Origin of the sequence: Prevotella sp. ne3005 (assembly GCF_900110085.1) — a bacterium.
In the GTDB taxonomy this organism is placed as follows: domain Bacteria; phylum Bacteroidota; class Bacteroidia; order Bacteroidales; family Bacteroidaceae; genus Prevotella.
The window spans coordinates 1-56,964 of the sequence record NZ_FOCK01000007.1 but is presented as its reverse complement, the minus strand read 5'-3'; the positions used below and the strand labels follow the sequence as shown (position 1 = coordinate 56,964).

General features: G+C 51.4%; 54 protein-coding genes and 1 pseudogene (1 of these 55 only partly in view). 28 read left to right on the top strand and 27 right to left on the bottom strand.

Translation table 11 applies throughout. From position 1 onward, the window contains the following. Window positions 1-1,195, bottom strand: partial view of a M28 family peptidase gene (locus BMY16_RS11355; protein WP_170836096.1) — the 5' portion only. Its footprint begins 365 nt before the window's first position; the window shows 1,195 of its 1,560 coding nt (coding positions 1-1,195); its start codon is at window positions 1,193-1,195; the stop codon falls past the left edge of the window. A 560-nt stretch (window positions 1,196-1,755) separates the two neighbouring features. Next, window positions 1,756-3,009 carry a hypothetical protein gene (locus BMY16_RS11350; protein WP_139207210.1) on the bottom strand — a complete coding sequence of 418 codons (1,254 nt, stop codon included), beginning with the start codon at window positions 3,007-3,009 and terminating at the stop codon, window positions 1,756-1,758. Window positions 3,010-3,211: 202 nt separating this feature from the next. Between BMY16_RS11350 and add the strand changes: the two genes are divergently transcribed. Continuing rightward, window positions 3,212-4,369 carry an adenosine deaminase gene (gene add, locus BMY16_RS11345; protein WP_091842560.1) on the top strand — a complete coding sequence of 386 codons (1,158 nt, stop codon included), beginning with the start codon at window positions 3,212-3,214 and terminating at the stop codon, window positions 4,367-4,369. A 13-nt stretch (window positions 4,370-4,382) separates the two neighbouring features. Here the strand turns inward: add and aat are convergent, their stop codons facing one another. Genes aat through BMY16_RS11330 form a run of 3 tightly spaced genes read right to left on the bottom strand, consistent with a single transcriptional unit; the run spans window position 4,383 to window position 7,549 of the window. After that, window positions 4,383-5,033 carry a leucyl/phenylalanyl-tRNA--protein transferase gene (gene aat, locus BMY16_RS11340; protein ID WP_091842558.1) on the bottom strand — a complete coding sequence of 217 codons (651 nt, stop codon included), beginning with the start codon at window positions 5,031-5,033 and terminating at the stop codon, window positions 4,383-4,385. After that, window positions 5,011-7,218, bottom strand: a complete 2,208-nt coding sequence (gene clpA / locus BMY16_RS11335) for an ATP-dependent Clp protease ATP-binding subunit ClpA (RefSeq protein ID WP_091842557.1) — start codon at window positions 7,216-7,218, stop codon at window positions 5,011-5,013. Before clpA ends, aat begins: the two co-directional genes overlap by 23 nt. Before the next feature lie 19 nt (window positions 7,219-7,237). Then, window positions 7,238-7,549 (bottom strand): ATP-dependent Clp protease adaptor ClpS, encoded by a 312-nt coding sequence (locus tag BMY16_RS11330; RefSeq protein WP_091842555.1) that lies wholly within the window; start codon window positions 7,547-7,549, stop codon window positions 7,238-7,240. A gap of 136 nt (window positions 7,550-7,685) precedes the next feature. On the opposite strand from BMY16_RS11330, the gene BMY16_RS11325 reads away from it, so the two are divergent. Both BMY16_RS11325 and BMY16_RS11320 read left to right on the top strand, forming a co-directional pair. Continuing rightward, a complete protein-coding gene (locus tag BMY16_RS11325) occupies window positions 7,686-10,013 on the top strand; it encodes a glycoside hydrolase family 31 protein (RefSeq protein ID WP_091842553.1) in 2,328 nt (775 codons plus the stop codon). A gap of 95 nt (window positions 10,014-10,108) precedes the next feature. Continuing rightward, a complete protein-coding gene (locus BMY16_RS11320) occupies window positions 10,109-10,981 on the top strand; it encodes a sigma-70 family RNA polymerase sigma factor (protein ID WP_091842552.1) in 873 nt (290 codons plus the stop codon). Window positions 10,982-11,017: 36 nt separating this feature from the next. On the opposite strand, the gene BMY16_RS11315 is transcribed toward BMY16_RS11320, so the two are convergent. Continuing rightward, window positions 11,018-12,694, bottom strand: coding sequence for a sensor histidine kinase (locus BMY16_RS11315; protein ID WP_170836095.1), 1,677 nt, complete (start codon window positions 12,692-12,694; stop codon window positions 11,018-11,020). A gap of 186 nt (window positions 12,695-12,880) precedes the next feature. Here BMY16_RS11315 and tsaA point away from each other — a divergent pair, with 186 nt between their 5' ends. Further along, window positions 12,881-13,573: a tRNA (N6-threonylcarbamoyladenosine(37)-N6)-methyltransferase TrmO gene (gene tsaA, locus BMY16_RS11310; protein ID WP_091842549.1), complete on the top strand. Its 693-nt coding sequence runs from the start codon at window positions 12,881-12,883 to the stop codon at window positions 13,571-13,573. Here the strand turns inward: tsaA and BMY16_RS11305 are convergent. Beyond that, the gene (locus BMY16_RS11305; protein WP_091842548.1) at window positions 13,563-14,153 is read right to left on the bottom strand and encodes a DUF4230 domain-containing protein; all 591 of its coding nucleotides are present in this window, start codon (window positions 14,151-14,153) and stop codon (window positions 13,563-13,565) included. The genes tsaA and BMY16_RS11305 overlap by 11 nt on opposite strands. A gap of 2 nt (window positions 14,154-14,155) precedes the next feature. Next, window positions 14,156-14,854: a DUF4230 domain-containing protein gene (locus tag BMY16_RS11300; protein WP_244513042.1), complete on the bottom strand. Its 699-nt coding sequence runs from the start codon at window positions 14,852-14,854 to the stop codon at window positions 14,156-14,158. A 100-nt stretch (window positions 14,855-14,954) separates the two neighbouring features. Here BMY16_RS11300 and BMY16_RS11295 point away from each other — a divergent pair, with 100 nt between their 5' ends. Next, the gene (locus BMY16_RS11295; protein WP_091842547.1) at window positions 14,955-15,530 is read left to right on the top strand and encodes a DUF4738 domain-containing protein; all 576 of its coding nucleotides are present in this window, start codon (window positions 14,955-14,957) and stop codon (window positions 15,528-15,530) included. Here the strand turns inward: BMY16_RS11295 and BMY16_RS11290 are convergent. From BMY16_RS11290 to lysS, 4 genes are read right to left on the bottom strand one after another with little or no spacing between them, the layout of a single operon-like run. Then, window positions 15,514-16,248: an HAD family hydrolase gene (locus BMY16_RS11290; protein WP_091842546.1), complete on the bottom strand. Its 735-nt coding sequence runs from the start codon at window positions 16,246-16,248 to the stop codon at window positions 15,514-15,516. The genes BMY16_RS11295 and BMY16_RS11290 overlap by 17 nt on opposite strands. Continuing rightward, window positions 16,248-17,603, bottom strand: coding sequence for a glucose-6-phosphate isomerase (locus tag BMY16_RS11285; protein WP_091842545.1), 1,356 nt, complete (start codon window positions 17,601-17,603; stop codon window positions 16,248-16,250). Before BMY16_RS11285 ends, BMY16_RS11290 begins: the two co-directional genes overlap by 1 nt. A 19-nt stretch (window positions 17,604-17,622) precedes the next feature. After that, window positions 17,623-18,618: an NAD(P)H-dependent glycerol-3-phosphate dehydrogenase gene (locus BMY16_RS11280; RefSeq protein ID WP_091842728.1), complete on the bottom strand. Its 996-nt coding sequence runs from the start codon at window positions 18,616-18,618 to the stop codon at window positions 17,623-17,625. A gap of 29 nt (window positions 18,619-18,647) precedes the next feature. Then, a complete protein-coding gene (gene lysS, locus BMY16_RS11275; protein WP_091842544.1) occupies window positions 18,648-20,375 on the bottom strand; it encodes a lysine--tRNA ligase in 1,728 nt (575 codons plus the stop codon). Window positions 20,376-20,534: 159 nt separating this feature from the next. Here lysS and BMY16_RS11270 point away from each other — a divergent pair, with 159 nt between their 5' ends. Genes BMY16_RS11270 through BMY16_RS11235 form a run of 8 tightly spaced genes read left to right on the top strand, consistent with a single transcriptional unit; the run spans window position 20,535 to window position 28,398 of the window. Continuing rightward, window positions 20,535-21,539, top strand: a complete 1,005-nt coding sequence (locus BMY16_RS11270) for an ROK family protein (RefSeq protein ID WP_091842543.1) — start codon at window positions 20,535-20,537, stop codon at window positions 21,537-21,539. Window positions 21,540-21,580: 41 nt separating this feature from the next. Then, on the top strand, window positions 21,581-22,561 hold the full coding sequence (locus BMY16_RS11265) for an ROK family protein (protein ID WP_091842541.1): 981 nt from the start codon (window positions 21,581-21,583) through the stop codon (window positions 22,559-22,561). 2 nt (window positions 22,562-22,563) lie between these two features. Further along, window positions 22,564-22,980 carry a PaaI family thioesterase gene (locus tag BMY16_RS11260; RefSeq protein ID WP_091842539.1) on the top strand — a complete coding sequence of 139 codons (417 nt, stop codon included), beginning with the start codon at window positions 22,564-22,566 and terminating at the stop codon, window positions 22,978-22,980. Beyond that, a complete protein-coding gene (locus BMY16_RS11255) occupies window positions 22,977-24,041 on the top strand; it encodes a chorismate-binding protein (protein WP_091842537.1) in 1,065 nt (354 codons plus the stop codon). Before BMY16_RS11260 ends, BMY16_RS11255 begins: the two co-directional genes overlap by 4 nt. Further along, complete coding sequence (gene menD, locus BMY16_RS11250) at window positions 24,022-25,569, top strand: 2-succinyl-5-enolpyruvyl-6-hydroxy-3-cyclohexene-1-carboxylate synthase (RefSeq protein ID WP_091842535.1); 1,548 nt, start codon at window positions 24,022-24,024, stop codon at window positions 25,567-25,569. The genes BMY16_RS11255 and menD overlap by 20 nt, the downstream gene beginning before the upstream one ends. Next, window positions 25,569-26,420: a 1,4-dihydroxy-2-naphthoyl-CoA synthase gene (menB, locus tag BMY16_RS11245; protein ID WP_091842532.1), complete on the top strand. Its 852-nt coding sequence runs from the start codon at window positions 25,569-25,571 to the stop codon at window positions 26,418-26,420. Before menD ends, menB begins: the two co-directional genes overlap by 1 nt. Next, on the top strand, window positions 26,417-27,433 hold the full coding sequence (gene menC / locus BMY16_RS11240) for an o-succinylbenzoate synthase (protein ID WP_091842531.1): 1,017 nt from the start codon (window positions 26,417-26,419) through the stop codon (window positions 27,431-27,433). Before menB ends, menC begins: the two co-directional genes overlap by 4 nt. Continuing rightward, window positions 27,430-28,398, top strand: a complete 969-nt coding sequence (locus BMY16_RS11235; RefSeq protein WP_091842529.1) for an AMP-binding protein — start codon at window positions 27,430-27,432, stop codon at window positions 28,396-28,398. The genes menC and BMY16_RS11235 overlap by 4 nt, the downstream gene beginning before the upstream one ends. A gap of 93 nt (window positions 28,399-28,491) precedes the next feature. Here the strand turns inward: BMY16_RS11235 and aroB are convergent, their stop codons facing one another. After that, window positions 28,492-29,541 carry a 3-dehydroquinate synthase gene (gene aroB, locus BMY16_RS11230; protein WP_091842527.1) on the bottom strand — a complete coding sequence of 350 codons (1,050 nt, stop codon included), beginning with the start codon at window positions 29,539-29,541 and terminating at the stop codon, window positions 28,492-28,494. A 150-nt stretch (window positions 29,542-29,691) separates the two neighbouring features. Here aroB and BMY16_RS11225 point away from each other — a divergent pair, with 150 nt between their 5' ends. Beyond that, entirely contained in the window at window positions 29,692-32,634 is a 2,943-nt protein-coding gene (locus BMY16_RS11225; protein WP_091842526.1) for a TonB-dependent receptor, read from the top strand. Window positions 32,635-32,681: 47 nt separating this feature from the next. On the opposite strand, the gene BMY16_RS11220 is transcribed toward BMY16_RS11225, so the two are convergent. Then, on the bottom strand, window positions 32,682-34,652 hold the full coding sequence (locus BMY16_RS11220; RefSeq protein ID WP_091842524.1) for a M13 family metallopeptidase: 1,971 nt from the start codon (window positions 34,650-34,652) through the stop codon (window positions 32,682-32,684). 429 nt (window positions 34,653-35,081) lie between these two features. Between BMY16_RS11220 and tssD (BMY16_RS11215) the strand changes: the two genes are divergently transcribed. Beyond that, the gene (gene tssD / locus BMY16_RS11215; RefSeq protein ID WP_091842522.1) at window positions 35,082-35,480 is read left to right on the top strand and encodes a type VI secretion system tube protein TssD; all 399 of its coding nucleotides are present in this window, start codon (window positions 35,082-35,084) and stop codon (window positions 35,478-35,480) included. Between the two features lie 30 nt (window positions 35,481-35,510). After that, on the top strand, window positions 35,511-35,903 hold the full coding sequence (gene tssD / locus BMY16_RS11210) for a type VI secretion system tube protein TssD (protein ID WP_139207141.1): 393 nt from the start codon (window positions 35,511-35,513) through the stop codon (window positions 35,901-35,903). Window positions 35,904-35,980: 77 nt separating this feature from the next. On the opposite strand, the gene BMY16_RS15555 is transcribed toward tssD (BMY16_RS11210), so the two are convergent. Next, window positions 35,981-36,055, bottom strand: coding sequence for a smalltalk protein (locus tag BMY16_RS15555; protein ID WP_244513047.1), 75 nt, complete (start codon window positions 36,053-36,055; stop codon window positions 35,981-35,983). A 522-nt stretch (window positions 36,056-36,577) separates the two neighbouring features. Here BMY16_RS15555 and BMY16_RS11205 point away from each other — a divergent pair. Next, entirely contained in the window at window positions 36,578-36,907 is a 330-nt protein-coding gene (locus tag BMY16_RS11205) for a hypothetical protein (RefSeq protein ID WP_091842521.1), read from the top strand. A gap of 79 nt (window positions 36,908-36,986) precedes the next feature. Here BMY16_RS11205 and BMY16_RS11200 read toward each other — a convergent pair whose 3' ends face one another. The 9 genes from BMY16_RS11200 to BMY16_RS11160 all read right to left on the bottom strand — a co-directional run bounded on the left by BMY16_RS11200 (window position 36,987) and on the right by BMY16_RS11160 (window position 45,992). Next, window positions 36,987-37,454 carry a DUF4890 domain-containing protein gene (locus BMY16_RS11200; protein ID WP_091842519.1) on the bottom strand — a complete coding sequence of 156 codons (468 nt, stop codon included), beginning with the start codon at window positions 37,452-37,454 and terminating at the stop codon, window positions 36,987-36,989. 220 nt (window positions 37,455-37,674) lie between these two features. Next, window positions 37,675-38,796, bottom strand: a complete 1,122-nt coding sequence (locus BMY16_RS11195; RefSeq protein ID WP_091842517.1) for an Mrp/NBP35 family ATP-binding protein — start codon at window positions 38,794-38,796, stop codon at window positions 37,675-37,677. Window positions 38,797-38,800: 4 nt separating this feature from the next. Next, window positions 38,801-40,444: a leucine-rich repeat domain-containing protein gene (locus tag BMY16_RS11190; RefSeq protein WP_091842516.1), complete on the bottom strand. Its 1,644-nt coding sequence runs from the start codon at window positions 40,442-40,444 to the stop codon at window positions 38,801-38,803. A 26-nt stretch (window positions 40,445-40,470) separates the two neighbouring features. After that, window positions 40,471-41,241: a tRNA (guanosine(46)-N7)-methyltransferase TrmB gene (gene trmB / locus BMY16_RS11185; protein ID WP_091842514.1), complete on the bottom strand. Its 771-nt coding sequence runs from the start codon at window positions 41,239-41,241 to the stop codon at window positions 40,471-40,473. After that, window positions 41,242-41,850: a DUF975 family protein gene (locus BMY16_RS11180; protein WP_091842513.1), complete on the bottom strand. Its 609-nt coding sequence runs from the start codon at window positions 41,848-41,850 to the stop codon at window positions 41,242-41,244. It lies immediately after the preceding gene. Window positions 41,851-41,898: 48 nt separating this feature from the next. Next, window positions 41,899-42,915: a branched-chain amino acid aminotransferase gene (locus BMY16_RS11175; RefSeq protein ID WP_091842511.1), complete on the bottom strand. Its 1,017-nt coding sequence runs from the start codon at window positions 42,913-42,915 to the stop codon at window positions 41,899-41,901. 81 nt (window positions 42,916-42,996) lie between these two features. Further along, window positions 42,997-43,188, bottom strand: coding sequence for an exodeoxyribonuclease VII small subunit (gene xseB, locus BMY16_RS11170; RefSeq protein WP_091842509.1), 192 nt, complete (start codon window positions 43,186-43,188; stop codon window positions 42,997-42,999). Window positions 43,189-43,236: 48 nt separating this feature from the next. Beyond that, a complete protein-coding gene (xseA, locus tag BMY16_RS11165; protein ID WP_091842508.1) occupies window positions 43,237-44,541 on the bottom strand; it encodes an exodeoxyribonuclease VII large subunit in 1,305 nt (434 codons plus the stop codon). Beyond that, window positions 44,538-45,992, bottom strand: a complete 1,455-nt coding sequence (locus BMY16_RS11160) for a S8 family peptidase (RefSeq protein WP_091842506.1) — start codon at window positions 45,990-45,992, stop codon at window positions 44,538-44,540. Before BMY16_RS11160 ends, xseA begins: the two co-directional genes overlap by 4 nt. Before the next feature lie 100 nt (window positions 45,993-46,092). On the opposite strand from BMY16_RS11160, the gene BMY16_RS11155 reads away from it, so the two are divergent. The 10 genes and pseudogenes from BMY16_RS11155 to BMY16_RS11110 all read left to right on the top strand — a co-directional run bounded on the left by BMY16_RS11155 (window position 46,093) and on the right by BMY16_RS11110 (window position 52,966). Next, window positions 46,093-47,463 carry an MATE family efflux transporter gene (locus tag BMY16_RS11155; protein WP_091842505.1) on the top strand — a complete coding sequence of 457 codons (1,371 nt, stop codon included), beginning with the start codon at window positions 46,093-46,095 and terminating at the stop codon, window positions 47,461-47,463. Then, window positions 47,438-48,058: a cytidylate kinase-like family protein gene (locus BMY16_RS11150; protein WP_091842503.1), complete on the top strand. Its 621-nt coding sequence runs from the start codon at window positions 47,438-47,440 to the stop codon at window positions 48,056-48,058. The genes BMY16_RS11155 and BMY16_RS11150 overlap by 26 nt, the downstream gene beginning before the upstream one ends. Continuing rightward, window positions 48,055-48,543: a metallophosphoesterase family protein gene (locus BMY16_RS11145; RefSeq protein WP_091842502.1), complete on the top strand. Its 489-nt coding sequence runs from the start codon at window positions 48,055-48,057 to the stop codon at window positions 48,541-48,543. The genes BMY16_RS11150 and BMY16_RS11145 overlap by 4 nt, the downstream gene beginning before the upstream one ends. 3 nt (window positions 48,544-48,546) lie before the next feature. Continuing rightward, the gene (locus tag BMY16_RS11140) at window positions 48,547-49,734 is read left to right on the top strand and encodes a dTDP-glucose 4,6-dehydratase (RefSeq protein WP_091842500.1); all 1,188 of its coding nucleotides are present in this window, start codon (window positions 48,547-48,549) and stop codon (window positions 49,732-49,734) included. Next, entirely contained in the window at window positions 49,721-50,026 is a 306-nt protein-coding gene (locus tag BMY16_RS11135) for a hypothetical protein (RefSeq protein WP_091842499.1), read from the top strand. The genes BMY16_RS11140 and BMY16_RS11135 overlap by 14 nt, the downstream gene beginning before the upstream one ends. 27 nt (window positions 50,027-50,053) lie before the next feature. Continuing rightward, a complete protein-coding gene (gene purT / locus BMY16_RS11130) occupies window positions 50,054-51,259 on the top strand; it encodes a formate-dependent phosphoribosylglycinamide formyltransferase (protein ID WP_091842497.1) in 1,206 nt (401 codons plus the stop codon). Between the two features lie 19 nt (window positions 51,260-51,278). Next, a pseudogene (locus tag BMY16_RS11125) lies at window positions 51,279-51,503 on the top strand (WxcM-like domain-containing protein); the annotation flags it as partial. A 10-nt stretch (window positions 51,504-51,513) separates the two neighbouring features. Next, window positions 51,514-52,452: a GNAT family N-acetyltransferase gene (locus tag BMY16_RS11120; RefSeq protein ID WP_091842494.1), complete on the top strand. Its 939-nt coding sequence runs from the start codon at window positions 51,514-51,516 to the stop codon at window positions 52,450-52,452. Then, complete coding sequence (locus BMY16_RS11115; RefSeq protein ID WP_091842491.1) at window positions 52,449-52,637, top strand: hypothetical protein; 189 nt, start codon at window positions 52,449-52,451, stop codon at window positions 52,635-52,637. The genes BMY16_RS11120 and BMY16_RS11115 overlap by 4 nt, the downstream gene beginning before the upstream one ends. A gap of 11 nt (window positions 52,638-52,648) precedes the next feature. Next, window positions 52,649-52,966: a DegT/DnrJ/EryC1/StrS family aminotransferase gene (locus BMY16_RS11110; RefSeq protein ID WP_244513039.1), complete on the top strand. Its 318-nt coding sequence runs from the start codon at window positions 52,649-52,651 to the stop codon at window positions 52,964-52,966. Between the two features lie 132 nt (window positions 52,967-53,098). On the opposite strand, the gene BMY16_RS11105 is transcribed toward BMY16_RS11110, so the two are convergent. From BMY16_RS11105 to BMY16_RS11095, 3 genes are all read right to left on the bottom strand, one after another. After that, entirely contained in the window at window positions 53,099-53,692 is a 594-nt protein-coding gene (locus BMY16_RS11105) for a LutC/YkgG family protein (RefSeq protein WP_091842488.1), read from the bottom strand. A 94-nt stretch (window positions 53,693-53,786) separates the two neighbouring features. Then, window positions 53,787-55,157: a lactate utilization protein B gene (locus tag BMY16_RS11100; protein ID WP_091842486.1), complete on the bottom strand. Its 1,371-nt coding sequence runs from the start codon at window positions 55,155-55,157 to the stop codon at window positions 53,787-53,789. A gap of 36 nt (window positions 55,158-55,193) precedes the next feature. After that, window positions 55,194-55,931, bottom strand: coding sequence for a (Fe-S)-binding protein (locus tag BMY16_RS11095; RefSeq protein ID WP_091842485.1), 738 nt, complete (start codon window positions 55,929-55,931; stop codon window positions 55,194-55,196). A 176-nt stretch (window positions 55,932-56,107) separates the two neighbouring features. Here BMY16_RS11095 and BMY16_RS11090 point away from each other — a divergent pair, with 176 nt between their 5' ends. Then, the gene (locus BMY16_RS11090) at window positions 56,108-56,827 is read left to right on the top strand and encodes a Bax inhibitor-1/YccA family protein (protein WP_091842726.1); all 720 of its coding nucleotides are present in this window, start codon (window positions 56,108-56,110) and stop codon (window positions 56,825-56,827) included. The last annotated feature ends 137 nt before the right edge of the window (window positions 56,828-56,964 follow it).

The window sequence follows — 56,964 nt, the reverse complement described above, 5'->3', positions numbered from 1 at the left end:
TCAGACAGGCCACCGTCTTTTTCATCTCTACGACAGGATGTGCACAGTAGTACTCCGAACCGAATAGTCCGCTCTCCTCCGACGAAGGGAAGAGGAAGATCAGGCTCCTGCCGGTTCTGGGTAACTCCTTCATCTTCTTGGCTGTAAGCAGTGCGCCTGCCATGCCTGAGGCATTGTCGGCAGCACCATTATAGATGGTGTCGCCATGCTCGTCGGGCTTCCCTATACCCAGGTGGTCCCAATGGGCACTCAGTACCACGGCCTCGCCGTCAGTCTGCGACCCTCGTAGGATGCCGCCTACGTTTTGTGTCTGTCTGATATTGAAAGTAGCACTCATCCTCACGTCGCCTTTCACGTTCAGCGAGAAACTCTTGAATCCTGGTCTTTTGGCTTCGGCTATCGCCTTACCCATGTCCATCCCAGCCGCATCAAACAGCTTTTGGGCTCCATGCTCATGCAGCCAGCCTTTGACGGCCAACTCATCGGCGTTTCGGGTGTCAGGGTTATACAGGGCAAGATTATCCGTCAGGTGACCATTTACGCAGACATGCCATCCGTAGCTGGCTGCCTCGGTGTTGTGGAGCACCAGACAACCTGCAGCCCCTTGTCGGCGAGCCTCCTCAAACTTATAGACCCATCGGCCGTAATAGGTCATGTTTCGCCCTCTGAACAACTGATTGTCGTAATAGCCAGGGTCGTTTACCATCGCGATGACAATCTTTCCCTTCACGTCAATCCCTGCATAGTCGTCCCATCCATACTCAGGAGCATGGATGCCGAAACCGCAGAATACGTACTCTGTCTGCCTCAAGTCGATCTTTTCCGTAGCACGGGCTGTCCACACCACAGCATCGTCTGGGTAGCGCAACTCGGCCTTCTTGCGGCCCCTTACGGAGAGCTTGTTACCCATTGGCTTGGCAGTCACTGCAATCATGTTGAACGGCTGAAACCAACTCCCGTCAAAGGCAGGCTCCAGACCCATTTCCTCCAATTGCCTGGCAAGGTAGTTCACTGTCTTGTCTTCGTAGGTCGTCATGGGTTTCCGTCCACCAAACTCATCTGATGCCAGCACCTTAGTCCATTCTCTCAACAATTGCTCATCGCTGCCGGTTTTCAGTTGCGACTGCTGTATCTGTGCATGAACGGCTGTTAAGCTCATTCCCACAACCGCCATTGCCACAATCATTCTTTTCATAATGGTATATTTTACTTGTTGCCTGCAAAGATAGTGCAAATCGAAGACAAAACCAAATAAATACATGTGTTTTTTTGTTTTGTTGAGATGTAGCTCGCTCGGCTAAGTCTGCCACCGAGTTTCCTTCCGTCCTCTACCGAGTTTCACAGCGTCGTCCGCGGTATGACTCTGCGTCCCCTTACGAGTTTCGTTCAGTCCGCATCCGGTCGACAGGGAAAGACAAAATTACAAATTACAAATTACAAATTACATTAAGACCTTTTTAGCTCGATTTTCGGCTAAAAAATGGATTTTAAGGTTATATTTTATAATTATATATATATAATTATAAAATATGAGGTATATATTAAGGATTTTTGTCTTTTTCACTCCAAAAAACCTTATTGTAATTTGTAATTTGTAATTTTGTAATTTTACTCTAAATCTGTCTTTTACTGCGCTCGAGATGACAAGGGGACTTGAGATAACGTAAAGGGCTGGGAGGCAGGGGAACATAAAGCCGGGACACCCTAACTTGGGTATCCCGGCTTTATGTATAGGTTGGATGGACTTCAGACAGATTACTCAAACCAGCTGATGCGTGGTACGCGGGTACGCTCTGACATCCAGTCGTGATCAGCCTTCACAGCAACCATCTGGGGAATGGTGCCAGTTTTTGGGAACTCAATCATTGTTGTTATGTCCTGGGCATTCTCACCCTTCACAGCGAAAGAGATATTATTATCTGAAGGCTGCCAGTCGGAAGCATCAAACTCTCCATACACATTACTCTTATTAATATTTGTGGTGTTATACATCGTCTTCACGTCAAGGCCTTCCTGAGCACTCTTGGCCCATACCTGCTTACCACCGATGAGGATTGCGATATCAAGCTTTCCGCCAAGGGCACGAACAACACCCTTCGTCTCCACCTTACCGTCGCTCCAGGTTGTCTTGGTCAGGTCTACCACGCAGTCGTTGAAGTCAAAGTCACCCACGCTACCGAGGTCTTCCATCATGTAGCGCTTAGCTTCAGTTTTGACAATCTCAGCTTCTTTTACTTGGTAGTTCTCCAGAAGACAAATTAAGTCTGAATAGTCTTTATCACCGTTGCAGTCGAAGGCTACATACTGACGGCCATTCACAGTGAACATTTTACAAGTAGTTAATTTGTGCTGCTCTAAATTGTTCCAAATTTCAGCGTCGCTAGCTATACCTGAAGCATTTGTTGCAGAGGGTGTGACAACAGCATACCAGAAAAAGCCCTCAACACCCATCATATCCTCCGAATCAATCTCGCGTCCTGTATTGAAATTCAGATTATTTGTGCCAGGAGCCTTTCCAAGACCAGAATACCATGTATTATCTTTGGCATTCACTGTGAATAAATAATTAATCAACTTATCTTGACCATTAAACTTCACACCAACAGTATGATAAGCATAATCATCACCCGTACCTTTCGCATAAACAGGATGGATGATCATTGATGCATAAGGTTTCCAATCCACAACCGCAGCAGATTCCACCTGCTCTTTTACACCTTCGAAATCTTCATCAACAAAAGCGAAGAAATTGTTTCCATGCTGTTTTGTATTCCAAACTACTGTTGATTGCACATCACCACGGGTGCTAGCCTTAGCGCTGGCTGTAAAGTCCCAGCTCTGATTCTCTGATACAGGGCCAAAGGCCTCTATAAACTGCTGTTCATAGCTTTTCACGGTTTTCTCATTCACAAGATTTGCGTCATACAAATCACTTTTTCCACAAGAGGTGAACATCACTGTTCCTGCCAATGCTACCATAACGGCAGCAGTGCTCATCATTTTTTTCATTTCTATAAAACTTCTTTTATTTGATTTAATTAATAAAATTGAATATTTGCTGCAAAAATACTCATTTTCCATGAAACAGCCAAATATATCGCTCACATTCTGCAAAATATAGGTCGAATTATTAATATAGAACAAATTTTTCGGTGATTTTCTTTTTGTTTTCGGAAAAATATCGTATTTTTGCAAAATAAACTAAAGCAATATGAAACATTTTCTATCAAGGGTATTTGCTGCCACCCTTATCGGCGGCAAAAGTTTATTCACATGTTGCCTTATCTGTGGCGCATGGATGTTTATCGCATGTAGCAACGACGATAAGGATACGCCATCGCCAGAGTCGTTTGATGCCAAAAAGTATGCGCTTGTAGATCTGCATCTCCACCTTGACGGATCGCTCTCTGTTGACGACGCCATCCACATGGCAGCCATCGAGGGCGTCAGCATTCCTTCTGACAGAAACGAGGTTAAGAAGCTTCTTGTATGTCCCGATGACTGTGAGAGCCTTAACGACTATCTGAAGTGCTTCGACCTGCCTGTCAGCATCATGCAGAGCCGTGAGACCATCGCCTATAGCGTCAGTTCACTGGTGAAGCGCCTCTACGATCAGGGGCTTATCTATGCTGAGATACGCTATGCACCTCAGCTGCATCTGCAGAAAGGTATGACACAGGACGAGGTCGTGGCTGCCAGCATCGAGGGTCTGAAAGAAGGAATGGCAGCGTGCAAGAACGGCATCAAGGTCCAGCTGATACTCTGTTGTATGCGTGGGGCTGACAACGATGATCTGAACTATGAGACGGTCCGTATGACCAAGAAATATCTGGGTCAGGGGGTATGCGCCACCGACCTTGCTGGAGCAGAAGCCATTTTCCCCACATCCAGCTATAAGAATCTCTTCGCCTATGCCAAGGAACAGGGTGTGCCATTTACCATTCATGCCGGAGAGGCTGATGGCGTGGAGAGCATGAAGCTTGCCATTGAATACGGTGCAAAGCGTTTAGGTCATGGTGTCCGTGCTTGGAACGACAAAGATATGAAAGCCTTGGTGAAACAAAAGGATGTCTGTCTGACACTCAGCCCTTCGAGCAACCTGCAGACCAAGGCTGTGGAAGGCATTACCACCATGTCGCAGTATCCCCTTCAGTCATTCCTTAATGATGGCGTTCCCGTTTGTGTCAATACTGATAACATGACTGTTTCGAACACCACTGTTGAGAATGAATTCCAGAAGCTCTACGATGCAGGCATCCTCACTGTAGAGCAGGCCAAATTGATGGTGCGCACTGCTATTAGTCACGCATTCCTTAGTAAAGCGGAAATAGAAGAACTGCTGCAGTTGGCCGAACGTCGGATGAATTGATAGGCACGCGGTTTTATTTCCTGATGATTTGGAGGTATTCCTCATAGGGAATGAAACGTCCGCCCATGGAGCGGAGATGGGGTGTTTCCAATTGGCAGTCGATAATTTGGCCGCCTAGGAGTTCCATGATCCGCGCAAGGTGGATGAGAGCCAGTTTTGAGGCGCTGGGGACGAGGGAGAACATGCTCTCGCCAAAGAAAGCATTGCCGAGGTTGACGCCATAGAGACCGCCTACGAGACGGTCGTCGTCCCACACCTCAAAACTGGCGGCAAAACCCTGACGGTAGAGTTCGGTATAGGCCTTGATGATGTCGGGCCCCAGCCATGCGCCTTCTTCCTGATGGCGGTTCTGGGCTGTGGCACAGCCTCGGATTACACCATCGAAGTCTTCGTTCATCGTGAGCTTGTAGCGGCCCTTGTTGATGAGCTGCTGCATGGAGTGGCTGACATGGATCTCGCTGGGGAAGATGACGAAGCGTTGCAAGGGACAGAACCACAGGGGCTCCTGCTGATTCTTAAAAGAGAACCAGGGGAAGAACCCGTTGGAGTAGGCCAGCAACAGACGGTCGACACTCAGGTCACCGCCTACGGCCACCAGTCCGTCGTCCTCGCCCAGATGGGGATCGGGAAACCACAGGTCTTTATCTAATTGATAGACTGCCATCGCTTACTACTATTTCTACGTTTCCGCCCTGTCTGAGACGGCCGAAGAGGATCTCGCGCATCAGCAGGGGCTTGAGGCGCTGGGCGATGACACGATCCATCTCTCGGGCACCATATTCGCGCGTGAACCCTTCTTTGAGTAAGAGCTGGAAGGCCTCGTCGGTGAGGGTCATCGACACTTGTTTGGCGGTGAGCTTGTCTTGAAGCTCACCCAGTTTCTTGCGGAGGATGAGGGTGGCCATGTGCTCGTCCATATCGTTGAAGACGACCGTGCCCGAGAGGCGGTTAATGAACTCGGGCTTGAAGGTCTTTTTCACCTGTTTCAGCATGGCTTCACCACGCGACACCTTGCCTGTGAAGCCGATATTGGCCTGAGCGGCAAACTGGGCACCGGCATTGGAGGTCATGATGAGAATGACGTTGCGGAAGTCGGCCTTGCGCCCTTTGTTGTCAGTGAGGCGTGCATAGTCCATCACCTGAAGCAGGATGTTGTAGATGTCTTGATGGGCTTTTTCGATTTCGTCGAGCAGGAGCACGCTGTTGGGGCTCTTGCGGATGGCATCGGTGAGCAGACCGCCGTCTTCGTAGCCCACATAGCCTGCTGGCGAGCCGATGAGTTTGGCAACGGTATGCTTTTCTGTGTATTCGCTCATGTCGAAGCGCAGCAGTGAGATGCCGAGTTCTTTAGCCAGCACACGTGCCACCTCGGTCTTACCTACGCCCGTAGGTCCGACGAAGAGCAGCGAGGCGAGGGGTTTGTTATCGTCGAGCAGTCCAGCCTTCGACATCTGAACGGCTTCCACCACCTGGCGGATGGCCTCGTCCTGACCGTAGATCTGAGAGGAGAGTTGTGTGTTGAGCGTTGAGAGACGGGCGTTGTTGTCATCGTCGGAGTCGATGGCGAGGGCATCGACCTTACAGGTCTTTGCCAAGACATCGGCGATATCGGCCTTGCTCACTGTTGCTGAGCCGGCGGTAGAGGCGGCAGCTCCAGCCTCGTCGATGAGGTCGATGGCTTTATCGGGCAAGAACCGTTCGTTGACATGCTTGTAACTGGCATCAACGGCGAAGTCGAGAGCCTCGTCATCGTAGGTTACACCATGGAAGGTCTCATATTGCGAGCGCAGCTGACGGAGGATGTGCTTGGTCTCCTCGGGCGTAGGCTCGGGGATGTCGATCTGCTGGAAACGTCGCACGAGGCCTTTCGAACGCGAGAAGTGACGATTGTATTCCTCGTAAGTGGTGGAGCCGATAAAACGGATGGTGCCCGTCTCGAGATAGGGCTTCAGCATGTTGGAGGCATCCATCGAACCCTCTCCCGTAGCACCAGCTCCCACCAGCGTGTGGATCTCGTCGATATAGACGATGTTCTTGTCGCTCTCTTCCTGAATGCCATCCATGATCTGCTTGATGCGATGTTCGAAGTCGCCACGATATTGTGTGCCGGCGAGGAGTGTGCCGATGTCGAGCTGATAGATGCGGCTGCCCTTCAACCGTTCGGGTACCCGCCCCTCTTCAATCATCCTTGCCAAGCCCCAGATGAGGGCTGTCTTGCCCACACCAGGCTCGCCCACATGCAGGGGGTTGTTCTTATCGCGACGACAGAGTACCTGGATGGTGCGATGCAACTCCTGTTCACGGCCAATGAGCGGGTTGTGGTTCTGGTAGAGCTCGTTCATGCAGGTGACGAGGCGTCGCCAGGCGGCATCAGGCTTCCCTTCGCCCGTCTCCTCTTCCAGATGGTCGTCGTATTCACAGAGGCTGACGAGCTGGCTCATGAATTCACCCTCCTTGTTGGCAAGGGCTTCCTTGAGCAGATAACAGGCCCACGACTCTTCCAGACGGAGCAGGCCCATGACGAGATGGGGCATATCCATCGCCTCGGCACTGCTGCAGAAGACCTGCTGACACGCGATTTCTATCAGCTGCCCCATCTGCTCGGAGGCCTCTGGTTCGTACTGACGGTCTTCCGGCACCGTCTCGATGTTTTCCAACTGGTCTTCCAATCGTTCGGCCAGCATCTCTGGAGAATAGAATATCTCCAGGGCCTTGTTGAAGTTATAGTCGTCGATGAGGACGAACAACAGGTGCTCAGGCATGACGAACTCATGTCTATATTCCCTGCAGCACTTCATGGTGTCGTTTAGTATCTTGCCTGCACGCTTGGTCTGTTTGATCTCTGCCATAATCTTTTCCTTTGATTTTTTAATCGCGGCCTTCCGGTTCGACTGTCAGGCGAAGGGGATAGCCCGCATCGCGCGCCATGCTCGTGGCCTTATGTACCTTCGAGGTGGCCACATCATAGCTGTAGATGCCCACCACGGCCTTGTCGGAGTGGTGTACCTGCAGCATCAGCGTCTCGGCTTCGGTCTCGCTCTTGAAAAACACCTCGACGAGAATCTTCACCACAAACTCCATCGTGGTGAAGTCGTCGTTGTAGATGGTCACCTTATAGCGTCGAGGTTCGCGCAAGTCTATTCGCTGTCGCTCGCGGATGCTCGATTGTTCCTTTGCCATGATCTTGTTTTTTTTTCTTTATCTTCGTTTGCAAAGGTACATATAAAATAAGACATACAATAGAAAAATTCAAATTAATTTGGTTTTTCGAGCGAATTTGAGTACCTTTGCAGGGAGAAACCAAAACGATTTTAGAATGACAAAAAAACTTTTCTTGGTATGGTGGGCGCTATGCAGCTTGACAACGGCTGTGGCCCAGATACAGACGAACGCAGGCATACAGTACCTGCAGTGTATGCAGAAGGATATGTCGACGGACTTCTACGACCTGTCGAACACGTATTTCATGGCGGATTCGCTGGTGAGCTTCGACGTGGCGAAGGGTGAGGGACTGGTGCAGTGGAAGCGCTACAGACTGAGTCCGAGACAGGCTTTCAACCTGAACGGTTACTGGCCTGTGAGGATGCAGATGCTGGATTTCCCCGATGCAGCTTATGAGAACGATCCGGAGCTGAAGCTGAAAGTAGAGTGGGTAAGTCCGAGGACGGTACGTATCCGGATGCTGACCTCCCCGATTGAACCGAAGGCGAAGGATGCTGATGACGTGATGTTCTGTGAAGGTTTCAAACAGAGAGTGGCTAGTTGCAAGTTTGCTACAACACAGACTGCCAATATCATTAAATATAGCACAGACTACGGCACTATCGAGATCCAGAAATATCCGTGGAGGATAGTGGTGAAGGATGCAAAGGGTAGGGTACTGACACAGACGAGGCATTCGATAGATAACGATTCGAGTCAGGTGAAGCTGTTGCCCTTCTCGTTTATCAAGCGCGGCAGCGACAATTCCAGGAGCATCAACCCAGTGCTGGCGCTGGCTCCTGGTGAAAGAATCTATGGCTGTGGAGAGTCGTTCACCTCTTTAAATAAAGTGGGACAGAAGGTACACCTGAGTGTGACCGATCCGCAGGGTCCTGAGACCGACGGACAGTATAAGCCCGTGCCTTTCTTCTTCTCAAATCGTGGCTATGGTATCTTCATGCACACCTCGGCACCCGTAACGTGTGATTTCGGAGCCAGCTATATCGGTGCAGATCGCCTGTTTATGGCTGATGAGCAGATGGACTTCTTCGTGTTTTTCGGAGAACCGAAGGATATTCTGAACGAGTATACGGAGATTACGGGTAAGAGTCCGATGCTGCCCCTGTGGAGCTTCGGCACGTGGATGAGCCGTATCACATATTTCTCGCAGGAGGAGGGCTTGGAGATAGCCCGGCAGTTGCGGGCGAACAGGATCCCCTCAGACGTGATCCATTTCGATACGGGCTGGTTTGGCGTGGACTGGCAGTGCGACTATCAGTTTGCGAAGGATCGTTTCAAGGATCCCGTGGGTATGTTGAAACAACTCTCGAAAGACGGTTTCCACACCTGTCTGTGGCAGTTGCCTTACTTCACCCCGAAGAACCGTTTCTTCCCCGAAATCATCGAGAAGGGGCTGCACGTGGTCAATGCGACGGGTGGTATGCCTGTGGAGGATGCGATTCTGGACTTCTCGAACCCGGAGACCGTCAGCTGGTACCAGCAGAAGATCGAGGGACTGATGAAGCAAGGTGTGAGCACCATCAAGTGTGACTTTGGTGAGGCAGCACCTTATAATGGTTTCTACCATAGTGGCAAGGGCGGACTCTACGAGCACAACCTCTATCCGCTGCGCTATAACAAGGCGCTATGGGAGGTGGTGGAGAAGAACCATCCTGGCGAGGGTATCATCTGGGCGCGCTCTGCTTGGGCTGGATCCCAGCGCTATGCCCTGCACTGGGGCGGTGATGCTGCCACCACGAACACAGGATTGTTGGGCGACCTCAGAGGCGGACTGAGCTTTGGACTGAGCGGCTTCTCATTCTGGAGCCACGACATGGGCGGTTTTGTGACTGCCTCGCCCGAGGATATCTATCGCAGGTGGCTGCCATTCGGATTCCTGTCGAGTCATACGAGAGCGCACGGAGCACCTCCTACGGAACCGTGGCTCATCAGCAAGAGTTTTACGGATGCCTTCCGTGCATGTGCCGAGATGAAGTATAAGCTGATGCCTTATGTGTATACCCAGGCGAAGGACTGTTCGGAGCGTGGACTGCCGATGGTGAGAGCCCTGCTCGTGGAGTTCCCGGAGGACAAGGGTGCCTGGCTGGTGGAGGATGAGTATATGTTTGGCTCGCAGATGCTCGTAGCACCGCTGATGGAGAGTGGTGACAGCCGTGATGTGTATCTGCCAAAGGGCAAGTGGATAGACTACCAGACGGGTAAAATCTACGAAGGCGGCTATCAGACCATCGAGGCAGGGGATATTCCTGCTGTCATTCTGGTTCGCGATGGTTCGCTGATACCTCATGTACCCCTCGCCCAGCGTACAGACCAGATTAACTGGAACCAGATAGAGTGGAAGGCCTACAAGGCTGACGCCAAGACTTGCAAGGGATGGCTGTTTAAGCCTGGAGACCAACAAATAGAAACGGTAGAACGTTGATTTTAGTTAAAATGTTTTAAAAAGACGATGCGCTGATGACAACGTATCGTTTTTTTTTGTACTTTTGCACACTTTTTCAAGGTAACACATATTTTATGAGGCAATTAAAGATTCAAAAAAGCATTACCAACCGATCGAGTGAAGCACTAGACAAGTACCTCGTTGAGATTGGTCGTCAGCCCCTTGTCACTATTGATGAAGAAATTGAATTGGCCCAGGCTATCCGTAAGGGTGGTCCTGAGGGTGAGCGCGCTAAGGAGCGACTGGTAACAGCCAACCTCCGTTTCGTGGTCTCCGTGGCCAAGCAGTATCAGCATCAGGGCCTGACACTGACCGACCTGATTGATGAAGGTAACATCGGATTGGTAAAAGCTGCTGAGAAATTTGACGAAACGCGCGGATTCAAGTTCATCTCCTATGCCGTATGGTGGATTCGCCAGAGCATCCTGCAGGCCATCGCAGAGCAGAGCCGTATTGTGCGTCTGCCGCTGAACCAAAGCGGAGCCCTGAGCAAGATTAATCAGGAGATCAACCGTTTCGAGCAGATTCATCAGCGCCGCCCCTCTGTGACAGAGCTGGCGGAACTCACTCAAATTGATGAGGCAAAGATTGAGCAGACAGCTAAGGCTGATAGCCATCACATGAGTATCGACGCACCCTTTGGTGAGGACGATGACAACTCGATGGCCGATATGCTCAGCTCAGGTGACGACTCACGTACAGACAAGCACGTGGATTATGAGTCGCTGACTTCCGATTTGGACAATGTACTTCGCAATGTGTTGAAAGACCGTGAGCTGAAGATTGTCAAGGAGTGCTTTGGCATTGGCTGCCAGGAGCGCGGACTGGAGGAGATTGGTGCCGAGATGGGACTGACCCGGGAGCGTGTGCGCCAGATTCGAGAGAAGAGCATTGCCAAGCTGCACGACAGCGGCTATGCCCGCATCCTGATGAAATATTTAGGATAAGAAAATGAAGCCTCGCCAATCGGCGAGGCTTATTTTTTATGATGGGATGGGAATCTTGACAAGGAACCTGGCACCGTTGGTGTAGCTGGTGTCGAGCACGACGGTGCCATCGAGCTGCTCTGCGAGTTTGCGGCTCAGGGGTAGCCCCAAGCCAATACCTTCCTTGAAAGAGTCAAGTTTCACAAAGCGCTCGAAGATGTGCTCTGCCTCTTCAGCGGGGATACCGCTACCAGTATCCTCGACGGTGAAGGTGAGCATGTCGCCTTTCCTGTCTGAGCGGAGGGCGATGTGACCTTCCTTCGTATATTTCGCTGCATTCTCCAACAGGGAATTGATGATACGAGCCAGCATGCCGGCGTTGGTCTTCAGGGTGAACTCATCGGGCAATGTAGTCTCGAATAGGAGCTTGATGTCGGGATTAACCACTTTTTCGTATCGCTTCAGAGCCTCACGCATGGCCTTGTTGATGAGCATAGTGTCGTCTCTTCTCATCTTTTCCGTCGATTCGATGAGCGACAGACCGATAATCTCGTCGATAAGGGCTGTTACGTGGTGGGCGTTCTTTTCCATCATCTCAGCGATACGTTGGCGCTCCTCTATCGTCTCTGTCAGCTCGGGGTTGGCGATGACTTGTGCAAAGCCGCTGATGATGTTCAGTGGTGTGCGGATCTCGTGGCTGATGTTCTGGATAAAGGCAGACTTCATCTTCTCCGACTCCATGGCACGACGATAGGCACGCTGCATCTCTATCAGGTGTCTCCTACGGGTATGCACGATGTAGACGAGGGCAACGATCAGCAACAGAAGCAAGAGGAAGACAGCTATCACTGCATACATCCTTTCGCGGTAGGCAGCGCGCTCTGTCTCGAAGAGCTTGATTTGCTCGCTGATACCCTGCATGCTGTTCGCAATGACCACATTGTCGATAGAGTCGCTCTTGGCCTCAGCTTCTTTCAGGGAGTAATAGGCCTCCTTCCATCTACCGGCTTTCTCGTAGATTAATGGGATTTCATCGGCTCCTTCATCGCCCAACTCCTTCTTGGCCATCTCTACTGCCTCGTCAGTCTTTCCATGATAGGCCAGATATCTCACCTCAAGTGATCTGCCGTGAACAGAGGTGTATCCTTTCTTTTCTCCTTCTTTGTAGGCCTGATAACCTTTGAGGAATTGATCATAGTCGCCTCGGGAATAGTAGCTCACTGTCTGGCGCGTCTCAATGTCGAAAACCCTTTCCGGAGAATATTTCTTGGCAATCTCCTTTGCAACGGTCAGCAAGCTGTCTGCCTCTTGGGGATCTTTGTCAATGACCACCCCCACAATATTCAAATAGATGGGGGGCATGCTGGATTCGTAGCCTTCTTCTTTCATGAGCCGAATCACTTCATACCAGTTTCTTACAGCTTCCTTATCATTGCCGCAATAGCGATTGATATGCCCCATCATGTTTACACCCATGAACATCTCCTTGTCAATCTTGTTCTCGCGCAGTTCCTTGGTAAGCTGCTGAGCCAGTTTGTAGGCCTCGTAAATGCGCTGCTGATTCAGCTGGAACACAATCTCGTTGCATCGCTGCGTGTAGTAGCCGTGCACATCGTTCTGCGACTGGAGATAGTCTTCCAGGGCCTTGATGGCTGGGAAAAAACGGGCGCTGTCGCCATCGTTGAACGCATGGTTCATCGCATTGCGCAAGTCCAGATATTCCTTACTTTTCATATATTCTGGATTATCTGCGCGACATAAGCCTGTTATGATTGTCAGGGATAATAGAAGTATAATTCGTTTCATGTTATAGGGCGTAGTTGATATACTGTCGGCAAAAATACGAATTATTCTTTAATTTCACAAATAATTTTGGAAAAATTTTGTGTTTTATGAGAGATATGCTAATTTTGCAGGCTGATGGAGATACATCCGATAGCTTTTTTTGAGTCGCCTCTGAAGTCGAAATTCGGTATTCCGAGGCAGAGCGGACTCGTCAGCGGACTGACGGGACGAATTGTCTTTGAACCTGAATACCGTAAGATGGAGGCCGTGCGCGGACTGGAGGATTTTTCACATCTTTGGATCATTTGGGAGTTTTCCCAAAACACTCCTGCCTCCAATCACCACTCTCCACAGTCGTTAACCGTTCGTCCGCCGCGTTTAGGCGGGAATGTGAGGATGGGTGTCTTCGCCACGCGGTCGCCGTTCCGACCTAATTCTCTTGGACTCTCTTGTGTGCGTATTGACCATATCGAACAGCATCCCACCCTGGGTCCCGTCATCCATGTGCTTGGTGCCGACCTGATGGATGGAACACCTATCTATGACGTGAAGCCTTATGTGGCCTATGCCGATGCTCACCCTGAGGCGAGAAGCGGTTTTGTGGATCAGACAGTGTGGGAGCCGCTGAAGGTGATGATTCCAGAGGCACTGGCAGCGAAGATCCCTTCAGACTATCTCGGAGCACTGAAAGCCACACTGGAGCAGGATCCGCGTCCACGCTATCATGACGATCCGGAACGTGTGTACGGCATGCCCTTCCTCAACTTTGATGTGAGGTTCAAAGTGCAGGGAAAGGTGTTGACGGTTGTCGACTGTGTTATTTCTTGAAGGTGATTTTCACGTTCTTATAACCCATAGAACGCATCATATGACTTAGCTGCTGACTGGCATTCGTCTCAGCTTCCTGCAGGTTTTCTTTGGTCATGCCATGTGAGAGCATCAGGCGATATGCTTTCTTATAGAGAGCATCGCGGTCGGCAGGTTTCCATGAACCACTCTCGTAGAACGACTTCGTGCGGGCCTCGTCGATAAAATCCTTGTCCAACAGGCCAATCTTCGGTAAGTTCATGGTGATGGAATCACCGCTGGTCGTAATCCATCCCGGCTCTACTTGATGCATGTTTACGCCTAAGCGCAGCGTACCATAGTAGATACGCACCAGCTCGTCGTTGGAAAAGAATCCCTTACGAACGGTATCCACCAGTTCTTCAGCACTGACGGAGAGAAACTCCCACTCTCCAATGGCTTTCATACTCTGGATCTGGGTGGGGGTAACGTCGATGGCGGAACTGGGTCCGAAATCTATATAGTCTCCTTTCGTGGCACCACGCAGCCACAGAATACCGGCAATGATTAGTCCAACGAGGACGATGCCTATACCTATTTTAATATATGTAAGAGCCTTCATCTTCAATCTTCAATTTTCAATAGGGTCTGAATGTCCTTGGGACTATACTGCTTGCGGAAGGCGATCGTGATGTTTTCTTCCTTGTAGCCCATTTCCACAAGCATTGGTACCAGCACTTTGGCTGCATTGGCCTGAGCCGTCTCAAGAATACCCATCTCAGGGATGCTCTCGATGATGGCGGCGCGGCCCTGCTGTTGGTAGTTAGAGAGTTCCTCGTCGCTGAAGTTGGCACGTGTCAGGGCCACATACTGGCGCACATTCTTCTGGTCGATCTTAGAACTTGTCATCGTCACCTGAGGGTCAGGCAGGATGATGGTTATCTTGTCGCCATCGCGCTCAACGTTGTCCTCGGAAAATTTGCTGAAGTCAATCCATGCCTTCAGCTTTGCATCGATGGGGATAGCAATCTTACGGTCGGCCATGGGAACCTTGAAGTTAAACTGCCGTTGCAATAACGAACCTTTCAGGCGGAGGGCATCGTCGTGGGTCACAATCTTGTGGACCCTATACTCTGCGGTGTAGAGCTTTGAGCATTTCTGCACTTGCATGATGAGCATTGGCAATGAGTCTACTGCCTCATAGACCGTCTCCCGTACTGCCTCGTCGTCGCCCTGCAGACGCCAATCGCTGCAGAGCCACAGACCACAACCGGCAACTATCAGGGCGATAATCCATCCAAAGACTTTATTTCCTTTCTTCATCGATAATCTTCCTTATTTTTCTGCAAAAGTACAAAAAAATATAATCCAAAGCAAACCTTTCCCGAAAAAATTCGTACCTTTGCAGCAGATTACGTGAATTATGAGGAAATATCAAGTACTGACAGTCATTGTCTTGGCAACCATGCTAATGGCTGGTTGTGGCAAAAAGAAGCAGGCAGAGGATATCATCGTGCCGAAGGTAGAGGTGGCTAAGCCACAGGGACCCATCCGTATGCAGGAGTATAAGCAGACGAAGGATATCAACTGGCTTGGCAGACCGTATCAGGTGGAGGTGTTGCGCGTCTCTGACGACAGTCTGCGTATGGTGAAAGACGAGTACGGACAGCAGTTTGTGGATAATCGTATCACGCTGCGGATCCTGCGTAGCGATGGCAGTACGTTCTTCAACCGTTCATTCACAAAGGCAGCCTTTGAAAACTACCTTGACGACGATTATCGTCGCACAGGCATCTTAGAGGGCTTTGTGTATGATAAGGTGGAGGGTGCGCAGATGGTGTTTGCTGCCAGCGTATGCCATCCGCAGACTGACGAATATATTCCTTTGGTAGTCACTGTGAGCTCGCAAGGTGAGGTAGGCATCCGTCGTGATACAGAGATGGATACTTACGGCAACGAGGAGAGTCAGCCACAAGGGAAATCTACAGAAGTTGATTAAAGTCCAGATGTTTCCAGGCATCGCTGAGGTCGGTCATGCTTGGAAACAGCAGATGGGCGCCTGACTGCAATAGTTGGTCATTGGGCAGGGGGCCTGTATTCACACCAATGGTGAAGATACGGGCGGCTACACCTGCACGGATACCAAGCGGGGCATTCTCGATGACAACGGCCTGCCAGGGTTGAAGGCCGCCAGCCTTCTCGAGTCCTACGAGGTAGGGATCAGGGTTAGGCTTGCCTCGACGGACATCGTAGGCAGTGGTGATATGGGCCTCGTCGACAAAGGCTCCGAAATCCTTGAGGATACGTTTGATGAGCGGGCGCTGGCCACTGCCAGTGACGACGCCGCATTGCATACCCAGGTCGCGAATCTGGGCCATGAGGTTGAGGATGCCAGGCATGATGGGGGCTTCGGGCAAGGAGTGGAAGAGACGACTTTTCTCGTCGTACATCTTCTGTGCCTCAGGCTCGTCAATCTCCCGTTGCTGTTGGATGCGCACCATCATACGGATGGTGTCTACGCCACGGGCACCTTCGGTGGCATAGGCATCTTCAGCTGTCATGTGGATTTGGAAACGCGCCATCGACTCCTGCCATGCTATAGCATGATTGGGCATGGAGTCGTAGAGCACGCCGTCCATATCAAAGAGCACGGCTCTGGGGCATAAGGTCTCAAAGCCGTGTTCTTCTAAGTATTTTCTAATCGCGAGTGCGTACATTATGCTTCTTTTGCCAGACGCTCCTTGATAGCCTTGGAATCGGCCTCATAACCAGGCTTGTCAAGCAGGGCAAACATATTCTTCTTGTAAGCTTCAACTCCAGGCTGGTTAAACGGATTCACGCCCAGCACATTGCCACTGATACCACAGGCAATCTCGAAGAAGTAGATGAGCTGACCGATGTAATACTCGTTGAGTTTGGGGACGCTGATGCGCATATTGGGTACACCGCCATCCACATGAGCCAAACGAGTACCGAGCTCTGCCATTTTATTAACCTCATCTACGCGCTTTCCTGCAAGGAAGTTCAGACCATCAAGGTTCTCTTCGTCCTCGGGGAAGAGCAGCTTCTTCTCGGGCTCCTCGATAGAGATAACTGTCTCGAAGATTGTGCGCTCGCCTTCCTGAATCCACTGACCCATCGAGTGAAGGTCGGTGGTGAAATCAACGCTTGCGGGGAAGATACCCTTATTGTCCTTGCCTTCAGACTCGCCGTAGAGCTGCTTCCACCATTCAGAGAAGAAGTGGAGCTTGGGCTGATAGTTCACCATGATCTCAATCTTCTTACCCTTCTGGTAGAGACCGTTGCGAACGGCTGCATACTGAGCTGCGGGATTCTCGACGAAAGGAACATTAGGTGCACATGCCTTCTCCATATCCTGGGCACCACCCACCAGTTGCTTAATGTCAAAGCCTGCACAGGCGATAGGCAGCAGACCTACCGGTGTGAGCACAGAGAAACGGCCACCTACGTTGTCGGGGATGATGAAGCTCTTGTAACCCTCCTTGTCAGCACAGGTACGGGCAGCGCCCTTCTTGGCATCGGTGATAGCTACAATCACCTTCTTGGCCTCTTCCTTACCACGCTGGGCCTCGCACTGCTTCTTCAGCAGACGGAAGGTGAGGGCGGTCTCTGTGGTAGTACCACTCTTGGAGATATTGATGACGCCAAATTTCTTGTCCTTCAGATAGGTGGTCAGCTCGAAGAGGTAGTCCTCGCCAATGTTGTTACCTGCAAAGAGAATGGTAGGATTCTTCTTGTCGCCTACGAGCCATGAGAAGCTGTTGCTCAGAGCCTCGATGACGGCACGGGCACCCAGATAGGAGCCTCCGATACCAGCCACGACCACAGCCTCGCAGTTAGCACGAAGTGTGTCGGCACATGCCTGCAGTTCGTCAAGGAAGGCAGGTGTGATGCTGGAAGGCAGGTGTAGCCATCCAAGGAAATCGTTACCAGGGCAAGTACCCTCTTCAAGGGCTTTCTGAGCCTCTTTTACCTTAGGCTCGAAAGCCTCTACAGCGCCAGCCTCGAGGAAGCAAGCGGCTTTGGTGATGTCTAATTTGATGTTGCTCATAATTGTTGTTTGTTATATTTTATCTAAATGAATCCGTTAGAAGTTTAATTTCAATTTGTGGGGCGATGCGCTCGTAGAGAATATTGTATACGGCATCGAGAATAGGCATGTTGACATGGCAGTGACGATTGATTTCTTTCATACACTTCGTACCGAAGTATCCCTCGGCAATCATCTCCATCTCAATTTGTGCAGACTTCACGCTATAGCCCTTACCTATCATTGTGCCAAAGGTGCGGTTACGCGAGAAATTGGAATAGCCCGTCACGAGCAGGTCGCCCAGGTAGACGCTGTCGTAGATGTTACGCTCCTGAGGATAGACGGCTGTGAGGAAACGATTCATCTCCTGCACAGCATTGGCCATGAGCACAGCCTGGAAGTTGTCGCCATATTTCAGTCCGCTACAGATACCGGCGGCAATGGCATAGACATTCTTTAAGACAGAAGAGTACTCGATACCTACCACGTCTGTAGAGGTCTTCGTCTTGATGAAGTCGCTGGAGAGTACGTCGCAGAAGGCTTGGGCCTTGTCGCGGTCGGCACATCCCACAGTGAGGTAGGAGAGACGCTCCAGGGCTACCTCCTCAGCATGGGAGGGACCTCCGATGCAGGCAAGGTTGTCGTAAGGCACGTCGTAGACCTGATGGAAGTACTCTGAGCAGACAAGGTTCTCATCTGGCACAATACCCTTGATGGCCGTAAGGATGAACTTGTCGCGGATGCGCGTCCTGAGTTTCTTCAGGTGACTCTTGAGATAGGGCGAAGGGGTAACGAATACCAGCGTATCGTACTGTTGGGCAATACGGTTCAGGTCACTGTCGAAATGTATCTCATCGGTATTGAAATGAACGCTCGTCAGATAAGCGGGGTTATGTCCCAGACGCCTAAAGTCCTCGATACGGTCATCACGGCGCATATACCATCCGATGTGATGGGTATGTCCCACCACAATCTTGGCTATGGCTGTTGCCCAGCTGCCGCCACCGATGATTGCTATCTTTCCACAGTCAAACATGTAGATGATTGACAATTGATAATTGACAATTAGGCCTGTGCCTTTTCAATCCAACGCTGTACCTCGTCTACGCTGGGCTTCTGCATCTCAAGCTTGTATTTCTTGACGATGTCGCCAATCTTCTGCTGAAGACCTTGAGCCTTCTCGGAAGCGATGTTCTGAATCAGGTTGAACCCTGCCTTGCGGAGTACGGGTACCCACTCCTCGGCTACACCAATCTCTGCCCACTCGGCAGGTGAAGACTGAGGAATCTTCTTCTCTGGCTTCATCTGTGGGAACAGCATGACCTCGCCAATGGTGAACTTTCCTGTGAGCAGCATCACCAGACGGTCGATACCAATACCGATACCAAATGTTGGAGGCATACCATACTGCAGAGCGCGCAGGAAGTCCTGATCTATGATCATGGCCTCGTCATCGCCCTTGTCTGCAAGTTTCATTTGCTCAATGAAACGCTCCTCCTGATCGATGGGGTCATTAAGTTCTGAATAGGCATTAGCCAGCTCCTTGCCATTCACCATCAGCTCGAAACGCTCAGTGAGTCCTGGCTTAGAACGGTGCATCTTGGTGAGAGGTGACATCTCAACGGGGTAGTCAGTGATGAATGTAGGCTGGATGAAAGTGCCCTCGCAGAACTCACCAAAGAGCTCGTCGATGAGTTTTCCCTTACCCATAGTCTCGTCTACATCCATGCCCTTTGAGAGGCAGAATGCACGAATCTCCTCCTCAGTCTTGCCATCGCAATCGAAACCTGTCTTCTCCTTGATGGCATCGAGGATGGGCAGACGGCGGAATGGCGCACGGAACGAGATGATGTTACCATCAATCTCAACCTCAGGCTTGCCATTCACTGCAGTACAAATCTGCTCAAGCATATTCTCTGTGAAGGTCATACCCCAAAGCAGGTCCTTATAGCTGACATAGAGCTCCATGCAGGTGAACTCTGGGTTGTGGGTCTTGTCCATACCCTCGTTGCGGAAGTTCTTACCCATCTCGTAGACGCCCTCGAAACCACCTACGATGAGGCGCTTCAGATAGAGCTCGGTGGCAATACGCATATACATGTCCTGATTAAGCGCATTGAAGTGGGTAATGAATGGGCGGGCTGAAGCACCACCTGCGATGTTCTGCAGGATTGGGGTGTCAACCTCGGTATAGCCTGCATTGTCGAGAATGCTACGCAGTGTACGGATGATAGTGGCACGCTTAAGGAAAGTTTCTTTTACGCCCTCGTTCACTACGAGGTCTACATAACGCTGACGATAACGCAACTCGGGATCGTCAAACTTATCGTAAGCCACACCGTCCTTGTATTTTACGATGGGCAGAGGTTTCAATGACTTGGAGAGCAGCGTGAGCTCCTGAGCATGAACAGAGATCTCGCCTGTCTGGGTACGGAACACCTTACCCTTGACACCGATAAAGTCACCTATATCGAGCAGACGCTTAAATACATTATTATATAGGTCCTTATTCTCACCCGGACAAATGTCATCGCGGGTGATATAAACCTGGATTCTGCCTTTTGAGTCCTGAAGCTCGGCAAACGATGCCTTACCCATGACACGACGACTCATCATACGTCCGGCAATCACTACCTCGCGCTCCTCGTCGTCCTTAAAGTTTTCCTTGATATCTGTGCTAAATGCGTTAGTGGGGAACTCGGCAGCAGGATATGGGTTGATACCCATGGCGCGCAGTTCCTGCAGGCTCTGACGCCTGCCGATTTCTTGTTCGCTTAATTCTAAAATGTTCATCTTAAATATTCGAATATTTTACTAATGTGGCTGCAAAGATACGAAAATATCCCGAAAAAAGCAAGGATAGGGTAAATATTTGCAAAAAATAACGGAAAGATTTGCGTGGTTGGGGAAAAATGTTTATATTTGCCACACTAATCTGATTATTTTATAGAAATGGAAAGTGTTGAAGGAGTAGAATCTATTGATAAAATAAAAGTCCGCGTTGTAGGTATAGACATCCGTCTCGACCGCACCACTTATGCCATTGTTGACATCAAGGGTGATATTGTGGCTCAGGACCAATTCGACACGATGGATTTTCCCGATGTTAATGATTTCGTATCGGCGTTGAGCGAGAAAGTCATGATGCTGGTGGAGGAGAATGGCGGCTACGAGAGCATCCGCTCTGTGGGTGTCAGTGCGCCGAGTGCCAATTCGTTGACAGGTTGTGTTGAAAATGCTGCCAATCTGCCTTGGAAAGGTGTGGTGCCCTTAGCGGCAATGTTGCGCGACAGATTGGGGCTGGCAGTGGCCGTAGCCAATGATGCCCATATCACGGCCCTTAGTGAAAAAACCTATGGCAGTGCCCACGGCATGAAAGACTTTGTTGTTGTATCCATGAGCCATGGCGGTCTGGGAAGTTGCTTCTATTCCAATGGTCAGCCCCATCTAGGTTATAATGGTTTTGCTGGTGAGGTGGGCCATACTTGCGTTGAGATCAATGGCCGTGAGTGTGGCTGTGGTAACAAGGGATGTCTGGAGACTTATTGCAGTCAGAAAGGTCTGATAAAGACGGCTGAAGAACTGATAGCCGAGAGTAAGGAACCCACGTTGTTGAGCGATCTTCAGGAACTCACCATCCAAACGATTACCGACTGCTGCTATAAGGGTGACAAATTGGCCATAGAAGTGTTCCGTCGTACAGGAGAGATGCTGGGAATGGGATTGGCTAACTATGCCTCTGTCCTGAATCCGGAAGCCATCATCCTTACAGGTGAAATGACGCAGGCAGGCAAATGGCTGCTAAAACCGATGAGAATTTCGTTCGACGAGCATGTGTTCCATAATATCAGGAACAAGACCCGTATCCTGGTGTCTATCCTGAAGGAGGGTGAACGCGACGTGCTGGGAGCCAGTGCCTTGGCATGGGATGTGAAAGAGTACTCATTATTTAAATAACAGAATATTAATATCCAATACAACAATCTTAAACAACTAAAATGGAAGAGTATAATATCAAGACAAAAGTTGTAGGCGTTGATATCAGTAACGAGACTACTACTTATGCTGTGGTGGATATTCGTGGTAATATCCTTGCTGAAGAGTCGTTTGCAACGAGCGATTATCCTGACGTAAATAACTTTGTGACGGTGCTGAGCGACAAGATCGTTATGCTGGTGGAGGCAAATGGAGGTTATGAGACCATCCGTTCTATTGGTGTCAGTTGTCCAAGTGCCAGTTCTGTGTCTGGCTGTATTGAGAATGCAGCCAACTTGCCCTGGAAGGGTGTAATACCCCTGTCTGCGATGCTGCGCGACAGAATAGGCTTGGCAGTAGGTTTGTCGAACGATGCGCATATCTCCTCTTTGGGAGAATACACTTTTGGCAGTGCGCATGGTATGAAGAACTTTATCGTCATCAGCCTTGGCGTAGGTATAGGTAGCTGTTTCTTCTCTGCAGGACAGGAGCATCAGGGTAATCTGGGCTATGCTGGTGAGTTTGGTCATACATGTATTATCGAAAAGGGGCGTAAGTGCGGTTGCGGCCATGAAGGCTGTGTGGAATCGTATGTCGGTGCTAACGGCATCGTAGTTACGGCTCGCGAATTGTTGGAAGAGTCGGACAAACCGTCGCTGATGCGTCAGGCGGAGCGTCTCTCACCCAAGATCATCACAGGCTTCTGCAATCAAGGTGATGAACTGGCTATTGAGGTGTATCGTCGTACTGGCTATATATTGGGTCGGGCACTGGCCAACTATGCCTCGTTGGTCGATCCTGAGGCCATCATCCTGACAGGAGGTATCTCCCATGCGGGCAAGTGGCTGGTAGATCCCACAAGCGAGTCGTTTGAGGCTCATGTGTTCGGCAACTTGAAAGGCAAGGTGAAGATTCTGTTGTCGAAGCTTGACGACCGAGAGCGTGATGTTTTAGGTGCGAGTGCCCTGGCATGGAGCGTGCCCGAGTACTCCTTATTTAAATAGAAATGAACGTAGAAAGAATCAACGAGATTATAAACGCGAAGCCAAACCTCAGTACTGCCCTCGGGATGGAGTTTATCTCCACTCCCGAGGACGATACTTGTATGGCCCGTATGAAAGTCGACGAGCGTAATCGTCAGCCATTCGGATTCCTGAGTGGCGGAGCATCTTTGGCGTTGGCTGAGAATGTGGCAGGAGTTGCATCGTCGGCCCTCTGCCCTCATTGTGCCTGTGTGGGCATTGAGGTTAGCGGCAGTCATGTGAAGGCTGTGGCCGAAGGTGATACGGTGACGGCCTATGCACGCTTGTTGCATAGTGGGAGGACGCTGCATGTGTGGAATGTGGATATCAAGGACACATCGGGAGAACTGATTTCGAATGTGCGGGTAACGAATTATATCATCAGTCAGGGTAGGAGATGACGGGTTTTGCATTATACCGCTTGCCGCATGCTACCCATGCCACGCTTGTCCAACAGACACAGGGCGAGCCCGACGAGTTGTTGTCGTGTCAGGAACTCAACAGCCGTCAGGGCTTTGTCATGGCACCTTTCGAGATCACCCCCTCTCAGCCTATCCTCCTCATCCATCCGGATGTAGTCCAGACGGTTGGGCTCTCCATGACGGAGATCAGTCCTCTGATACCGTTCTCTCTCACAGACTCCCCATCCCCCATCTCAGCAGGTGGCAACAGAATGACTTATGCCATCGATTTTGCCAATTACCATGCCCAGCTGAACCTGGGTATCTTCCAGAAGATTGTGCTGGCCCGTTGTGCTGACGAGCCTCAGGAAAAGCCCGTCTCACCCGAGGAACTCTTCCTCAGGGCCTGTGAGCGCTATCCCCGTATGATGATTGCCCTCGTGTGGACGGCCAAGAGTGGTTGTTGGCTGATGGCCACGCCAGAGATCCTGTTGGAGGGAAATGGAAATGCGTGGCGTACCATTGCCTTGGCAGGTACCATGCGCCTCGAAGGTGAGGGCTTGAAGGGTGAGGGCGAGAGCGCCACCTGGAGCGTTAAGAATATTCAGGAACAGCGTATCGTTACCACCTATATCACCGAGTGCCTCGAACAATACACCTCCGACTTCCGTGAGGAGGGGCCTCATACTGTGCGGGCTGCCAACCTCGTCCATCTGCGTAGCGACTTCACGTTTACGCTGCCTGATGGTCAGCGGATTGGCGACCTGCTCTATACCCTGCACCCCACGCCTGCCGTCTGCGGACTCCCCAAGCGTGAGACCTTCAAATTCATCATCCGCAACGAACATGCTCCACGCCGATATTATAGCGGGTTTATGGGTATGCTCGACCCTGACTATGAGACCCATCTCTATGTCTCGTTGCGCTGTATGAACATCGAGGCAGGTTGTTGCCACCTCTATGCTGGGGGCGGACTCCTGAAGGATAGTACCGAGGAACAGGAGTGGAACGAGACCGAGGCCAAACTTGAAACTATGCGCTATGTATTGCAACAAAGATAATGTCAATATCCTCACATCCCTGCTGGTGGCCCATGGCATCCGCCATGCAGTGGTGTGCCCTGGCAGCCGTAATGCGGCAGTCGTCCATAATCTTCATGCCCATCCGAAGATCACCTGCTATCCCGTCACCGATGAGCGTAGTGCGGGCTTCTATGCCTTAGGTATGGCTCAGGCCCTCGGACAACCTGTAGTGGTCTGTGTTACCAGTGGTACGGCCTTGCTCAACCTCGCCCCTGCTGTGGCCGAGGCTTTCTATCAGCATGTACCCGTGGTGGTGGTCTCTGCTGATCGCCCCCCGCAGTGGATAGATCAGCTCGATGGTCAGACGCTCCCGCAACCTGATGCCCTAGGCCGTTTTGTGAAGAAAGCAGTCGCCCTGCCTGAACCCCATAACGACGAGGAACACTGGTATTGCAACCGTTTGGTCAATGAGGCTATCTTGGCGTCTACCCATCAGGGACGTGGACCTGTCCATATCAATGTGCCCATTACTGAGCCCCTTTTCGACTTCTCTGTCAAGACCTTGCCCGTAGAGCGTAAGATTAGTATAGTGTCTGCTGATGTCACCTCGCCTACACTCTCCCATATCGGACGTATGTTCATGATGGCCGAGCGCCCTATGCTTATTTGTGGCCAGCCCATGAACCCTGGACTTGATGAGGCTGTCGCCCTAGTAGAAAACGATGAGCGCTATGTGCCCGATTTCGTGCTTTGCATCGGAGGCGCCATCGTCAGCAAACGTCTGAAGCGCTTTCTAAGAAAGGCCCGTGAGGTGTGGACCGTCAATGCCACAGGCGAGATCAACGACACCTTTATGAATCTCTCGCAAGTGATTCAGGGCGATGGAGAAGTGATTGCCGATCATGTGCGGTTCCTGCTCGAAGACCGTCCCCATCCCTTTGTCATGATGTGGGAACAGCTGCTTGCGAAAGTGCGGCAGCATGCCGAGACCTATGAGCCCGCCTATTCCCAGATGGCTGTTGTGAAGTATTTCGAGGCCCGTGTGGGAGAGGCGGAGCTTCACTATGCCAACTCCACTGCCATCCGTCTGGCCAATAGTTTTGCGCGTCATCGGGTGTGGTGCAATCGGGGTGTTAATGGCATTGAGGGCTCGCTGTCCACAGCAGCAGGTTTCTCCTGTGTTTCAGAGAGTCAGGTGTATTGTGTCATTGGCGACCTGAGTTTCTTCTACGACCAGAATGCCTTGTGGAACCAGAACCTGAAGGGTAATCTCCGTATCCTCCTGCTCAACAACGGCAAGGGTGGCATCTTCAACATGCTGCCAGGGTTGGAGCAGAGTCCTGCACGCGACCGCTTCGTGGCTGCCGAGCATCACACCAGTGCCGAGGGTATCTGCATGGAGAACCAGATCACCTATCTCAAAGCAACAAACATGGAGGAGATGCAACAGGGCATCGACACCTTATTATTATATAATGAGAACCCGCGCCCCGTCTTGCTTGAGGTCTTCACTGATCCTGCGGACGACGAACGGGTGTATAAAGATTACTATCAAACATTAAAATAATGAGAAACTGGAAAACGATTCGCGAGTTTGAGGAAATCCTCTTCGAAGAGTATAATGGTATTGCCAAGATTACAATCAATCGTCCGCAGTATCGCAATGCCTTCACCCCCAAGACCACATGGGAATTGTCGCAGGCTTTTGCCATGTGCCGTGAGATGCAGGACATCAGTGTGGTGCTGCTCACGGGTGCCATGTCTGAAGTGCCCGAAGGAAAGACGCTGGCAGATGTAAAACACGCCTTCTGTTCTGGTGGCGACATGCATGTAAAAGGTCGTGGCGGTTATGTCGATGAAGAAGGCGTACCCCGTCTGAGTGTGCTTGACGTACAGATGCAGATCCGTCGTCTGCCCAAGCCCGTCATTGCGATGGTCAATGGTTATGCCATCGGTGGTGGTCATGTGCTCCATCTGGTGTGCGACCTGACCATTGCCTCCGAGAATGCCATCTTCGGACAGACAGGTCCCAAGGTGGGCTCATTTGATGCTGGCTTTGGTTCCTCTTATCTGGCTCGTATCGTGGGTCAGAAAAAAGCCCGTGAGATATGGTTCCTCTGTCGTCAGTACAGTGCCAAAGAGGCCGAGCAAATGGGTATGGTGAACAAGGTGGTGCCTATCGAGCGTCTCGAAGACGAGTGCGTGGAGTGGGCTGAGACGATGATGGAGCGCTCGCCCCTGGCTCTGCGTATGATTAAGGCAGGGTTGAATGCCGAACTCGATGGTCAGGCAGGTATTCAGGAACTTGCTGGCGATGCTACGATGCTTTACTATTTCCTCGATGAGGCCCAGGAGGGAGGCAAGGCTTTCCTCGAGAAGCGTAAGCCCGACTTCAAGAAATACCCGAAAATGCCATGACCTATAACATCCAGGAGCGAACACTGCATTTCAAACAACCCGCAGGTACGTCACGAGGGGTATATACCACGAGGAAGATCTGGTTGGTATATCTCTCTGACGGAAAAAAGACGGGCATGGGAGAGTGTGCCCCGTTGCCTGACCTCAGTTGTGATGTAAGGAACGACTATGAAGAGGTGTTGGAAGGCTTCTGCCAAAAACTCTGCGAGAGTGGTGAGATCGACTACGAAGCGATGCGCGATTACCCCTCGATGCTATTTGGACTTGAGACCGCCCTGCTCAATCTGCAGCATGGCGACATCATGTTTGATAACGCTTTTAGTCGTGGTGAGGTAGGCATTCCCATCAACGGCCTCGTCTGGATGGGCAACTACGACGAGATGCTCCAGCGCATGGAAGAGAAACTGGAAAAAGGCTTTCGCTGTGTCAAACTCAAGATTGGAGCCATCGACTTCGACCAGGAACTCGACCTTGTCAAGCGTATCCGCAACCGCTTCTCGTTCCACGAGGTGGAGTTGCGCCTCGATGCCAACGGTGCCTTCCCCTATGAGGAGGCCCTCTATAAGCTCGAGCTCCTCTCCCAATATGCCATCCATAGCATCGAACAGCCCATCAAAGCCCAACAGTGGGCACTCATGGCTGAGCTCTGTCGTGAGTCTCCCCTGCCGATAGCCCTCGATGAAGAACTTATCGGTGTCAACGACCTGGAGATGAAGCACCACATGCTCAACATCATCAAACCCCGCTATATCATCCTGAAACCCTCGCTGCATGGTGGCATGCAGGGCTGTAGGGAGTGGATCGATACGGCTCGCGACATGGGCATCGGCTCTTGGATTACCTCGGCCCTTGAGAGTAACATCGGCCTGAATGCCATTGCCCAGTTTGCCGCTGATGTCTATGGCGATCATATCACGATGCCTCAGGGTCTCGGTACGGGTCAGCTCTTTACCGATAATATTCCTATGCCGCTCGAGATTCGTGGTGATAAACTGTGGAGAAGTGAAAGGTGACGCTTGAGGAATTCTTAGCCGAATGGCATAACGACAGCCCTTTTGTGAGGGTGAAGACCAGCGGTAGTACGGGCGCTCCGAAACCCATGATGGTGGAAAAGCGACGAATGCTTAACTCCGCCAGGATTACCTGTGATTTCCTTGGACTTCGTGAAGGTGATACCGCCCTGCTCTGTATGTCGCTCGATTATATTGCAGGAAAGATGATGGTGGTGCGCTCCATCGAGCGGAATCTGAAGCTGCTATCCGTCCCGCCCTCCGGCCATCCTTTGGCGACAGTCAATGCCTCATCTCCATTAGACTTCGCAGCCATGGTTCCCATGCAGGTCTATAACACGCTGCAGGTACCTGAGGAAAGAGCGCGCCTGATGCAGGTCCGCCACCTGATTATCGGTGGTGGTGCCATCGACGAAGCGATGGAAGCCGAACTCCGCACCTTCCCCCATGCCGTTTGGAGCACTTATGGCATGACCGAGACCCTCTCGCACATCGCCCTGCGCCGCCTCAATGGCCCCGCTGCCTCCGAATGGTACATGCCCTTTCCCTCTGTCTCAATCTCTCAGACCCCTGATGGCTGTTTGGTCATCGATGCCCCCGAGGTTTGCCCCGAGCCCCTCGTCACCAACGATATCGTTGAAATCTTCTCCTCCCGCTTCCGCATTCTAGGTCGCAAAGACAATGTCATCTGCTCTGGCGGCATCAAGATCCAGATCGAGGAAGTAGAGCGCCAGTTGCGCCCCCACCTCCATGCCCCCTATCTGTTAAGTAAGCGCCAAGACGGGAAATTCGGTGAGATAGCGGTGCTTCTCACCGAAGGGTCTGTGGAAGAAGCCCGCCATATCTGCGAGCGCGTCTTGCCCAAATACCATCAGCCCAAGGCTTATCTTCATGTAGCCCGGATTCCTCTTACCGAAACGGGTAAGCCCGCCCGTCAGCAAGCGGAAAAGCTCATCGCTCTTAGCTAAAATGAGATAGGGCTACCCTCTCGGGCAACCCTATCTGCGATTAGTTAGTAATATGATTAGGTCTACTAAGTTGATTGGTCACTCTTTTCGAGGTCAGCCCTCCCGATAAAAGTCGAGCGCCTCGTATATCTCATCTTTCGTAGCTGTCTGGTTGATGCGGATGTCTCCGATACCTCCCAGCAGGGTGAAGTTGATCACACCAGCCACATTCTTCTTGTCGTGAGTCATCAGTTCGAGCAGGGTGGGGTAGTCGTCACAAGTGATGTCCATCTTCCCGTAGTGCTCTTGTATAAAGCGTACCGTCTGGTGCATCTTATCCGAGGGGAATCCTGTCTTGATGGCACTCAGGTAGAGTTCGCCTATCAGTCCCCAAGCCACGGCATAGCCGTGCAATACCGGATTCCGCTGCAGTGCCAGCGATTCAAAGGCGTGCCCCATCGTATGCCCTAGGTTCAGTGCCTTGCGGATGCCCTTCTCTGTGGGGTCCTCCGTGACGATGCGCTGCTTCACGGCCACGCTCTCGGCCACCATCTTTCCCAGTACTTTGAGATCTGGCTGCTCCACGTCGAAGTTCATCAGTGTGGCCCACATCTGCTCGTTGGCAATCAGTCCGTGCTTCAGCATCTCTGCATAGCCCGAAAGGATGTTTTCTTCATCGAGGGTCTTCAGAAACGTGGTGTCGAGAATCACGCTGTTCGCATTGTTAAACACGCCGATCTCGTTTTTCAGTCCCCTGAAGTTAAATCCCGTCTTCCCGCCTACGCTGGCATCAACCATCGAGAGTAGGGTGGTGGGGATGTTGATATAGCTGATACCTCGCTTGAAGGTAGAGGCTGCAAAGCCTCCCAAGTCGGTCACCATGCCGCCGCCTATATTTATTAATAAGGTGTGGCGGGTGGCACCTCCCTTGCCCAGCTCTTCCCATACATGGACCACCGATTCGAGGGTCTTGTGGGTGTCTGTGGCACCGATGACGATGGTCTGGGCACCTTTCAGACAGGGCAGCTCTTCCACGACAGGCAGACAGCATCGCTCAGTTGTCTCGTCTGCAAGGATGAACAGCCGGTCATGGTTACATGCCGAGATGGCCTCTCCAAGAGTCTGTCCGAGTTGTTCGGAGATGATTACCTTTTGCTGGTTCATTCTAACGGTTGCAGGTGTCCTGTCGTTTAATTCGTTTGCAAAGGTACAAAGAAAATTCTTAAAAGTATCAAGAATTCGGAAAAAAAATAGAATCTTATTAAACTTTTCCTCTTTTCATGCGTCAAAGAGGCAAAAATTGATAAAATAAGCATGAGAAAGTTGTTACTATTGATAACCCTTTGTACGATGGTTATCACCTCCAGTGCCCAGCGCACAGTTACAGGAAAAGTTGTTGAACAGGATACACAAGAAGCAGTGATTCAGGCCACGGCTGCCCTTCTTACGGGTGAAAAGGTCGTGGCCAATGCTGTTACCAGCACCTCCGGCACATTCTCCATCAAGGCTCCCAAAGAGGGCAGCTACACCTTGAAGGTCACGTATGTGGGCTTCAAGACCTACTCCAAGAAGATTACCATCAAGGAGGGCAAGGACTATCACGCAGGCACCATCTCCCTCGAGCCTGATGCCATCATGCTGAAGGGTGCCACTGTGACGGCCCGTGCCCAGAAGGTTACCCTGAAGGCCGACACCTTCGTCTATAATGCTGCCGCCTTCCGTACGCCCGAGGGGTCTGTGGCCGAGGAACTCGTGCGCCGACTCCCTGGTGCAGAGATCAGCGACGACGGTACCATCAAGATCAACGGTAAAGAGGTGAAGAAGATCCTCGTCGACGGTAAGGAGTTCATGACAGGCGATACCAAGACCGCCATGAAGAATCTGCCCACCAACATCATCGACCGCATCAGGGCCTACGACAAGCAGAGCGACCTTGCCCGTGTGTCAGGCATTGAGGATGGTGAGGAAGAGACTGTGCTCGACTTCGGCATCAAGCAGGGCATGAACAAAGGTGTCATGGTCAATGCCGACCTCGCCGCAGGTACTGAGAAGCGCTATGCAGGCCGTATCTTCGGTGGTGTGATGATGAACGACACGAAAGTTTTCCTCATGACCAACGCCAACAACACCAACGACATGGGATTCCCTGGCGGCGGTGGCGGTGGCCGATGGGGTGGAGGTCGCCAGGGCCTCACAGCCAACAAGATGACAGGTGTGAACTTCAACTACGAGAATACCGACAAACTCAAGCTTGACGGTAGCGTACGTTGGAACCACAGCAATGGCGATGCCTTCTCCAAGCGCACCTCTGAGACCTTCTACAGTCAGTCCACCTCACAATATAGTAATAATGTGTCGCACAACTTCACGCGCTCCAACAACTGGAACGCCCAGATGCGCCTCGAGTGGCAGCCCGACTCGATGACCAACATCCTCTTCCGCCCCACATTCCGCTATAACTCCAACGATGGCGACAACTCCAACGATGAGGCCACCTTCAGCGAGAACCCCTACAACTACGTGCAGGCTCCCCTCGACGAGATGGCCACGCTCATCCGCCAAGGCATCGTCCTGAACAACCGCCAACAGCAGAGCATCTCCTATAGCGACTCGAAGAATCTGAACGGCATGTTGCAGTTCAACCGCCGTCTCAGCAATAATGGCCGTAACATCACCGTCCAGTTGAATGCAGGCTGGAGCGACGGCGAGAGCCGCTCCATCAGCGACAGCTACATCAACTACTTCCAGACGGGCATCGTCACTGGCGACACCATCAACCGCTACTCCATCACTCCCACCAAGAACTGGAACTACCGCGCCCGCCTCACCTACAGCGAGCCCATCTTCCCCCGAACCTACCTCCAGTTCAGTTACCAGTACGAGTATCGTTACCAGAAGAGCGACCGTGGCACCTACGACTTCAGCAGCCTGCCCGAGCTCTATGCCTGGAATCCTGATTACCGTTCGTGGGACAGCTATCTCGGCCATTTCGGTGTCACCAACCTCGATCCCTATAAGGATCTCGACCAGAGCCGATTCTCCGAATATAAGAACTATATCCATACCGCTGAGGTGATGCTGCGCATCGTACGCAACGCCTACACCTTCAACATCGGTGTGCAGATGGTACCCCAGAAGTCGCACTTCACCCAGGACTATCTGGGCGTCCACTCCGACACCACGCGTACCGTCACCAACTTCGCTCCTACCATGGACTTCCGCTGGAAGAAGTCGGCCACGGGCCAGCTGCGCTTCACCTACCGCGCCAACACCCAGCAGCCGCAGATGAGCGACCTGCTCGACATCACCGACAACAGCGACCCCCTGAACATCAAGAAAGGTAACCCGGGTCTGAAGCCCTCGTTCCGTCAGAACTTCAACCTCTTCTACAACGACTACTTCCAGAAGCACCAGCGCGCTGTGATGACCTTCATCAACTTCAACACCACGAGCAATGCCATCAGCAATAAGACCACTCGTATGGAGAATGGCGGACGCATCACCCAGCCCGAGAATATCAACGGCAACTGGAACGGTAATGTAGGCTTCATGTTCAACACCGCCATCGACTCTGCTGGCTACTTCAATGTCAACACCTTCACCAACCTCAGCTACGCCCATAACGTAGGCTACGTGAGTGTCAATATGATGTCCGACTCAGAGAAGTCAGTCACCAAATCCCTTGGTGTTGGTGAGCGCCTCGCTGCCAGCTACCGTAACGACTGGCTCGAGATCGAGCTCAACGGCTCGCTCAACTACCAGCACAACCGCAGCGAGCTCCAGACCAACAACAACCTCGACACCTGGCAGTTCTCCTATGGTGGCATGATTGGCGTGACCGCTCCTTGGGGCACCGCGCTTACCACCAACCTCAACATGCAGAGCCGTCGAGGCTACGCCGATGAGTCGATGAACACCAACGAGCTCATCTGGAATGCCCAGATCTCACAGAGCTTCCTCAAGGGCAGGCCCCTTACCATCTCGCTCCAGCTCTACGATATCCTTCACCAGCAATCCACCATCAGCAGCCAGCTCACAGCCTCCATGCGTAGCGATACCGAGTACAATGCTGTGACCAGCTATGGCATGCTCCACGTCATCTACCGACTCAACCTCTTCGGAGGCGCAAGTAGCTTTGGCGGTGGTCGTCGTGGCCCTGGCGGCCCTGGCGGTGGCTTCGGCGGTGGTCGTGGTGGTCGTGGCGGCTTCGGTGGCGGCCGTGGTGGTGGCGGCTTCGGTGGCCCCCGCAGATTCTAAATAGAAAAAGAAAATCCCTCGTCAGCTTTGACGGGGGATTATTATGTTTACCAGATGGTGATACGCTCACTGGGTGCCTTGTACATCTTTCCACTCTTGATATCGAATAGCCTGTACCACTCGTCAGTCAGGTTGACGTTGCCGTTGACGCGCACCTTGGGATGGGCGTGTTCATCCTCCTCATATATGGAAATCTTATCAGGTGTGGCATTGTACTTCCAGCCCTGGGCAAAGGCGCGATAGAACTCTCGGCCCAGACGGTCGCGCTCCGCTCCCGTTGCAGTGACGGTCTTCATATAGGTCTCATAGGCAATCTCCAGTCCACCGAGGTCGGCAATGTTCTCGCCCAACGTCTGTTTGCCTTTGGTATAAACGCCAGGAGCGTACTTAATCTTGTTGAAATGCTGAATCATCCGATTCTGCAGCTTTTCAAACTCGCTCTTGTCGTTGGGCGTCCACCAGTCATTGATGTTACCTTCGGCATCGTATTTTGAACCATTATTGTCGAAGCCGTGGGTCATCTCATGCCCGAGGGTAGTAGCTCCCATGACGCCATAGTTGTAATATGATTCCTGATCTTTATCGTAGATGGGATCTGTCAGATTGCTGGCAAGCAGGATGATGGAGTTGTTTTCAGGACTATAGAATGCGTTGGCTTCATATGCGTTCTGATACACCCAGTCAGAGTAGAACAGCGCAGTTTCCGACGTCTGATTCATCAGACTTCGTGTGATGCTTACATTTTGGGCAAACAGGTCGCACACCATCTCGTAGGCTGTCGTTTTCTGGGGATCCTTTGCCTCCCATTCGGTATTCCATGCCTCTGGTTTTCCACAGTAGAGCACCATCTTGTTGAGCTTTTCCAGGGCTTTGGCCTTGGTGGCTGCGCTCAGCCACTTGTTGCGCTCAATTCGCTCACGGAAGGTCTGGCGCATATCCTCGAACATGGCGGTTACGGCCGTTTTTGCAGTCTCATTTACGATTTTCTCTGCATAGGTGTGGCTCATGCTGGTGTTCAGACCGCTATACTGGTCTTTGCAAGCCGTTATGATGTAGGATTGTTTCAAATTGGCCAGGGTATTGCCTTTTCTCGGTGCAACGGGCAGATACTTGAAATCGCGGTTGACGATGAAAAACTTCGTGAGCTGCTTCAAGGTTGTCAGGTCATACGATGTCAGCTTAGCAAGCGGCTTGGTATAATTATCATCGGCGGCAATCGTTGTGAGGTCTATGCCTGTTTCTGTAGCAATCATCCCGATGAAGTCGGCTCCAGATGCGCGCGTACCACTTCTATTGAAGAGTCGTTTGCCTGCATGGGGGTTATGATGGCCGAGGTAGGTTTCTCTATTCTGCAGCAACTTATATTCTATCAACATATTCCTCCACTCCCTCGCTGTCTTCATAATCGCTGCTGTGTCGGCAATACTGATGCCTACGCTGGTCAGATCTTTACCCGTTATCTCGTAGGTTCTTACGGGGTCCAGAGAGGGATACACCTTACGGTTCATGTTTGTAGGCGCGATGAAGAAAGGAGTAGGGTAGCCTATCTTCATCAGGCTGGCCATCAACTGGAACATATCGTCTTTGTTGTTTACCTCGTCCACCTGCTGTAGCCGTTGCTTCAGTGCTTCCAGGTTACTATTGTAGTCATCGGGATTATACAGCGACATCAGCTTCATGCCAATAGGATTGGTGCCGAGCTTGGCAAACGATAAAATCTCCATAGTGGCATTTTCGGCTTGAGTATTCATGGTTCCTATCACTTCATCATCATCTTCCGTAGGAACGGGGTTGTCGGCTATCCATGATCCGACGGCATACTGGTAGAAGTCGTCGCCGGCATAGGTCGATAGGTCTATGTCGTCGTTAAAGGCCGACTCCTCCTTGATATTGGCATTAGTGTTGGCTGGTGCCTTAGGCGGGTTTGTTACAGGATTGTCCGAGCGGTCAATACATGAACTCAGCGTAAAGCCACCAATAAGGATGGCGGCCAATAACCATTGAATAGGTTTCTTCATAATCTTATCGTCTTATTTGTTAATAGCATTCCCCAAATCTGTCACACATCGTTGACTATTTTGCAAAGGTACGGAGTTTTTTCCGTAATACCAAACTTTTCCCTAAGTTTTTTTATGGCTTACTATTGTCCTTTTCCCCTCTTTTGCGACAGATTTTAGGGCTCTTTCCCCCCTTTGTCGCAATAGGGCGCATGTGTCGCATGCTTCTCGGATGAAAATGAAGAAAAAACTTGGAATGAGCCCTATTTTCATCGTATCTTTGCATCGTCAATCAGACAAAACAAGTTCTGAACGACATTAGAAAACCGCAATTAAGCGAGCAAAGAGCCGAATGCAATTCGAGCTATTTCGAGCGGAAGCGGTTTCGAGCAAAGCTCAATCAGAAAATAATAAGTTTAACAATAAAAAATTAAAGAAAGGAAACAAATTATGGCAGAGAATGTAACTCCAGTAGTTCTTGAGGTTAAGGATTTCGAACCTCGTGAGGTGATGATGGTAGACTACAAGTTTGATCAGGCTACCGATCGTGAAGGACAGATCGCAGGTATTCCCCGCGGTGGTAAGGTAACAGTCCGTGTGAAGGCTATGAACGACGGTAACAACCAGCTGATTGCCTGGATGCTCGACCCGACGATGCCGAAGGATTTCTCAGTGAAGTTCGTGAACACCGTAGACGGTGCAGCCATGAAGGAGCTGAAGGGCACCAACTGCTACTGCATCAACTACATCGAGAAGTGGGAAGACGGTGAGCAACACTACGAGGAAATCGAGATCGTATGTCAGAAGCTTGAGAACGGCCCCGTTGGATATGACAATCCATGGAAATAATAATTTAAAAATATAGAAAGGAAACAAATTATGGCAAAGACACCAGTATCAATGACCATTGACGGTTATAAAGAGAGAGAAGTATTGATGGTAACTTACGAGTTCAACCAGTCCACAGACGTAGAAGGCCAGATGGCCGGTATCCCCCGCGGCGGTAGGCTCAAGATCCGTGTGAAGGCCCTCAACGACGGCACCCCCGACCTGCTGGCATGGATGACAGAGCGCAGCCTCCCGAAGAACGGCGAGATCAAGTTCCTGGAGACCAAGACCAACAAGGAGATGAAGTCAATCAAGTTCACCAACGGCTACTGCGTCAACTTCGAAGAGAAGTGGGAGGACAAGCTGGGTCACTTTGAGGAGATTGAGGTCACCTGTAAGGCCATCGAGTTCGGCAACGTGAAGTACGAGAACGACTGGGCATAAACGAGAACCTTGTTTTTCAAACAATCTATATAAGCCTTTTAATAAGGTAAGGAGGCCATGTGGCCTCCTTACTTCTTTTACATACCCATGCACGAGGTGGCACCCAATGCCGTGAGTACGGCCGTGATGACCGACACTATCATCTGAAGCAGTCACTGGGCGTATGGGACATACCCAAGTACCTGTCCCAGCGACTACTCTTGTTCTGCCTCTACTCTAAAAAAGTCTATTCGTCATTACTATCCAGGTCTCAGAGTTTTCCCGTCATAAAGTGGTACTTTACTCCGAGTAAACTCCCACTTTACTCCGAGTAAAAGACACCTTGGTGGTACACGTGGTACGTGGTACAAATGGTACATTTCGATTTTACTTTTCTTCGTTCGAAGCCTCTCAATATATTACATATTATATATATTATAATATATATAATATGTAAATAATATAGATATATTAATTTCCCCTTCTCCCCCTTTTTCGATTTTCCTTATGTACCATTTGTACCATGTACCATCTGTACCATCAACGATGAGCATTACGTCCCCGCTGGTGTGCTTTATTGTGTGGGCGACGAGAAGAAAATCCGCCAGTATCCTATAAGATCATAGTAGAATGATCCTGCAACGTGATGTGATCGGGCAATTCGGAGATACCTATCCTGCCATGGCCGCAGAAGAATGATATCTCGACTTGGCGTAGTCGACATCATCGCTAAGATTGTGGTTGATAACGAAGGCGAATACGAATCCACCACTGCCAAATATACCGTGACCATTGAGGAGGGCTATCAAACTTTGAAATGGAATGAAACGACAAAGCAAATGGAGTCTGTAGTCTTGGATGTCACAGTTATGCCTGCAGAGAGCGAGCTTGCAGATAAGAGCAGTGACAAACTGCTTCCTGCTGGCACGAAGAACGGCGAGATCAAGTTCTTGGAGACCAAGACCAACAAGGAGATGAGGTCAATCAAGTTCACCAACGTGAAGTACGAGAACGACTGGGCATAAAATCATTGAAATAAAGCCAAAGAGGCAGACGAACCAGATCGCCTGCCCCTTTTCTCGTCTCCCGCGTAACCGCGTGAATTTATCCTTTGTCGTGATGTTTGTGATGCTTCTTCCTGTCGGCCTGATAGGCTTTGTATTGCTCGGGCGTCATGATCTTCTGCAGCTCGGCATTGTAGGCTTTCATGGTCTCCTCCATCTGCTTACGGCGCTCGCCACGCTGTCCGTCCTTGGGAGGCTCGGGACGCTCGCCCTTGGCTTTTGCATCATCCTTCGGAGGACGCCCAGGTCGTCCCTCTGGTCCGCCGTGGTGATGATGACGACCGCCACGTGGTCCCATCTTGTCGGCATACTTGTTGTTTAAGTCTAACAACTGCTTAGCCTGTTGGTCGTTCAGGCTGTAGCGCTTCACCGTCTCATCCGTACGATGCTTCACCATCTCCGTCTTGTCAAATTTCTTCTCAGGACGCGTACCCTGCTTCTCTTCCTGTGCGATGGCCGAGGTGCTCATCAGCGCGGCTGCCATCAAAGTGATCATTACTTTTTTCATTGTTCTCTCATATTTTAATTGTTCTACATTTGTTGTTTGTCTCAGTTGCAACTACTCTTTAGACGTTTCAGGACTTGGAAAGTTTAAGCCACCTGTTGCCCCCTTCAGCCAAACCCCGCAATCATTCAGCCAACGCCCAGAATCCTTCAACCATTTCTAACAAAAAAATCCCCGCCGGCATGGCAGGGATTAATGGTGAAGCTCTTTGCTCATCGTGTATCTATTGGTTCATGCCTACAATCTTGGTGGCGGGCTGCTCCTTGTTGCGGCGGTTGACGACGGTGACGACGGCCTGGGCGAGGTTGATGAAGGCGAGGCCCGTGGCGGAGTCGCTGTTGAGGGCAACAGGCGTGCCAGAGTCGCCATTGTCACAGATGCTCTGCACCAGCGGTATCTGGGCGAGCAAGGGCACGTTCATCTCCTCGGCAAGCTGTTTGCAGCCTTCTTTTCCGAAGATGTAATAACGGTTCTCGGGGAGTTCGGCGGGGGTGAACCACGCCATGTTTTCTATCAGTCCGAGGATGGGCACGTTGACCTTCTCGTTGCGGTACATGTCGATACCTTTGCGGGCATCGGCAAGGGCTACCTGCTGGGGAGTGGAGACGATGACGGCTCCCGTGATGGGAAGGGTCTGCAACAACGTGAGGTGGATGTCGCTGGTGCCTGGAGGGGTGTCGAGGATGAAGTAGTCGAGCTCGCCCCAGTCGGCGTCGGCAATGAGCTGCTTAAGGGCACTGGTGGCCATGCCGCCACGCCAGAGGGTGGCGGTGGTAGGCGAGACGAAGAAGCCGATGGAGAGCAGTTTGACACCGTATTGCTCGACGGGCACGATGAGGTCGCGACCATCTTTCTTGATGGCGTAGGGACGCTCATCTTCAACGTTGAACATCTTAGGCATGGAGGGGCCGAAGATGTCGGTGTCGAGCAGGCCCACACGATAGCCAAGACGTGCCAGGGCAATGGCGAGGTTGGCAGAGACGGTGGATTTGCCGACACCACCCTTGCCGCTGCTGACGGCGATGATGTTTTTCACGCCAGGGAGCATCTGACCCACCTCAGGACGGGGCGCGGTCTTGAATTCGGTCTCGATGGTGACCTCGACATCCTGGCCACAATGGTATTTGATGGCTGCCTCGGCGGCCTTGACCGTGGAGCGGAGGAAGGGGTCGGTGTCGCGTGGGAATTCGAGTACAACCTTGACCTTCCAGGGGGCACCGGGATTCTGAGGGGCTGACACAGCGGGGGTGTCGGCCACCATCTTGCTTTCTACGAGGTTCTTCTTCGTGCCGGCATAGGTAACGGTGGCCAGCGCGTCGATAATGAGTTGGGGATAGAGGGTCATTCTTTTAATTGTTTTCTTTTACGCCACTGACTTTGCTCCATTTCTTATCGGCTGCATAGACAGCCTTGCTGCCCTTAGGAATAAGGATGGTGGCAGGTGTCTTCTTAAAGGTGTCGCCGCTGATGGAGGGAGGCGTGGCGGTGTTGATGGTGATGGTGGCCAGCGAGGTGCACTCCTGGAAGGCCGAGCCGCCAAGATCTTTGATGGTGGCAGGCAGATCGACACTGGTGAGCTGGATGCAGCCCTTGAAGGCATCGCCGCCGATGGACTTGAGGCCGTTGGCAAACTCGATGGTTTTCAGCGAACTGCATTTCTCGAAGGCTGCGTCTTCAATGGTTTTCAGCTGACTGGGCCAGTTGATGTCGAAGAGCAGGGTGCAGCCACAGAAGGCGTTGCGTCCGATGCGCTTGACGGTATTGGGGAGCACGACTTTCTGCAGGTTAGAGCAGTTGCGGAAGGCGTAGGTCTCAATCTCGGTGAGAGCACTGTTGATGGTGACGCTCTCCAGACTGCTGCAGCCTTCGAAGGCATGATCCTCGAGGTCTTTCAGAGAACTGGGGAGGTCGATGGCCTTCAGGCTGACACAATCCTGGAAGGCATAGTCGTTGATCTTGTTGAGCGATGCGGGGAAGTTGATGTCGGTGAGCGACTTGCAATTCTCGAAGGCACGGCTGCTGATGGTTTTCACCGTGGCCGGCATGGTGACACTCTTCAGGCTGCTGCATCCCTGGAAGGCGGCAGTGTTGATGTCGGTGAGGGTGCCCTGCATGGTGACCGTCTTGAGGTTGGTGCAGTTGTTGAAGGCTATCATGCCGAGGCTGGAGATGCGGTTGAGGGTGACACGCTCAAGGTTCTTGCAGTCGGTGAAGGCGTTGGCACCAATCTTGCTGACGGAGGCCATCTCGATGGACTTCAGGTTTGTACAGTTATAGAACACTGAGGTCTCGATCTCGTTGACGGTGGCAGGTAGGGTGATGTTGGTAAGACTGCTACAACCCTTGAAGGCCGAGCCGCCGATGATGGTTACACCATTGGGGATGGTGACCGATTTAAGTGCCTTGCAGCCGTTGAAGAGCTGGGGGGCAATGGCGGTGATACCTTTGGGCAGCTCCATGGCGGTGATGCTCTTACAGTCTTCGAAGGCTTCGTTGGCTATCTGCTTCACGCTGGCGGGAATGGTGATGGCAGTAAGGCTCTCACAGGTTTGGAAGGCCTCTTTGCCGATAGCGGTAAGCGAGGATGGCAGCACCAGCTTCGTGAGGCTCTTGGCACCAGCGAATATGCCTGCGGGCAGTTCTCCTGCCTGGGTCTTGAGACCGCCCTTGACATTGCTGTCGACGATGGTTGCGCCAGAGAGGTCGAGGGCGGTGACGAGGCACTCGCCGGGATTATTCTTATTGGTCTTGGTGCGGGTGACAATCTGCTGGAGCAGCTTGAGGTCGGCACCGTCCATCGGACCACTGATTGTGAGATCGGCAATCTGGAAACGCTGGTCTTCTGCAATCTTGGTGGCTAACTGGCCTGCAGCGTCGAGTTTGACGGTGAGGCTCTTCTGAGCGCAAACGCTCAATGGCAATAAGGCAAAAAGGTAAAATGGTAAAACACCTTTTGCCAATCCCATGACCTTAGAAATAAAATCCTTATTCATAACGATATTCTTTTAGATTGTTTCTTTTACTTCGCTTTGTCGAGGCTGCTGCGCTTGGTGCGGTGGTAGGAACGGTAGTCGTCGAGCTCGATCTCGACTTCTGGTTCCTCGAGAGCACCTTCGCGGGGCAGCTGCCACTTCATGTACTTGATGTTGAGTCCACGGGCTATCCACATCGACTCGTAGTAGGTCTGGATGGACAGAATCTTCCTGGTGCCATCGTCGATGCGCTCGTCGTGATAGAGGTCTTCCGTGCGGAAGATGACGGGCAGGCCGTTTTTCTCCACCATATAAGAGGTGTAGGTGAAGAGGAAGTTGGAGTCGGTCTTCAGGTGAACGATGCCACCATCGACGAGGAATTTGCGGTAGCGCTCCATGAAACAGGTAGAGGTGAGGCGCTTGCGGGGGTTCTTCATCTGGGGGTCGCTGAAGGTGAGCCAGATCTCCTGTACCTCATCGGGGGCGAAGAAACGCTCAATGATCTCGATGTTGGTACGGAGGAACGCCACGTTCTTCAGTCCTTCGTTGAGGGCCTGGGTGGCTCCTGTCCACATGCGGGCTCCCTTGATGTCGACACCGATGAAGTTTATGTCGGGGTAGAGCTTGGCTAGCTCCACCGTATATTCGCCCTTGCCACAGCCCAGTTCGAGCACGATGGGGTTCTGATTGTGGAAGTATTGCTCGTGCCAGTGGCCTTTCATCTCAAAAGGCACGTGTTCCACTACCGAATAGGGGTACTGGAACACGTTTTCGTAGGTCTCCATGTCGGCGAATTTCGCCAGCTTGCCTTTTCCCATTTACGCTGTTTTTATATCCTCGTAATAGTGAGCAAAAGTGGCCTCCATGTATGGAGCCAGGAGAAAGAAACCAAGACCGAAGGTGCAAAAGCTCAGGATGATCCAGCCGATAAAGCTGAGACCGAGCCAGAAGAGCTTCAACTTGTGCCCCCTCGTTATCTGCCAACTCTTCATCAGAGCGTCCATGGCACTGATCTGGGGATCGTCCTTCAAGATATAAGGAGCCATACACAAACCGATGCCGAGAATGATACCTGGAACAATAAACAGACAGGTGCCAACGGCAACGGCAAGGCAGTAGAGGAACTCCATCAGGAAGGTGCGGATAAAATCCTTGTACCCCTCGAAGAGACGCTCATAGCGGATGTCCTCCTGACGGATAAGGTTCAGGAAGTAAACTGTGAAGCCCCATTCGAGTGGCAGACAGAGTAATGACCAAATACCATTGGTGCTTAAACCAGCAACCGTATCACTGCCCATGGGCAGGGTGATAACGGTGCTGATACCGCCAGTGATGATGGCGATGATAAGGGTTGCAATAGCTGCAGACCCCCACTTGCCCTCCAAACTGGCGAGGGCACGCTCTTTATAGGTTTGATTGATTCCCATAATGGAATTTTTAACCCTTTTACTTTTTTACCTTTTTACTTTTTCCCTTTACTCAATCACAACCGTTGTCCAGCCATGCTTGTCCTCGATCTCACCATACTGGATGCCACGGAGGGTGTCGAAGAGCTTCTTGGACTGAGGACCGGGCTTGTCGCCGAATGAATAGCGCTTGCCAGTGTCGAGGTCGTCGATATAAGAGATAGGTGAAATCACAGCTGCTGTACCGCAAGCACCAGCCTCCTCGAAGGTCTCAAGTTCCTCCTCGGGGATAGGACGGCGCTCCACCTTCATGCCCAGATCCTCAGCCACCTGCATCAGCGACTTGTTGGTGATAGAGGGCAGGATAGAGGTTGACTCAGGAGTGATGTAGGTGTTGTTCTTGATACCGAAGAAGTTGGCAGCACCACACTCGTCGATGTATTTCTTCTCCTTGGCGTCGAGGTAGAACTCACAGGCATAACCCTTCTCATGTGCCAGGTTGTTGGCGAAGAGAGAGGCAGCGTAGTTACCACCCACCTTGTATTTACCAGTTCCAAGAGGAGCAGAACGGTCGTAATCACGAACGATGACATAAGGATTGCTGGAGAAACCACCCTTGAAGTAAGGACCTACTGGGGTGACGAAGATCAGGAAGCAATACTCCTTAGCGGGATGAACACCCACCTGGGCACTGGTTCCGATGAGCAACGGACGGATATAGAGCGTAGCACCACTCTCATAGGTGGGAATCCACTCCTGATTGAGGCGAACCACCTTCTTCACCATCTCTGTAAAGAGCTCGGTAGACACCTCAGGCATCATGATACCACGGCAAGTGCTCTGCAGACGCTTGGCATTCTCATCGACACGGAAAATGCGCACCTTGCCGTCAGGACAACGGTAGGCCTTCAGACCTTCGAAAGCCTCCTGACCGTAGTGCAGACACGTAGCAGCCATGTGCAGGTTCAGATACTCGTCGGAGCAAACTTCAATCTCGCCCCATTTGCCGTCGCGATAGTAGCAACGCACGTTGTAGTCGGTCTTCATGTAGCCGAATGACAGACTACCCCAATCTAAATTCTTCATATCGATACAATGTTAAAGTTTCAATTCTGCTTGCAAAAGTACACAATTCATGTCAAATCCCCAACATTTTTGGTCGAAAACTTACTTTTCGGCAAGGATTTTCTTGATTTCCTCGTCGGTTTTGGTCAGTTTGTCCTTGCAGAGCTTGATCAATTCCTGTGCACGTTTCAACTGGTCGGACATCTGGTCGATGTCGAGTTCATCGTTTTCCATCTTGCGGACGATGGTCTGGAGTTCGGCAAATGCTGCCTCGTATTTGATTTCCTTACTCATATTTCAATATTTCAATTTTCAATACTTCAATTTTCAATACTTTAATTTTCAATATTTCAAAACCTTTGAAACAACGGTTCCCTTTTCAAGTCGGGTCTCTATCTCGTCACCTGCTTTCAGGTCTTGTGGGGCGCGTACAGCCTTGCCATGAAAGAGGGTGATGCTGTAGCCTCGCTTCAGCAGAAGGGCAGGGTCGAGCGAATGCACTTTCTCTTCTAGGATTTCCAGACGATGACGCTCGGAGGTGAGCCTGCGCTCAAGAACCATGGGAATCTTTGACTCTATTGTTGAGAGTTGAGCGTTGAGCGTTGAGAGCTTGAGGCCCATCTGGTGGGCGATGCGCTGATAATAGGTGTCGAGGCGCGCTTCCTGACGCGTCTTAACGATGGAGAAGAGACGAGGGATGGCCTCGGAGATTGCTGAGAGTTGAGCGTTGAGAGTTGAGAGTTTTTGCTGGGCGCAGAGGGTGATGGTGTCCTGAGCATCGTTGAGGGCATCGAGCACTTGTTTCAGGTGGTCGACGAGCAACGAGGCTGCTGCGGTAGGCGTTTTAACTCGCGTATGGCTCACCATGTCGAGGATACTCTCATCGCGGTCGTGGCCGATACCTGTAATGATGGGCAGGGGGAAGTTGGCTACGTTCTCAGCCAAAGCCAGGGTGTCGAAGCCACTCATGTCGCTGGTGGCACCACCGCCACGGATGATGACAACACAGTCGAAGTCGTCTATCACATCGTTGATGCGGTCGAGTGCTTGGATGACACTCTGCTCCACACCATCACCCTGCATGATGGCAGGGAAGAGCCAGGTCAGGAACTTAAAGCCGTAGGGATTGTCGGTGAGTTGGTTGCGGAAGTCTCCATAGCCTGCAGCTGTCTCACTGGAGATGACGGCGATACGCTGACAAAACAGGGGCAGCGAGAGTTCTTTCTGCAGGTCAAACACACCCTCGGCCTTGAGTTGGCGGATAATCTCCTGACGCTTGCGGGCCATATCGCCAAGGGTGTAGGTGGGGTCGATATCGCTCACGATCCACGAGAAACCATATGCCTCATGGAATTGGGCTTTGACCTTGAGCAGCACTTTCATACCAGCATGGAGCCGCTGACCAGTAGTCCGTTCGAAATAGGGGCGTACTATCATCCATTTCGAGGCCCAGCATCTGGTTTGGGCTTTGGCGATGGGGGTAGCGGTCTGCTCGTCTTTCTGGATAAGTTCCATATAACAGTGACCTCTCGACTCGTGGCATTCCGACAATTCGGCTTCTACCCAATACTCATTGGGCATCTCACACTCTATCACCTCCTTCACGAGGCTGTTGAGTTCGTATAATGTCAGTCTTTTGTCTTTCACTTCTCAATCCTCCCAATCATATATGCCCGCCAGAAGTTGGGTGTGCCGTAGCCGTAGATGTTGTCGGGTTTCTCGTAACCACTACTCGTCTGGCGCACCAGACTGATGATCTCCAAGGCCGTCTTCTGAGGAAAGGCCTGCCACAGACAAGCCACAAGTCCTGCCACCATGGGCGTAGAGAACGAGGTGCCCATATCCCTCACGATGGAACCGCGCCCAGAGATGAGCGAGGCAGGACTGCCTAAGGCCATCACATCGGGCTTCACACGACCGTCTTGGGTGGGGCCTACACCACTGAAAGGCGCATTCTTCCTTTCCATGTTGAGGGCACCTACGGTGATGATGTCTTGGGCATCGGCGGGGAAGACAATCTTCTTCCACGGCCCCATGCCGGAATTACCTGCAGAGTTGACGAGGATGATCCCTTTCCGCGCCAGCATCGAGGCGGTGTGGGAGATAAGGGCGGTCTCTCCGTCAAGGTCGCGTTGGTGATAGTAGTTGGGGTGGTTGTCGTAGTCGTTATAGCCTAAGCTAGAACTGATGATGTCCGCCCCTATGGAGTCCGCAAACTCGGCTGCCATAGCCCAATAGTCTTCTTCTACGGGTTGTTCCGTCTGCTGGTCTTCACAGCGCAAGAGCCAGTAGCGTGCTTCTGGGGCTGTGCCGATGAGCACCTCGGGCTCGTTGGCAGCCATTGCCGAGAGCACCTTCGTGCCATGATCGGTCTCCTGATAGAAATGCAGGCTGTTGGGATAGACAAAGTCCTTGACTCCCACGATGTTGGCATGCTGGAAGGCAGGGATGGCATCGCAGTTCTGGAAACCACCGTCGAGCACGGCAATGGTCATGCCCTTTCCACGAAGGTCGATGTTGTGCAGTCGTTGCCCCATGAGCATCTCTATCTGTTCCAGGCCGTTGCCATAACGGCTGGACTTCACACTGTCCCAAGGGTTGAAGTCTTCGTGGACAGCGGTCTTGATGAAGCGGTTGATACTGTCGGGTGAGGTCCATACCATCTCCGATCTCTTCACACAGTCAAGGGTCGCCAGACGATGGAAGAGGGTGGTGTCGTTGGAGCGCACGAGGATGGTATTGTTCCAACGGCTGGTGCCAATGATGTTCCATTCTACAGAGCCTTTCTTCGCACTCCGGACTATCTCGCCAGAGGCCTTCTCAAAGAGTTTCAGGTATTTGCTGCTGACGGGCAGGTCGGTAGAGTCGACGGGCAGTCCCTGACGCTTACGGCGCTCAACGGATTTATGGGTAAGCCAGCGCGTGGGATGGTCGATGGAGTAGGGGGAGCCCTGCTTGTCCTTCAGAGTGTAGCGCCAGATATAATATTTGCCCCCAGGATACTTGATCTTAGGGCTTCGGCCTGCACTTGCTGTCAAATGACATAAGAGGGCAAGAAACAGACAGGCTGTCAGTAAAAAAGTACTTCTCAGACGCATTACGGCTGCAAAGGTACGAATAAGCGAGTAAAAATCCAAATTAATTTGCGTTTTCTCGAAAAATAATCGTACCTTTGCACCGTTTTTATAAGGTATAAGCATGACAGACAACAAACAGGCTGCGCTTGAATTGGGACAGAAACCTGTAGGACAACTGCTTTGGCAGTATGCCCTGCCCGCTATCGTCGCCATGACGGCATCGAGCCTCTATAATATCATCGACCGTGCCATGATCGGACAGATTGTGGGTCCTGAAGCTATCGCTGGTCTTGGCATCACATTCCCCTTTATGAACCTGAGTGCTGCCTTCGGTGCGGCTGTGGGTGTGGGTTCCTCTGCGAGCATCAGCGTGAAATTGGGTCAGAAAGACTATGGTGTAGCCCAAAACCTGCTGGGTAATACGGTGACGCTGAACTTGATCATCGGCTTCTCGTTTATGGTGCTCTCGCTGTTGTTCCTCGATCCTATCCTCAGATTCTTCGGCGCTTCTGACGCCACACTGCCCTATGCCCGAGAGTTCATGATTGTGATCCTGCTGGGTAACGTGGTAACGCACATGTACTTCGGTTCGAATGCTGTGCTCCGAGCTGCAGGCAAACCGCGCCATGCCATGTATGCCACGCTGTTTACGGTGGGTATGAACATCCTGCTGGTGATAGCCTTCGTGTGGTGGTTCCGTTGGGGCATCCGAGGGGCTGCGCTGGCAACCGTTACCTCGCAAACGATGGCACTTTGTTGGCAGATATGGATCTTCTCGGATAAGAAAGAACTGCTTCATCTGAAGAAGGGTATCTATAAGCTGAAGGCCAACCTGGTAAGGAATATCATCGCGATTGGCATCTCACCGTTCCTGATGAACGCCACCAGCTGTGTCATCGTGATCTTCATGAACAATCAGTTTGTGCGTTATGGCGGTGATATGGCCGTGGGTGCCTATTCGATAGCCAACTCGGTGGTGATGATGTTCTTCATGTTCGTGATGGGCGTCTGTCAGGGTATGCAGCCGATTGTGGGCTATAACTACGGAGCCGAGAAGTTCGACCGTATGTTCCGATGCCTCTTTATTGCCATCGGATGTGCAACGGGCATCCTCATGGTGGGCTGGGCACTCTCGATGCTCTTCCCCAGAGAGATAGCCCGTATCTTCACCAGCGATGCTACGCTGATAGACTTGTCGGCACGAGGCATCAAACTGGATATGCTGGTATTCTTCGTGGTGGGCTCGCAGGCAGTGATCACGCATTTCTTCCAGAGTATCGGCAAGGTGAAGGTTTCCATCTTCCTTTCGCTGTCGAGACAGCTGTTCCTGTTGTTGCCCATGGCGTATGTCTTCCCTTTGTTATGGGATCTGGACGGTGTGTGGTATTCGATGCCCGCCTCCGACTTCGGATCGTTTGCAATGACGATCCCCATGTTGATATGGTATATGAAAAAACTAAAAGTATATGATGGACAACCGTGTAATCATTAATGTAGGCAGGCAGCTTGGCAGTGGTGGTCATGTCATTGGTCGCATGCTGGCATTCGATTTCAATGCCAACTATTACGATCGGGAGCTGTTGAATCTGGCTGCCAAGGAAAGCGGTTTCTCAGAGAAGATCTTTGAGCAGAACGATGAGCGCAAGGGCTTCTTCAGGGGATTGCTCAGTATGGGAACGCCCCACTTTAATAGCGGAGTCTATAAATCGAGTTTTTCGCAGGAGAGCCTGTTCCAGTTTCAGAGCGATGCCATCAAGAAGGCTGCCGAGCAAGGCTCATGTGTGTTTGTTGGCCGTTGTGCTGACTATATCCTGAGGGATGATAGGGATGCGGTGAATGTCTTCATCTCAGCCCCCTTGGAGTACCGTATAGAACAGATGATGAGTCGGCAGAACGTCAGTCGTGAAGAGGCTCGTCGCATGATTGAACAGGAGGAGGGCCGTAGGGCACAGTACTACAACTACTACACGGGTAAGAAATGGGGTGCGGCCGAGAGCTATGACCTCTGTATCGACTCTACAGTGCTGGGCTTGGCGGAGACAGAGAAAATGATTGCTGCGTTTATCCGTAAGCGTTGGGAGATATGAAGAAGATAGGTATACTCAGCGACACCCACTCGTATTGGGATGAGAAATATTTGCATTATTTCGAACCCTGTGATGAGATATGGCATGCAGGCGATATCGGTAGTGTGGAGGTGGCAGAGAAACTGGCTGCCTTCCGACCTTTCAGGGCAGTATGTGGCAATTGCGACGGAGGTGACCTCAGACTGATGTATCGAGAGCTGAACCGATTCAAGGTGGAGGATGTGGATGTGCTCATCAAGCATATCGGGGGCTATCCCGGAAACTATGATTTCTCCGTGCGCTCCACGCTTTACGCCAATCCGCCGCAGTTGTTTGTGGCTGGCCACTCACATATATTAAAGGTGAAGTACGACAAGACCCTCAATCTGCTGCACATCAATCCGGGAGCAGCTGGCTTGCAGGGCTGGCATAAGGAGCGAACCCTCGTTCGTCTCACCATCGATGGAAAGGAGTTTAAGGATTTAGAAGTTATAACAATAGGATAGAATATGAAAAGAACAATCGTTATTACAGGAGGTGCGGGCTTTATAGGAAGCCATGTGGTGCGCCTGTTCGTGAACAAGTATCCCGAGTATCACATCATTAACCTCGACAAACTGACTTACGCAGGTAATCTGGCTAACCTCAAGGACATTGAGAACAAACCCAATTACGAGTTTGTAAAGATGGATATCTGCGACTTCGATGCTTTCTACAAGCTGATGCAGGATAAGAAGGTGGATGGTATCATCCACTTGGCTGCTGAATCGCATGTAGACCGCTCTATCAAGGATCCCTTCACCTTCGCCAAGACAAACGTGATGGGAACACTCTCCCTGCTTCAGGCTGCCAAGCTCTATTGGGAATCATTGCCTGAGAAATATGTGATGGTGTCCCCGTCAAACGGGGAAACCCCTGAAGGAAAGGGCGATAGAATCCCTTGCAGATTCTATCATATAAGTACCGATGAGGTGTATGGCGCATTGGAACTGACTCACCCGGAGGGTATCGAGCCTCCGTTCACCACGACCGCATCGAGCGCAGAGCACCATCTGGCTTACGGCGATAAGTTCTTCTTGGAGACCACGAAGTATAATCCTCACTCACCCTATTCAGCCGCCAAGGCTTCTTCAGACCACTTTGTTCGTGCTTATCACGACACTTACGGCATGCCTGTAGTCGTAACTAACTGCTCGAACAACTATGGTCCCTATCAGTTCCCTGAGAAGCTGATACCTCTTTTTATTAATAACATCCGTCATCGTAAGCCACTGCCCGTCTATGGTAAGGGTGAGAATGTGCGCGACTGGCTGTATGTAGAGGATCATGCCCGTGCTATCGATGTGATTTTCCATGAGGGTAAGATTGCCGATACCTATAACATCGGTGGTTTCAACGAGTGGAAGAACATAGATATTATTAAGGTGGTGATTAAGACCGTCGATCGTCTGCTGGGCAGGAAGGAAGGCGAAGATATGGACCTCATTACCTTCGTGACAGACCGTGCAGGCCACGACCTCCGCTACGCCATCGACTCTACCAAACTCCAGAAGGAACTCGGCTGGGAGCCCTCACTCCAGTTTGAGGAGGGAATCGAAAAGACCGTCCGCTGGTATCTCGATAATCAGGAGTGGCTGGACAATGTGACCTCTGGCGACTATCAGAAGTATTACGATAATATGTATGCCAACAGATAATCTCTCACGCGAACTGCACAGCTTTCTGGTGCGCATCGGTATGAATCCCACCAGCATCTCGCCTCAGATGGAGCACTATCTGGAACATCTGCTCTATCTGCTCCCACCAGAGGAAGAGGAGGCCGTGACCCATTACTACGGACTCTTCGGCTGTCAGCGTAAGTCGCTCCAGGAGATTGCCCAGGGGCTGAAGCTGAGTCAGGAAGATGCGATGGAGCGCATAGACCAGTGTGTGCGCAAGCTTGCAGTGACCCCAGAGTGGCAAATGTTGAAACAATCCTTAGAAAGGTAAAACGGTAAAAAAGTAAAAGGTAAAAATATGAAGAAGATTCTGTTATTAGGCTCAGGAGAACTCGGTAAGGAGTTCGTGATTGCCGCCATGCGTGCAGGTCAGTATGTGATTGCCTGCGATCGTTATGACAATGCGCCAGCCATGCAGGTGGCTGATGAGCGCGAGGTCTTTTCTATGCTCGATGGCGATGCCCTCGAGGCAGTAGTCAATAAGCACAAGCCCGACATCATCGTGCCAGAGATCGAGGCCATCCGCACAGAGCGCCTCTTCAAGTTCGAGGAGCAGGGTATTCAGGTGGTGCCCTCTGCCCGTGCCGTCAACTACACGATGAACCGTCGTGCCATTCGCGATCTCGCTGCCAAGGAGCTGGGATTGCGTACGGCCAAGTATTTCTATGCCAAGACCTTCGATGAGTTCAAGGCTGCTGCCGATGAGATCGGCTTCCCCTGTGTGGTAAAGCCCCTGATGTCGTCTTCTGGTCACGGTCAGAGCTATGTACACAACGAGGGTGAGCTCGAGACGGCTTTCCGTGAGGCTATGGAGGGCTCGCGTGGTGATGTGAAGGAGGTGATCATCGAGGAGTTTATCGACTTCGATTCTGAGTTCACCTTGCTCACCGTTACCCAGCAGCATGGATGGCCCACGTTGTTCTGTCCGCCTATCGGACATGTGCAGAAGGCTGGTGACTATCGTGAGTCGTGGCAGCCCTATAAGATCAGCGATGAGGCTCTGAAACAGGCTCAGATGATGGCCGACAAGGTGACGAAGGCGCTCACGGGTGCTGGCATCTGGGGTGTGGAGTTCTTCCTGACCAAGCAGGGTGAGGTGATTTTCTCTGAGCTCTCTCCACGTCCGCATGATACTGGAATGGTGACGCTGGGTCACACCACCAACCTCTCTGAGTTCGAGCTCCATTTCCGTGCAGTGATGGGTCTGCCCATTGCAGGCATCCATCTGGAGCATGCCGGAGCTTCGGCTGTGATCCTCTCTCCAAAGGAGGCTTCCACACCCGTAGACCGTTCGCTGCTCGACTACAACTTCGTGGATGCCCTCAACGAAGACCGTACCCGCATCCGCATCTTCGGCAAGCCCGAGGCTCACAAGGGTCGCCGTATGGGTGTCGTTCTCTGCTATGGTGAGGTGGGTGACGATGTGAACGCCCTGCGTGATAAGGCCAAGCGTCTGGCAAAGACCGTCCTCGGCACCGATCCCTACACCAAGTTCGAGCACTAAGTTTTTTTGTTACCATAGAATGAACCGCTTAGAGGTAAAAATCATCGACTTGCCCAGGATTACTGATCCGCGTGGCAATCTGACGTTTGCAGAAGCGCAGACGATGATTCCCTTCGATATCAAACGTGCCTACTGGGTTTATGATGTCCCAGGTGGTGAGAGCAGGGGAGGTCATGCGCACAAGAGGCTGCGTCAGTTTGTGATTGCTCTAAGCGGTTCGTTTCATGTTACGCTGGATAATGGTTTCATATCGGATGTTCGAGATAAAGCGATACACCCCTGAGCAGGCCGATGAGTGGAATCAGTTTGTGGCAGCGTCGAAGAATGGAACTTTTCTCTTCGACCGCCGCTATATGGACTATCATGCCGACCGCTTCGAGGATCATTCGCTTATGTTCTACGATGATGGCCGTCTGATGGCTGTCCTGCCAGCCCACAAGTCTGGCGATACACTCTGCTCGCACAATGGCCTCACCTATGGCGGATTGGTGATGAGCCCTCGCCTGACGGTGGTTCAGGCGCTCCAATTGTTTCGCGAACTGAACGACTGTCTGCGTGGCGATGGCTTCCGCCACGTCAGCTACAAGTGCATCCCCTGGATCTATCATCGCCTTTCGGCTGAGGAAGACCTCTATGCGCTCTATCATGAGTGCAGGGCCCGTATCGTGGCGAGGGATTTTGCTACGAACGTCTTCCTCTCTGGCAATATGCGGTGGGAGCGCGTGCGCCGTCGTGGTGTTGCCCGTGCCCAGAAGGCAGGCGTCTCTATAGAGTGCTCTGATGACTATTCGGCTTTCTGGGAAGTCCTGACGCAGAACCTTCAGCAGAAATATGGCGTGAAGCCTGTTCATACCCTGCAGGAGATCGAGCTGCTGCATGGCCGTTTCCCTGAAAACATACGACTCTATCAGGCTGTTAAAGACGGAACGGTCGTTGGCGGGGTGGTGCTGTATATTACCCCTCAGGTGGTCCATGCCCAGTATAGTTCAGCCACGCCCGAGGGCAAGAAGCTGGGAGCCATCGACCTGCTCTACAACCGTATTTTCAGCGACTTCGGGAACTATCCTTACTTCGACTTCGGACGGTCTACGGAACATCCAGACGGTAGTGGACTCAACGAGCAGCTGGTTTTCCAGAAAGAAGGCTTTGGCGGACGCGGATTGTGTTACGACATATACGAGTACGACCTATGATTGCCTATCTGCCCCTGCACAAGATCAATGCCCTTTACGATGCTGAGCTGCGTGAGGCTGTAGGCCGTGTGCTCGACAGCGGCTGGTATTTGAAAGGGGAGGCCACCCGCCAGTTTGAGCGCGACTATGCGATGCCGACAACCTGCGCCGCAAGGAGATTGCAGCCCGTTATGAGCGGGAAATAAGCAACGACCTCGTGAAAATACGACTCAGCGGCAGCGAAAATACGGCTCGGGATTCGATTGAACCGCGCGACTCCGTACACCATATCTTCCCCGTTTTCTGCGAGCGTCGCGATGAACTGCAGGCATTCCTCTCCGCCAACGGCATCGAGACGCAGATCCACTATCCCATACCGCCCCACCAACAGCGCTGTTATCAAGGCTCATTCGGCCAAAGTCCGCTGCCCAGAACCGAACGCATCCACGCCAGCGAACTCTCCATCCCCTGCCACCAGGCAATGACTGACGAGGATGTAAACCGGATTATTAATCTGCTTAATGCGTTTTCATAGAGAACGACTTTCGTAGTCATGATCTCTAACAAAGTAAAACAACTTGTTTTACCTCCGTTCAGATAGTCTTTTACAGTCAAAGGAACTATCTCCTGCAAGGTAAAACAAGTTGTTTTACTTTTGAGGAGATTATTACTCCGGCAGCAGGAGAATCGTGGCGCTGCGGGCTGCCTGAGCTCCCATCACCAATACCTGGGCAATATCGGCCGTCTTTGAGGGGCCGCTGATGAAGGTGCCATAGCCATCGTAAGTCTTATCGAACTCGATGCGCTTGTAGGCCTCGTGCATGTTGTTGACAATCTGCGACTTAGGCAGCAGGATGATCAGGTTTTCGGAGATGAAGCAGATGGCTTTCTCCTTCATGGTCTGGGGAATCCAGATGCAACCGTTCTCTGCCACTCCAAACTGTCCGCGGATGATGCCTACGTCAGTGCCGTTCAGGTCGCGGGCACGCCCTACGGTATCAGGATTCCTTGTGGCAATGGTAATCTCTGGCAGATTGGAGGCTATCTCCTTGGCTTCGGGGAAGAGTTCGCGAATCAGTACGTTGATGTCGCGCCCAGCATCGACCTCTATCACTTGTCCGCCCACCATCTCGCTCATCTTGACGAACTGTACCAGCGGGTTGGGGTAGGTGATGGCCTTGATGTCACTCAGGTCGGGCATGTCGAATTTCTCTTTGACATTCGCCCTGTATTTCTTCAGAATATCGTCTTTGTTGCTCATAATCTTCAATTTTGATGTTTCACATCGAGCTCGCTCACGTTCGACATAGCTTAAGCAAGCTTAGCTCTGTTCTCACTTAATCGCGACCTTCAATCTACTTCACTTTTCCTTTCTTCCATAATGAGTGGAAGGTCTCCTTGGGGAACTCCATCATCTTGTGGCCCTCAGCCCAGGGATTCAGACTGCAGTTCATCAGAGGCGAGGGGATGAGGTTGGCCCAGTGGGCTAGTGCTGTACCCAGATTGTAGATACCCTCGTTGCCGTAGACCAGGCTCATGCCCTTACACATCGTCTTCTTCTGGGGATTGGCTGTGCCGAACTCATCGAGCTGCTGGCGCCAGAGATAGATCTGGTCACCCAAGTTGACCTTGGCGGGACACAGCGTCTGACACGAGTTGCAGAGCGTGCAGGCACTCACATTGCCAGAGTGCTTCTGTGGGTCGCGAAGCATGCCGAGGTTGATGCCGATGGGGCCGGGGATGAAGTAGCTATAGCTATAGCCGCCACTGCGACGATAAACGGGGCATGTGTTCATGCACGAACCGCAACGGATGCACTTCAAGGCCTCCCAGTGGTCTGGGTTGCCAATCCACTCCGAGCGCCCATTGTCTACCAAGACGATGTGCATCGGCTGGGCAGTAGGACGGGCCTTGCGGAAATGAGAGGTGAAGGTGGTCGTAGGCTGACCTGTTCCCGCACGGCAGAGCATGCGCTGGAAGACGGCCAGGCAGTCGTAGTTGGGGATAATCTTCTCGAGTCCGATGGCTGCGATGTGGAGTTTCGGACAAGAGGTCGACATGTCGGCATTGCCCTCGTTGGTGCAGACCACGATGTCGCCTGTCTCAGCGATACCGAAGTTACCACCCGTCATGCCTGCATCAGCAGTCAGGAACTCGTTTCTGAGGCTCAGACGTGCCACGTAAGTCAGATAGGTGGGATCGTGGTTGCCCTTTTCACTGCCCAGCTTCTCTTCAAACAGCTCGCCCACATCGTCGTGGTTCAGGTGGATGGCTGGCATCACGATATGGCTGGGAGCCTGACCTTTCAACTGGATGATACGCTCGCCAAGATCGGTCTCCACCACTTCGATGCCATGCTGCTCGAGGTAGGGGTTCATGCCACACTCTTCTGTCAGCATCGACTTCGACTTGACAAGCTTCTTCACGTTATGGTTCTTTAGGATGCCATACACGATCTCGTTGAACTCATGGGCATCTTTAGCCCAATGGACGATACAACCGTTCTCTTCGGCCTTGGTGGCAAACTGATCCAGATATTCGTCGAGGTGGGTGATGGTGTGGCGCTTGATCTGTGAAGCCTTCTCGCGCAGCTGCTCCCACTCCTCGAGGCCGTATGCCATATTGTCACGTTTGGTGCGCACTGCCCAGAAAGTGGCGTCATGCCATTTCGAGTAGGTCTGGTTCTTCAAGAACTCTTTCGCTGCAATACTATGTGCTGTACTCATAACTTTACCTTTTTTACTTTTTTACCTTTTTACCTTTCAGAGTCCTGCTGCCAGAATCTCTACGACATGCTTGAACTCCACGTTCAGACCTTGCTTCTTGGCGATTCCCGCCATGTGCATCAGGCAAGAACAGTCGGGACCTGTCACAAATCTTGCACCGGTCTTCATGTGACGCTGTAACTTGTCTATACCCATCTGCTCACTGACGGCTGTCTCTTCCACGGAGAACATGCCTCCGAAGCCACAACACTCATCAGGGCGCTCTGGCTCCAACACCTGAATGCCCTCTACTAGGTTCAGCAAGTCCTTGATTTTATTGAACTTAGGAATGTTCTCTTCGCTCGGTGAACTCAGTCCCAACTCTCTGACACCATGACAGGAATTGTGTAGGCTCACCTTATGGGGAAAGGTGCCCAACGGATGGTCTACCTTGATCACATCATGCAGGAACTCCACTACATCCATCGCCTTCTTGGCAGTCTCGCACTCAGTCTTGCCTTTCAGCAGGCGAGGATAGTTCAACTTGATGAAAGCCGTACAGCTGACGGAAGGTGATACAACATAGTCGAAACCCTTGAACTTCTCCTCAAATTTCTCGGCAAGGGGGATTGACTGCTTCTCGAATCCTGCATTGGCCATCGGCTGTCCGCAGCACGTCTGGTTCAGCGGATAATCCACGTCCAGTCCCAGATGTTTTAATAGCTTGTACGTGGCAACACCCACTTGCGGGTAGACCACATCGACATAACAGGGGATAAATAGTCCGATCTTCATATTGTCAGTTTGTATCTTTTAGTTATTATTGGGCACAAATATAGTGAAAAAGATTCAAAAATACTAATAAATAGGTATTTTGTTTCTCAGTTTTATGTTTTATTAAAAGTAATTGTTTACCTTTGTGGCATCATTTTTGCATAAAAAGCATTGTATAACGAATTAAAGTTGTGAGTATGAATTATAATGAATTAAATTTCGATGCCATCAATCGTGAGCGCGAACTCTCGATGTCGGCTGCTTTCCCTGTTTTGATGCGGAAAGTGTATGTGTGGATGACGCTGGCTCTGGTCCTGACTGGTGTGACAGCGTATGGTGTGGCTACAAGCCCTGGTATCATGACTGCCCTGTTCTCCAATCAGATCCTTTTCTGGGGACTAGTGATTGCTGAGTTTGCACTTGTAATCGGTATTACGGCAGCCATCAATAAATTGTCTCTGACAACGGCAACCTTGATGTTTGTGCTTTATTCGGTTATCAATGGCGCTGTTCTTTCCTCGATATTTGTAATTTATACAATGTCGAGCATCGCCAGTGTGTTCTTTATCACTGCAGGCACCTTCGCTGTTATGGCATTGATAGGCTACACGACAAAGACCGACCTGACCTCGATGGGTAAGATCCTCTTTATGGCGCTGATCGGTATTATCATCGCTACCGTGGTCAATATCTTCTTGAAGAGCTCAGGGCTTGAGATGATTGTCAGCTATCTGGGTGTGCTGATTTTTGTTGGTCTGACGGCTTACGATTCTCAGAAAATCAAGAATATGTTGCTGATGGCCCCCGATGCAGGAGAGGGTGCACAGAAGTTAGCATTGCTGGGTGCTCTGACCCTCTATCTCGACTTCATCAACCTCTTCATTTATCTGCTTAGGATCTTCGGACGTCGCGAGTAGTCTCGCGTACCTTATATATAATATAATAAGGAAGAATCGAATTTGTAAACAATCCCGAAAATCTTTTGGTTTTCGGGAATTTTTTCGCTTAAAAATTTGGAGGGTATTGATATTTGTTGTACCTTTGCACTCGCTTT

What these genes read in the sequence shown, in the direction of transcription:
- BMY16_RS11350 (WP_139207210.1), bottom strand. Translation starts at nt 3,009, where the DNA reads ATGAAAAAAATGATGAGCACTGCTGCCGTTATGGTAGCATTGGCAGGA.
- add (WP_091842560.1), top strand. Translation starts at nt 3,212, where the DNA reads ATGAAACATTTTCTATCAAGGGTATTTGCTGCCACCCTTATCGGCGGC.
- aat (WP_091842558.1), bottom strand. Translation starts at nt 5,033, where the DNA reads ATGGCAGTCTATCAATTAGATAAAGACCTGTGGTTTCCCGATCCCCAT.
- clpA (WP_091842557.1), bottom strand. Translation starts at nt 7,218, where the DNA reads ATGGCAGAGATCAAACAGACCAAGCGTGCAGGCAAGATACTAAACGAC.
- BMY16_RS11330 (WP_091842555.1), bottom strand. Translation starts at nt 7,549, where the DNA reads ATGGCAAAGGAACAATCGAGCATCCGCGAGCGACAGCGAATAGACTTG.
- BMY16_RS11325 (WP_091842553.1), top strand. Translation starts at nt 7,686, where the DNA reads ATGACAAAAAAACTTTTCTTGGTATGGTGGGCGCTATGCAGCTTGACA.
- BMY16_RS11320 (WP_091842552.1), top strand. Translation starts at nt 10,109, where the DNA reads ATGAGGCAATTAAAGATTCAAAAAAGCATTACCAACCGATCGAGTGAA.
- BMY16_RS11315 (WP_170836095.1), bottom strand. Translation starts at nt 12,694, where the DNA reads ATGAAAAGTAAGGAATATCTGGACTTGCGCAATGCGATGAACCATGCG.
- tsaA (WP_091842549.1), top strand. Translation starts at nt 12,881, where the DNA reads ATGGAGATACATCCGATAGCTTTTTTTGAGTCGCCTCTGAAGTCGAAA.
- BMY16_RS11305 (WP_091842548.1), bottom strand. Translation starts at nt 14,153, where the DNA reads ATGAAGGCTCTTACATATATTAAAATAGGTATAGGCATCGTCCTCGTT.
- BMY16_RS11300 (WP_244513042.1), bottom strand. Translation starts at nt 14,854, where the DNA reads ATGAAGAAAGGAAATAAAGTCTTTGGATGGATTATCGCCCTGATAGTT.
- BMY16_RS11295 (WP_091842547.1), top strand. Translation starts at nt 14,955, where the DNA reads ATGAGGAAATATCAAGTACTGACAGTCATTGTCTTGGCAACCATGCTA.
- BMY16_RS11290 (WP_091842546.1), bottom strand. Translation starts at nt 16,248, where the DNA reads ATGTACGCACTCGCGATTAGAAAATACTTAGAAGAACACGGCTTTGAG.
- BMY16_RS11285 (WP_091842545.1), bottom strand. Translation starts at nt 17,603, where the DNA reads ATGAGCAACATCAAATTAGACATCACCAAAGCCGCTTGCTTCCTCGAG.
- BMY16_RS11280 (WP_091842728.1), bottom strand. Translation starts at nt 18,618, where the DNA reads ATGTTTGACTGTGGAAAGATAGCAATCATCGGTGGCGGCAGCTGGGCA.
- lysS (WP_091842544.1), bottom strand. Translation starts at nt 20,375, where the DNA reads ATGAACATTTTAGAATTAAGCGAACAAGAAATCGGCAGGCGTCAGAGC.
- BMY16_RS11270 (WP_091842543.1), top strand. Translation starts at nt 20,535, where the DNA reads ATGGAAAGTGTTGAAGGAGTAGAATCTATTGATAAAATAAAAGTCCGC.
- BMY16_RS11265 (WP_091842541.1), top strand. Translation starts at nt 21,581, where the DNA reads ATGGAAGAGTATAATATCAAGACAAAAGTTGTAGGCGTTGATATCAGT.
- BMY16_RS11260 (WP_091842539.1), top strand. Translation starts at nt 22,564, where the DNA reads ATGAACGTAGAAAGAATCAACGAGATTATAAACGCGAAGCCAAACCTC.
- BMY16_RS11255 (WP_091842537.1), top strand. Translation starts at nt 22,977, where the DNA reads ATGACGGGTTTTGCATTATACCGCTTGCCGCATGCTACCCATGCCACG.
- menD (WP_091842535.1), top strand. Translation starts at nt 24,022, where the DNA reads ATGTATTGCAACAAAGATAATGTCAATATCCTCACATCCCTGCTGGTG.
- menB (WP_091842532.1), top strand. Translation starts at nt 25,569, where the DNA reads ATGAGAAACTGGAAAACGATTCGCGAGTTTGAGGAAATCCTCTTCGAA.
- menC (WP_091842531.1), top strand. Translation starts at nt 26,417, where the DNA reads ATGACCTATAACATCCAGGAGCGAACACTGCATTTCAAACAACCCGCA.
- aroB (WP_091842527.1), bottom strand. Translation starts at nt 29,541, where the DNA reads ATGAACCAGCAAAAGGTAATCATCTCCGAACAACTCGGACAGACTCTT.
- BMY16_RS11225 (WP_091842526.1), top strand. Translation starts at nt 29,692, where the DNA reads ATGAGAAAGTTGTTACTATTGATAACCCTTTGTACGATGGTTATCACC.
- BMY16_RS11220 (WP_091842524.1), bottom strand. Translation starts at nt 34,652, where the DNA reads ATGAAGAAACCTATTCAATGGTTATTGGCCGCCATCCTTATTGGTGGC.
- tssD (WP_091842522.1), top strand. Translation starts at nt 35,082, where the DNA reads ATGGCAGAGAATGTAACTCCAGTAGTTCTTGAGGTTAAGGATTTCGAA.
- tssD (WP_139207141.1), top strand. Translation starts at nt 35,511, where the DNA reads ATGGCAAAGACACCAGTATCAATGACCATTGACGGTTATAAAGAGAGA.
- BMY16_RS11205 (WP_091842521.1), top strand. Translation starts at nt 36,578, where the DNA reads ATGATATCTCGACTTGGCGTAGTCGACATCATCGCTAAGATTGTGGTT.
- BMY16_RS11200 (WP_091842519.1), bottom strand. Translation starts at nt 37,454, where the DNA reads ATGAAAAAAGTAATGATCACTTTGATGGCAGCCGCGCTGATGAGCACC.
- BMY16_RS11195 (WP_091842517.1), bottom strand. Translation starts at nt 38,796, where the DNA reads ATGACCCTCTATCCCCAACTCATTATCGACGCGCTGGCCACCGTTACC.
- BMY16_RS11190 (WP_091842516.1), bottom strand. Translation starts at nt 40,444, where the DNA reads ATGAATAAGGATTTTATTTCTAAGGTCATGGGATTGGCAAAAGGTGTT.
- trmB (WP_091842514.1), bottom strand. Translation starts at nt 41,241, where the DNA reads ATGGGAAAAGGCAAGCTGGCGAAATTCGCCGACATGGAGACCTACGAA.
- BMY16_RS11180 (WP_091842513.1), bottom strand. Translation starts at nt 41,850, where the DNA reads ATGGGAATCAATCAAACCTATAAAGAGCGTGCCCTCGCCAGTTTGGAG.
- BMY16_RS11175 (WP_091842511.1), bottom strand. Translation starts at nt 42,915, where the DNA reads ATGAAGAATTTAGATTGGGGTAGTCTGTCATTCGGCTACATGAAGACC.
- xseB (WP_091842509.1), bottom strand. Translation starts at nt 43,188, where the DNA reads ATGAGTAAGGAAATCAAATACGAGGCAGCATTTGCCGAACTCCAGACC.
- BMY16_RS11160 (WP_091842506.1), bottom strand. Translation starts at nt 45,992, where the DNA reads ATGCGTCTGAGAAGTACTTTTTTACTGACAGCCTGTCTGTTTCTTGCC.
- BMY16_RS11155 (WP_091842505.1), top strand. Translation starts at nt 46,093, where the DNA reads ATGACAGACAACAAACAGGCTGCGCTTGAATTGGGACAGAAACCTGTA.
- BMY16_RS11150 (WP_091842503.1), top strand. Translation starts at nt 47,438, where the DNA reads ATGATGGACAACCGTGTAATCATTAATGTAGGCAGGCAGCTTGGCAGT.
- BMY16_RS11145 (WP_091842502.1), top strand. Translation starts at nt 48,055, where the DNA reads ATGAAGAAGATAGGTATACTCAGCGACACCCACTCGTATTGGGATGAG.
- BMY16_RS11140 (WP_091842500.1), top strand. Translation starts at nt 48,547, where the DNA reads ATGAAAAGAACAATCGTTATTACAGGAGGTGCGGGCTTTATAGGAAGC.
- BMY16_RS11135 (WP_091842499.1), top strand. Translation starts at nt 49,721, where the DNA reads ATGCCAACAGATAATCTCTCACGCGAACTGCACAGCTTTCTGGTGCGC.
- purT (WP_091842497.1), top strand. Translation starts at nt 50,054, where the DNA reads ATGAAGAAGATTCTGTTATTAGGCTCAGGAGAACTCGGTAAGGAGTTC.
- BMY16_RS11120 (WP_091842494.1), top strand. Translation starts at nt 51,514, where the DNA reads ATGTTCGAGATAAAGCGATACACCCCTGAGCAGGCCGATGAGTGGAAT.
- BMY16_RS11115 (WP_091842491.1), top strand. Translation starts at nt 52,449, where the DNA reads ATGATTGCCTATCTGCCCCTGCACAAGATCAATGCCCTTTACGATGCT.
- BMY16_RS11105 (WP_091842488.1), bottom strand. Translation starts at nt 53,692, where the DNA reads ATGAGCAACAAAGACGATATTCTGAAGAAATACAGGGCGAATGTCAAA.
- BMY16_RS11100 (WP_091842486.1), bottom strand. Translation starts at nt 55,157, where the DNA reads ATGAGTACAGCACATAGTATTGCAGCGAAAGAGTTCTTGAAGAACCAG.
- BMY16_RS11095 (WP_091842485.1), bottom strand. Translation starts at nt 55,931, where the DNA reads ATGAAGATCGGACTATTTATCCCCTGTTATGTCGATGTGGTCTACCCG.
- BMY16_RS11090 (WP_091842726.1), top strand. Translation starts at nt 56,108, where the DNA reads ATGAATTATAATGAATTAAATTTCGATGCCATCAATCGTGAGCGCGAA.